This is a genomic window from Candidatus Binatia bacterium (genome assembly GCA_029248525.1).
In the GTDB taxonomy this organism is placed as follows: domain Bacteria; phylum Desulfobacterota; class Binatia; order UBA12015; family UBA12015; genus UBA12015.
This window is the reverse complement of the sequence record JAQWJE010000035.1, coordinates 1-57671: the sequence shown is the minus strand read 5'-3', so window position 1 is coordinate 57671 and position 57671 is coordinate 1. Positions and strand designations below refer to the sequence as shown.

The 57671-nt window shown below is 59.4% G+C and carries 45 protein-coding genes (1 of these 45 running past the window's edge); 20 read left to right on the top strand and 25 right to left on the bottom strand.

The annotated features are described in order from the left end of the window. On the top strand, positions 1-306 hold the 3' end of the coding sequence (locus P8K07_07280) for a beta-lactamase-like protein 2 (protein ID MDG1958324.1). It extends 576 nt beyond the left edge of the window; 306 of the gene's 882 nt are visible here — the last part of the coding sequence; the start codon falls outside the window, past its left edge; its stop codon occupies positions 304-306. 6 nt (positions 307-312) lie between these two features. Here the strand turns inward: P8K07_07280 and P8K07_07275 are convergent, their stop codons facing one another. Beyond that, positions 313-1380 (bottom strand): nitronate monooxygenase, encoded by a 1068-nt coding sequence (locus P8K07_07275; GenBank protein MDG1958323.1) that lies wholly within the window; start codon positions 1378-1380, stop codon positions 313-315. A gap of 118 nt (positions 1381-1498) precedes the next feature. Between P8K07_07275 and P8K07_07270 the strand changes: the two genes are divergently transcribed. After that, positions 1499-4966, top strand: coding sequence for a ThuA domain-containing protein (locus tag P8K07_07270; GenBank protein ID MDG1958322.1), 3468 nt, complete (start codon positions 1499-1501; stop codon positions 4964-4966). A 31-nt stretch (positions 4967-4997) separates the two neighbouring features. Here P8K07_07270 and P8K07_07265 read toward each other — a convergent pair whose 3' ends face one another. Together P8K07_07265 and P8K07_07260 are read right to left on the bottom strand one after the other, a co-directional pair. After that, positions 4998-6554 carry a glycosyltransferase family 4 protein gene (locus P8K07_07265; protein ID MDG1958321.1) on the bottom strand — a complete coding sequence of 519 codons (1557 nt, stop codon included), beginning with the start codon at positions 6552-6554 and terminating at the stop codon, positions 4998-5000. Between the two features lie 205 nt (positions 6555-6759). Beyond that, a complete protein-coding gene (locus P8K07_07260; GenBank protein MDG1958320.1) occupies positions 6760-7803 on the bottom strand; it encodes a TIGR03617 family F420-dependent LLM class oxidoreductase in 1044 nt (347 codons plus the stop codon). Between the two features lie 264 nt (positions 7804-8067). Between P8K07_07260 and P8K07_07255 the strand changes: the two genes are divergently transcribed. Beyond that, positions 8068-9237 carry an acyl-CoA dehydrogenase family protein gene (locus P8K07_07255; protein MDG1958319.1) on the top strand — a complete coding sequence of 390 codons (1170 nt, stop codon included), beginning with the start codon at positions 8068-8070 and terminating at the stop codon, positions 9235-9237. Positions 9238-9247: 10 nt separating this feature from the next. Further along, a complete protein-coding gene (locus P8K07_07250) occupies positions 9248-10207 on the top strand; it encodes an acyl-CoA/acyl-ACP dehydrogenase (GenBank protein MDG1958318.1) in 960 nt (319 codons plus the stop codon). A gap of 20 nt (positions 10208-10227) precedes the next feature. Here P8K07_07250 and P8K07_07245 read toward each other — a convergent pair whose 3' ends face one another. Beyond that, positions 10228-10530, bottom strand: a complete 303-nt coding sequence (locus P8K07_07245; GenBank protein ID MDG1958317.1) for a translation elongation factor-like protein — start codon at positions 10528-10530, stop codon at positions 10228-10230. 192 nt (positions 10531-10722) lie between these two features. Here P8K07_07245 and P8K07_07240 point away from each other — a divergent pair, with 192 nt between their 5' ends. Then, positions 10723-11091, top strand: a complete 369-nt coding sequence (locus P8K07_07240) for an RNA-binding S4 domain-containing protein (GenBank protein ID MDG1958316.1) — start codon at positions 10723-10725, stop codon at positions 11089-11091. A 10-nt stretch (positions 11092-11101) separates the two neighbouring features. On the opposite strand, the gene P8K07_07235 is transcribed toward P8K07_07240, so the two are convergent. After that, positions 11102-11533, bottom strand: coding sequence for a VOC family protein (locus P8K07_07235; protein MDG1958315.1), 432 nt, complete (start codon positions 11531-11533; stop codon positions 11102-11104). Positions 11534-11613: 80 nt separating this feature from the next. Here P8K07_07235 and P8K07_07230 point away from each other — a divergent pair, with 80 nt between their 5' ends. Continuing rightward, on the top strand, positions 11614-12486 hold the full coding sequence (locus P8K07_07230; GenBank protein ID MDG1958314.1) for a crotonase/enoyl-CoA hydratase family protein: 873 nt from the start codon (positions 11614-11616) through the stop codon (positions 12484-12486). Between the two features lie 61 nt (positions 12487-12547). Here the strand turns inward: P8K07_07230 and P8K07_07225 are convergent, their stop codons facing one another. Next, on the bottom strand, positions 12548-14074 hold the full coding sequence (locus tag P8K07_07225; protein MDG1958313.1) for a carotenoid oxygenase family protein: 1527 nt from the start codon (positions 14072-14074) through the stop codon (positions 12548-12550). Positions 14075-14297: 223 nt separating this feature from the next. Between P8K07_07225 and P8K07_07220 the strand changes: the two genes are divergently transcribed. Beyond that, a complete protein-coding gene (locus P8K07_07220) occupies positions 14298-15119 on the top strand; it encodes an SDR family NAD(P)-dependent oxidoreductase (protein MDG1958312.1) in 822 nt (273 codons plus the stop codon). Between the two features lie 31 nt (positions 15120-15150). Here P8K07_07220 and P8K07_07215 read toward each other — a convergent pair whose 3' ends face one another. Further along, the gene (locus tag P8K07_07215; protein MDG1958311.1) at positions 15151-16113 is read right to left on the bottom strand and encodes a hypothetical protein; all 963 of its coding nucleotides are present in this window, start codon (positions 16111-16113) and stop codon (positions 15151-15153) included. Between the two features lie 95 nt (positions 16114-16208). Further along, complete coding sequence (locus P8K07_07210) at positions 16209-17351, bottom strand: phosphoserine transaminase (protein MDG1958310.1); 1143 nt, start codon at positions 17349-17351, stop codon at positions 16209-16211. Between the two features lie 99 nt (positions 17352-17450). Between P8K07_07210 and P8K07_07205 the strand changes: the two genes are divergently transcribed. From P8K07_07205 to P8K07_07195, 3 genes are all read left to right on the top strand, one after another. Continuing rightward, positions 17451-18938, top strand: a complete 1488-nt coding sequence (locus P8K07_07205) for an NAD(P)/FAD-dependent oxidoreductase (protein MDG1958309.1) — start codon at positions 17451-17453, stop codon at positions 18936-18938. Positions 18939-18947: 9 nt separating this feature from the next. Next, positions 18948-19712: an SDR family oxidoreductase gene (locus P8K07_07200; protein ID MDG1958308.1), complete on the top strand. Its 765-nt coding sequence runs from the start codon at positions 18948-18950 to the stop codon at positions 19710-19712. Positions 19713-19854: 142 nt separating this feature from the next. Next, a complete protein-coding gene (locus tag P8K07_07195; GenBank protein ID MDG1958307.1) occupies positions 19855-20856 on the top strand; it encodes a hypothetical protein in 1002 nt (333 codons plus the stop codon). 56 nt (positions 20857-20912) lie between these two features. Here the strand turns inward: P8K07_07195 and P8K07_07190 are convergent, their stop codons facing one another. The 6 genes from P8K07_07190 to P8K07_07165 form a co-directional block, all read right to left on the bottom strand. Continuing rightward, entirely contained in the window at positions 20913-22088 is a 1176-nt protein-coding gene (locus tag P8K07_07190; GenBank protein MDG1958306.1) for a lipid-transfer protein, read from the bottom strand. 4 nt (positions 22089-22092) lie between these two features. Then, the gene (locus P8K07_07185; GenBank protein MDG1958305.1) at positions 22093-22530 is read right to left on the bottom strand and encodes a MaoC family dehydratase; all 438 of its coding nucleotides are present in this window, start codon (positions 22528-22530) and stop codon (positions 22093-22095) included. Next, on the bottom strand, positions 22527-23654 hold the full coding sequence (locus P8K07_07180; protein ID MDG1958304.1) for an acyl-CoA/acyl-ACP dehydrogenase: 1128 nt from the start codon (positions 23652-23654) through the stop codon (positions 22527-22529). Before P8K07_07180 ends, P8K07_07185 begins: the two co-directional genes overlap by 4 nt. A gap of 18 nt (positions 23655-23672) precedes the next feature. Then, complete coding sequence (locus P8K07_07175) at positions 23673-24644, bottom strand: bifunctional MaoC family dehydratase N-terminal/OB-fold nucleic acid binding domain-containing protein (protein MDG1958303.1); 972 nt, start codon at positions 24642-24644, stop codon at positions 23673-23675. A gap of 9 nt (positions 24645-24653) precedes the next feature. Beyond that, positions 24654-25823: an acyl-CoA dehydrogenase family protein gene (locus tag P8K07_07170; protein ID MDG1958302.1), complete on the bottom strand. Its 1170-nt coding sequence runs from the start codon at positions 25821-25823 to the stop codon at positions 24654-24656. Between the two features lie 104 nt (positions 25824-25927). Further along, complete coding sequence (locus P8K07_07165; protein ID MDG1958301.1) at positions 25928-28333, bottom strand: CoA transferase; 2406 nt, start codon at positions 28331-28333, stop codon at positions 25928-25930. Positions 28334-28530: 197 nt separating this feature from the next. On the opposite strand from P8K07_07165, the gene P8K07_07160 reads away from it, so the two are divergent. Next, positions 28531-31056: a TonB-dependent receptor gene (locus P8K07_07160; GenBank protein MDG1958300.1), complete on the top strand. Its 2526-nt coding sequence runs from the start codon at positions 28531-28533 to the stop codon at positions 31054-31056. Between the two features lies 1 nt (position 31057). Here P8K07_07160 and P8K07_07155 read toward each other — a convergent pair whose 3' ends face one another. Genes P8K07_07155 through P8K07_07135 form a run of 5 tightly spaced genes read right to left on the bottom strand, consistent with a single transcriptional unit; the run spans position 31058 to position 39470 of the window. Continuing rightward, the gene (locus P8K07_07155; GenBank protein MDG1958299.1) at positions 31058-31657 is read right to left on the bottom strand and encodes a CDP-alcohol phosphatidyltransferase family protein; all 600 of its coding nucleotides are present in this window, start codon (positions 31655-31657) and stop codon (positions 31058-31060) included. Beyond that, positions 31654-32874, bottom strand: coding sequence for a dipeptidase (locus tag P8K07_07150; protein ID MDG1958298.1), 1221 nt, complete (start codon positions 32872-32874; stop codon positions 31654-31656). The genes P8K07_07155 and P8K07_07150 overlap by 4 nt, the downstream gene beginning before the upstream one ends. A gap of 16 nt (positions 32875-32890) precedes the next feature. After that, positions 32891-34609 (bottom strand): glycosyltransferase family 39 protein, encoded by a 1719-nt coding sequence (locus tag P8K07_07145; GenBank protein MDG1958297.1) that lies wholly within the window; start codon positions 34607-34609, stop codon positions 32891-32893. Next, a complete protein-coding gene (locus tag P8K07_07140; protein MDG1958296.1) occupies positions 34606-36300 on the bottom strand; it encodes a glycosyltransferase family 39 protein in 1695 nt (564 codons plus the stop codon). The genes P8K07_07145 and P8K07_07140 overlap by 4 nt, the downstream gene beginning before the upstream one ends. Positions 36301-36332: 32 nt before the next feature. Then, positions 36333-39470, bottom strand: coding sequence for a glycoside hydrolase family 2 TIM barrel-domain containing protein (locus P8K07_07135; protein ID MDG1958295.1), 3138 nt, complete (start codon positions 39468-39470; stop codon positions 36333-36335). A gap of 144 nt (positions 39471-39614) precedes the next feature. Here P8K07_07135 and P8K07_07130 point away from each other — a divergent pair, with 144 nt between their 5' ends. Then, a complete protein-coding gene (locus tag P8K07_07130; GenBank protein ID MDG1958294.1) occupies positions 39615-42407 on the top strand; it encodes a sigma-54 dependent transcriptional regulator in 2793 nt (930 codons plus the stop codon). Positions 42408-42417: 10 nt separating this feature from the next. On the opposite strand, the gene P8K07_07125 is transcribed toward P8K07_07130, so the two are convergent. Together P8K07_07125 and P8K07_07120 are read right to left on the bottom strand one after the other, a co-directional pair. Further along, the gene (locus P8K07_07125; protein MDG1958293.1) at positions 42418-42876 is read right to left on the bottom strand and encodes a PaaI family thioesterase; all 459 of its coding nucleotides are present in this window, start codon (positions 42874-42876) and stop codon (positions 42418-42420) included. A 51-nt stretch (positions 42877-42927) separates the two neighbouring features. Continuing rightward, positions 42928-44109 (bottom strand): Gfo/Idh/MocA family oxidoreductase, encoded by a 1182-nt coding sequence (locus P8K07_07120; protein MDG1958292.1) that lies wholly within the window; start codon positions 44107-44109, stop codon positions 42928-42930. A gap of 232 nt (positions 44110-44341) precedes the next feature. On the opposite strand from P8K07_07120, the gene P8K07_07115 reads away from it, so the two are divergent. Further along, positions 44342-45589: a CoA transferase gene (locus tag P8K07_07115; GenBank protein ID MDG1958291.1), complete on the top strand. Its 1248-nt coding sequence runs from the start codon at positions 44342-44344 to the stop codon at positions 45587-45589. Positions 45590-45617: 28 nt separating this feature from the next. Here P8K07_07115 and P8K07_07110 read toward each other — a convergent pair whose 3' ends face one another. Then, a complete protein-coding gene (locus tag P8K07_07110; protein MDG1958290.1) occupies positions 45618-48068 on the bottom strand; it encodes a CoA transferase in 2451 nt (816 codons plus the stop codon). A gap of 9 nt (positions 48069-48077) precedes the next feature. Beyond that, positions 48078-48821 (bottom strand): sulfite exporter TauE/SafE family protein, encoded by a 744-nt coding sequence (locus tag P8K07_07105; protein MDG1958289.1) that lies wholly within the window; start codon positions 48819-48821, stop codon positions 48078-48080. Positions 48822-48929: 108 nt separating this feature from the next. Between P8K07_07105 and P8K07_07100 the strand changes: the two genes are divergently transcribed. Further along, a complete protein-coding gene (locus tag P8K07_07100; protein ID MDG1958288.1) occupies positions 48930-49580 on the top strand; it encodes a class I SAM-dependent methyltransferase in 651 nt (216 codons plus the stop codon). A 34-nt stretch (positions 49581-49614) separates the two neighbouring features. Here P8K07_07100 and P8K07_07095 read toward each other — a convergent pair whose 3' ends face one another. After that, positions 49615-50973: a DEAD/DEAH box helicase gene (locus P8K07_07095; GenBank protein MDG1958287.1), complete on the bottom strand. Its 1359-nt coding sequence runs from the start codon at positions 50971-50973 to the stop codon at positions 49615-49617. Positions 50974-51247: 274 nt separating this feature from the next. Between P8K07_07095 and P8K07_07090 the strand changes: the two genes are divergently transcribed. From P8K07_07090 to P8K07_07070, 5 genes are all read left to right on the top strand, one after another. Next, positions 51248-51631: a DUF309 domain-containing protein gene (locus P8K07_07090; GenBank protein ID MDG1958286.1), complete on the top strand. Its 384-nt coding sequence runs from the start codon at positions 51248-51250 to the stop codon at positions 51629-51631. Between the two features lie 115 nt (positions 51632-51746). Then, positions 51747-53321, top strand: coding sequence for a FadD3 family acyl-CoA ligase (locus P8K07_07085; protein ID MDG1958285.1), 1575 nt, complete (start codon positions 51747-51749; stop codon positions 53319-53321). 5 nt (positions 53322-53326) lie between these two features. Continuing rightward, the gene (locus P8K07_07080; protein ID MDG1958284.1) at positions 53327-54922 is read left to right on the top strand and encodes an AMP-binding protein; all 1596 of its coding nucleotides are present in this window, start codon (positions 53327-53329) and stop codon (positions 54920-54922) included. Between the two features lie 4 nt (positions 54923-54926). Further along, the gene (locus P8K07_07075) at positions 54927-55433 is read left to right on the top strand and encodes a nuclear transport factor 2 family protein (protein ID MDG1958283.1); all 507 of its coding nucleotides are present in this window, start codon (positions 54927-54929) and stop codon (positions 55431-55433) included. 87 nt (positions 55434-55520) lie between these two features. Beyond that, on the top strand, positions 55521-56852 hold the full coding sequence (locus P8K07_07070) for a hypothetical protein (protein ID MDG1958282.1): 1332 nt from the start codon (positions 55521-55523) through the stop codon (positions 56850-56852). A 43-nt stretch (positions 56853-56895) separates the two neighbouring features. Here the strand turns inward: P8K07_07070 and P8K07_07065 are convergent, their stop codons facing one another. After that, entirely contained in the window at positions 56896-57054 is a 159-nt protein-coding gene (locus P8K07_07065) for a hypothetical protein (GenBank protein MDG1958281.1), read from the bottom strand. Positions 57055-57195: 141 nt separating this feature from the next. Here P8K07_07065 and P8K07_07060 point away from each other — a divergent pair. After that, a partial coding sequence (locus tag P8K07_07060) for a type I 3-dehydroquinate dehydratase (GenBank protein MDG1958280.1) occupies positions 57196-57671 on the top strand: 476 nt, incomplete at its 3' end.

Below are 57671 nucleotides of genomic sequence, written 5' to 3'. Positions count from 1 at the left end.
GAGTCTCTGCAGAGGCTCCTCGAGTTGGAGCCCGAAGTTCTCTACCCCGCCCACGGCCCGGTCATTCGGAATGCCGGCGAAAAGATTCGCCAGTACATCGCCCATCGGAATTTACGCGAGGAGCAAATCCTCGAGGTTCTCGGCCAGGGCGTTTCGGCTGTCCCGGATATGGTCCGAATTATCTATGCGGATGTGCCCGAGTTTCTATGGCCGGCGGCTGGAACCTCCGTTCGGTCCCATCTGGGCAAGTTGTTGCGCGAGAACAGGGTCATCCGCACCGGAGATGATTGGTCGCTCGTCTCCTGAGCTCGCTCAGCACTGCAGTCGGTCGAGAGCATCCATTGCCTCCGTACGAATGCGCTCCACCAGTTCCTGGCATGTGGGTTCATCTTCGATCAATCCAGCAACCGAGCCGCTCGGCAAATAGCCGCTTATAGGATCGCCTTCAGTCATCGCGCGTCGAGCGAGCATCGGAGCATTCGCGGCAAGAAGTAGCTGACTCCGCGTCAGACCCTCGTTTTTCCGCATGGCCAGGCCCGACTTCAGCAGGTCCAGAATCGACGCACCCGAAACGCGACGAAATTCCATTGCGTTGCGAAAGGCGAACATCAACCGGGACAGCCCGCTGCTGCCCTCGAGTTCACGCACCAATTCGTTCACCACCACTCGCTGGGGCATACCGTCGATCTCGGATGTCACAATCACATCTCCCAGCCCCGCCTCAATATAACGATTCATCGTCTGCGCCGGCACCGGACTTTCCTGAGTCAGCAGAAAACGAGTACCCATGGCAATCCCGGCAGCTCCATAGGCAAGCGCCGCTACGAGACCTCGCCCGTCCTTGAAACCACCGGCCGCAAGAACCGGAATCTCGACAGCATCGGCGCAGGCTGAAATTTGCAGGGAGGTGGGAATGGATCCAGTGTGGCCACCACCCTCGCCTCCCTGCACAATCACCATATCGGCGCCCAGCTTCTCGGCCTTTTGCACATGCCTCGGTGCACCACAGGTCGGGATACAGAGAACACCTTCTTTTTTGAGTCGCTGGATCAAATCCGCACTTGGCGCGCGATTATAGCCTGCGGCTCGAACCTCGTAACGGAGAATCATTTCGACAATCTCCGCAGCGCCCGGAGCATCCATCAAGAAGTTCACCCCGAACGGGCGATCGGTCAATTCTTTGGTCTCCCGAATCGAAGCTTCCACTTCCTCGAGAGGAAGTCCTGCCGCTGCAAGGAATCCGAAAACCCCCGCGTTGCAAGCACCGGCCACGAGAGACGGTGTCGCTACCCACCCCATCCCGGTCTGCACCACCGGAATATCAATTTCCAGAAGATCACAAACACGCGTATGGAGGGGATTCGCAGTTTTTGACGTCATATCTCTTTTCTAACGGAAGCACACAAAAGGTCCATGATTACCCTGCGGAAGCCCTGATTCGGGGCGGCAGCCGTAATCCCTGCTTTCTTTCACCCTCGGAGTTCGCAACACTGGAGTTATGCGAACAATCGTCTGGTTTATGCTCGCTGGCCTCTCATGGATCTCTTGCAGCGCCCCGATCCCTGACCTCCCCGCCGATGCCCCTGAAATTCTCGTATTCACGCGAACCACGGAATATCGTCACGAAAATATTGAGGCGGGCCTTGCGGCCATGGAGCTTGAGGGAAAACGGCGAGGCATCGCGGTCGATACGACCGACGACCCGACCGTGTTCACCAAAGAGGCCCTCGCGCCCTACCGTGCGGTAGTTTTCTTCAACACCACCGGCGACGTGCTTGACCGCAACCAGCAGGTCGCTTTCGAGCGGTATATCCAAGCCGGAGGCGGCTTCGTCGGAATCCATGCTGCGGCCGACACCGAGTGGAAAAACAACGCATGGCCCTGGTACACGCGATTGGTCGGTGCCGCATTCCTCAGCCATCCAAATGAACCGTCGAACGTGCAGACGGCGACCGTTCGCCTCGTGAGCCCCAATCATCCGTCCACGGCAACCTTGCCGGACGCCTGGGAACATGAAGATGAGTGGTATGATTACCAAAGGTTCAGCGAGGGCGTCGATGTGCTTCTCCGCGTCGATGAAGAAACTTATCAGGGCGGAGCCACCGGAGAGTTCCATCCCATCGCATGGAAGCGCATCTTCGATGGAGGGCGGAGTTTCTACACCGGACTGGGCCACACCGAAGACAGCTTCTCCGAGGAACTCTATCTCGACCACCTCTTCGGCGGCATCCGGTGGTCGATGGGCGACGGCCAAGGTCCGCCCGCTCTGCAATATGAGCAAAGCGCCCCCCTGCCCTGGCGGGTCATGTCGGAAACAATTGCTCGGAGTATCGGGGAGCCCATCGCTTTCGAGTTCAATCCGGACGGCGAATTATACATCATCGAACGCAGGGGTCGGATTCGTCATCTCGACCCCGCGACGGGGGAAGTCTCGGATGCAGGTCAGTTGGAAGTCTATGCCGAAGCAGAAAACGGTCTGATGGGAATCACCTTTGCTCCTGATTTTGAGCAAACCGCGCATGGCTACCTCTACTATGCGACAGATGCGGAAGGCCGATATCGATATCGCCTTTCTCGTTTCGAATTCCGGGACAAAGCTATTCTCCCGGAGACAGAGACCTTACTGCTCGAGGTCGAAATCGACCCCGGTGAGACCGGGCATGAAGGTGGCGATCTGCAATTCGATGCGCAGGGCAATCTCTGGATCTCGACCGGCGACGACTCCTACCCGCAAGCAATCGATGGATACGCCCCCATGAATGAGTCGAACCCGACCCAGAATGCTCTGGGAACCTCGGCCAACTCACAGGACCTCCGGGGAAAGATTCTGCGCATTCACCCAACTGCCGATGGAAGCTATACGATTCCCGAAGGAAACCTGTTCAGCGATCCGGACGAAGGGCGTCCCGAGATTTACGTCATGGGATTGCGCAATCCCTTCCGATTCACTTTTGACGATCGCACCGAGACGCTCTACTGGGGCGAGATCGGACCGGACGCCAACGAGGACCACCCTGAGCGAGGACCGCGGGGGTATGATGAGTTCAACCGGACCAAAGAGCCTGGCTTCTTCGGGTGGCCACTCTTTATCGAGAACAACCTTCCCTATCGTCCTTGGGATATGACCAAAGGCGCGGCGACGGGACCTTTCTTTGATCCCCAAAATCCACGTAACGATTCGCCGGCGAATGACGGACTTCGCGAACTGCCCCCTCCGCAACCCTCCTGGATCGCCTACCCGTATGCTCTCGACGATAAATTTTTTGAATTGGGCGGCGGTGATGCCATGGGTGTGAGCCGCCGTGCCGGGCGGAGCGCGATGTCAGGACCCGTCTATTACACGGATCGATATCCTGCCGAGACTGCATTCCCGGACTACTACGACGGCAAGCTGATTCTCTACGATTTCATGCGCGATTGGATTCTCCTCGCGGAAATCGACGACCAAGGAGAAATTGCCAAGATCGAACCTCTCTCGGAACTCGATTTGAACTCCCCGATTGATCTCACCGTTGGGCCCGACGGCAGCATCTGGGTTCTGGAATATGGCTCAAACTGGTTCTCCGACAACGAAGATTCTCGCGTGACGCGTATCTCCTATTTTTCGAGCAACAACCCGCCTCCCGTCGCGCTGGCGGATGTGTCGCCGATCAACAGTGCCGCGCCGAGCACTCTTGCGCTGGATGGCTCACGGTCGTGGGACCGTAACCCCGACGACTCGATGCAATGGGAATGGTCGGTCACAAATTCGGACGGCCAGCGAGAGGTGTTCTCCAACGAGGAAATCGCAACGCATCAACTTCTCGAGCCGGGCGTATATACCATCGACCTTCTGGTGACCGATGAAGGCGGAAGTACCTCGACCAGCAGCCATAAGGTTCAAGTCGGTAACGCTCCACCAAAAATCATCGTGCAGCTCGAGGGCAACCAATCCTTTTTCAGCAAGGAGCCCCTCGCCTACAGTGTTCGCGTCGAAGACCTGGAAGACGGCAGTACTGACAATGGATCCATCAGAGCGGAAGACGTTTTCGTCGAATTTGACTTCTCCACAGATGGTTTCGCCTCGGGCATGGCGTCGAATACCCATGGAAATACGCTCGCCATCAACCACGAAGTGGAGGGCTGCGGCTCCTGTCATGCCGAAGAGATCTCCTCTGCCGGTCCCGCTCTGCGCGATATTGCCGACCGCTACGCATCAGACCCCGATGCATTGGAAATACTGGCGGCCAGAGTTCGGAGCGGCGGTAGCGGCCATTGGGGCGATCGAGCCATGCCCGCCCATGAGCACCTGACCGTCGACCGCGCGCGCGAACTCGTCGACCAGATCCTGAATTTATCCCCGGACCGCCCACAGACTCCCGGACTGCCGCTTCAGGGTGAGCTATCGTTCCGAAAGCATGCCGAAAGTATGCAGCCGAACCAATGGATGGATGCGAGCACGCCCGCGCAGTACAGATTGCGAATTACATATGAGGACCGTGGCGGAGACATCATCGGGCCACTGCCCTCAGAGGCAGAACTGATCTTCTCACACCCCAATGTTCGCGCGGCCTTGTTCAATGACACCGCAGGAACAATGACGGTCGTGCCTCCGGAATCGAGTATCGTTCCGGAGGATCTGGCAGGCGTTCCTCTGGTCATCGCCACCACGCCCGGAGGGTTCGTCAGCTTTACTGGTGTCGACCTCACCGAAATCGTACGCGTCGATATGATAGCCACCGCCCTGTCCGCTTTTATGGAGGGTGGACGGATCGACGTGCGGAAAGATCGTATCGATGGGCCCCTCATCGGCTCGGTCGACGTCGAGAGTCGGCTGCTCCCGAGCAAGGAAAATTTCTCTGTCAGTCTCGACAAGATCGACGGTGTCCATGATCTCTTTTTTGTCTTCCAACCACTCGACCCGACAGAGGAAGCCAATGGCGCACTATTGGCATTATTATCGGTAAACTTCGCGGACAAGGATTGAAGCAGGGAGGCTTCCGGCCAAACCGGCGGACTCAGGCCGAAGCTGCCGCCAAATGAGCCGGCCGCGGAAGAAAATCTGTCGTGGCAAAGCAATGCTGGAGAAGAGCTGTTTCGAATTGATTGAGCGATGAAGCCCAATCCCTCTTTTCCATCGCGGCAATCCCTCCAGAAGCCAACTCGCTCCGAAGTTCAGCATTCTCCAGAAGTTCATGGATCGTCGCGGCCAGGGCAGCAGGTTCTGCGGGTGCAAGGCGATAGCCTTCCCCCGGGGAGAGAATATCGGCAAGCCCGGACATTTCGGATTCAACGACAACTGCGCCGCACGCCATGGCCTCGAGAGCCACCGTGGATACCGTTCCCGATAATGACAGCGAGAGCACAATCTGGGCACGGTTCATTTCGGCCGCGAGCTCGCTTCGTGAGGGAATCCCCAGATAACGGACAGGAAAGTCGAGAAACCCGACATCTTCTTCCTGCGAACCGAAGAGGGTAATTTCAAGGTTCGGATCGCGCTGCGCCAGAAGGCGCAACGCTTTCATCCCCAGAGAGAAGCCTCGCTCTGCACGATCTGGCCGTGCATAAAACAGGATACGCCTCGGGGTTTGGTGACGCTTGGGCGGATGCTCCGCAAAGAAGCGGGATTGGTCCACCGCCAAATCAATCGCTTCTATGGGCCGCAAAGAACGTTCCTCGACTCTGGGCGCTAGGGTGCGACCGAAAGCGAAAGCGCGCAGCGGTAAATGGTAGGCCTGTTTTGCCCGACGAAAATAGCGATGACTCTCGGGGTAGAGGTTTTCTTCCAACTCCTGCAGGAACCTGAATCTAAATAATGAATTCCGGTCGCGAGCGACAAATTCCGACGATTTCCAGCAGGTAGCGATCGCGACATCCGCGTCACTCAGCCTGCGCAATCCTATAATTGGTTCGAGAAAGAGCGGCCCGAAATACCGTTCCATATAATCGACAATCTCGCCCGGCGAGAGGCGCGACAGATGTTCGACCGGGTCGATATAGACCCGCACGCGATGTCCGCGCCGACCGAGTTCATTCGCAATCCGAAACACCACCTGAGCGCGACCACTGCGCTCGGCAATCGGCGCTCGAACCACCCAATTGATCGCCAGGGATCGCTGCCGGGGAAGTTCAGGCCCCCCGGAAGACAGCAGGTCCAGCATGACTTCTGGCCGAACAGCGTCCCGAGAAGAGTCGAGGACCACAATGCGCTTCTGCTCACGAGCAAATTGCAGAAAGTTTTCGAGTCGAGGCTGACGAGGGGTTCCCGCCACGACAAAAGCGGCCTCGCGGGCCAGAAGTGATGAAAAACTCTCCTTGCCCAAAGGAGCAACTTTCGTCGTCACCCCGCAGGAGTTCAGGGAACGCTCCCAAACCTCGCCGCGCCTGATCGACTCCCGTTCCTCGTCGATCAGGATATGCACAGCTGCGCGTGGGCCTGGCTGACGCAGCAGATCTCGCACCACCCGGTTGACCGGGTCGACCACTCGCGAACGCAAGCGCGTCAGAACCCGGGACGGTGCCGCCGACTTTGGCGAGATTCGACTGGCGACTTTTTGTGGATTCGCGGGAGGCATCAGATTGTGGGTCGGCCCGAACCACGAGCAGACACACCTCTCACTACCACGGTGGCCCCTCTTCTGTCATCCTGACCATGAATGGAGGGACTCTGCGATAAATGTCAGCACGTGCGGGAAGTTCTTACCGGAAAAGGCAGCCGATTCTTGCGCTGCGGGCTCTCGGATACGAATCCTCGTTACGCAAAATACCCGCCGCTACCGGTCATGCGTTGTGCTGGCTTCCAGATTGGAGAGCCGCCACCACCTGACGAAACTCATCGTCTTCCCGATCATTCTCGGGCATCGGAAAAGTAATCGTCTCCGTCAGTCCACCGTACCAGTCGTTCAATACATCGACGATATTATCGTAAGTGGCGCTCGGGACAAAAGCATCGAGCATATCATCGTCAACCAACTCGCTCATCCGACTCCATTGCTGCTCCCGCGTAAGCTCTCTCAGGGCCGGACCTCGCGATTCCCATCCAAAAATCTCCAAACTCGACCAATAGGCCGGGGTCGAATACAGGAATGCCAAACTCTGCCGAGCATTTTCTCGCTCTTGAGCGACGTCAGCTTCGGTGCGCCCCGTGGCCACCCGGCAGCCGACGATCAAGCGAAAGGATTTCAAATCGCGACCCACGCGACTCGCGCCTGACTCGAGACGCGGCCGCATCACCTCCCGCAAATATCGAGGGGCGGTATTTGTCGGATGAGTCACAAGCCCATCGGCGACTTCGCCGGCCAGTTCGGTCATCCGGGTAGCAACGCCCCCTAAATGAATCGGCAACGCAAAATCCGCGAGGGGTTCCGGTCGAAAGAAAGGCTGCAGTCTCTTGAAACGATAATGCTCGCCAGAAAACTTCAGTGGCTCCCCCGATTGAAACGCGCGAAAGATGGCACGCAATGCCGCGACATATTCGCGCATCCGCGGCACAGGGGCCGTCCATGGCGTAGCATATCGGCCTTCGATATTCGCCTTGATCTGGGAACCGAGGCCCAACTCGAAACGGCTACCCGACAATGTCGCGAGATCCCAAGCCGCGATCGCTGTTGTCATCGGGCTACGCGGAAAAGCTAACGCGACGCTGGTGGCGACTCGGATTCGGGTCGTCGACGCAAGCGCCAAGGTCGCGCCGATGAAGCCATCATGCACCGCCTCCGGTATGTTCAGACCATCGTAGCCGAGCGATTCGGCACGAAGCGCATGAGCAGCAATTTGCCCCGGTTCAAGACGCTGGCTGGTCGTCGCATATACCTTGAATGCCATGATTTTTACCTTCCCATGCCGGGAGATTGGCTGGTAGCCGCTCGGGCACGATTTCTGCCCGCGCAGGTCGCGGGTTCTCCATTTCGGAAGAATTCTTGTCGCTCCACAATAAAGTTCACGATTTCCATGTAAAATCGGAAGTATAGAAAACTCGCGCCTGCACGCTTGAGCGACACGTACCATGCGTTAGTTTCTCTTGTACCGGCTGCGTGCATCGAGTGGCAATTATCCACAGCAAGAATCTGGCCGGGGAGGAAACACGTTATGGACCTTAAAATCTCTGCAGAAGACGAGACCTTTCAGGGCGAGCTACGAGAATGGCTGGCATCTGCGGTCAATGCCTATGGAAAATCACCGGATCGGAAGGACTATCAGGCCCGACGGGATTACGACACGGGCTGGCAACGAAAGCTTTTCGAGGCCGGCTACGCAGGGATCACCTGGCCAGCCGAGTTTGGCGGCCGCGGCCTCTCGCTGAATCAGCAATTGATTTACTACGAAGAGACGACCCGGGCGAAGGCCCCCTACGTGGGCACCAACTTCGTCGGTCTTCTGCATGGCGGACCGACCGTCATGGTCGAGGGCACACCAGAACAGAAAGAACGCCATCTCGGGCCAATCCTGCGCGGCGAACAAGTTTGGTGTCAGGGTTTCTCCGAGCCCAATTCCGGATCCGATCTCGCAAGTTTGTCCTGTCGTGCCGAACGCGACGGGGACCACTACGTTGTCAACGGATCCAAGATCTGGACGAGCTTCGCGCAGGTAGCCGACTATTGTGAACTGCTCGTTCGCACGGATACCGAAGCTCCCAAGCACAAAGGGATCAGCTGGCTGATCATGCCCATGGACCTGCCCGGTATCGATATTCGTCCACTTCCCACCCTGCTTGGCGAAAGCGAGTTCAGCGAGATGTTCCTCGACAACGTGCGGATCCCGATCGACAATCGGGTCGGGGGCGAAAACGACGGTTGGCGCGTCACCAACGTGACCCTGCGCTTTGAGCGTGGCACGGCTTTCTCGGGCGAGATCTACGAACTGAAGATATGGATCGAAGAGATTGCCAAGGCCGCCGAAGCAGCCGGAACTCTCGACGGCCCGATGCGGCGAAAAATCGGGCGAATGCGCGCCGAGGTCGACGGTCTCGGCTATTTGTTGCGCTATACGATTGCACAAGCCGGCGAGACCGGCGTGCCCGGCGTGGGTGCCTCCGCGATCAAATTATTCATGTCGGAGCTGAAACAAAGTATGGGTGATCTATCGATGCAGGCAATCGGTCGCGCCGCCCTTTCGCGCCAGGACGTCGGCGGATTACCTGCCGATGAGTTCACCTTTGAAACTTTTCAATCGCTTTCCATGACGATTGCCGCTGGATCCTCGCAGATCCAGCGCAATATTGTCGGCGAACGTATTCTCGGTCTTCCGAAGGACCGCTGAGGAGAATCTCATGAGCTTTACACTTCGCGAAGACCAAAAAGCCCTTCAGCAGGGGATTCAGGATTTTTGCGCCAGCAGATTCCCCCGCGACCAGCTGGGTGAGATCGATGTCTGGTCCTTTGATCGGGCACTCTGGAACGACCTCAAGGATATGGGCGTCTTTTCCTTGCAACTGCCCGAGGAAGACGGTGGCCTCGGACTGGGAATGACCGACGCCGCTTTGGTCTTTGTCGAATTTGGCCGCGCCCTTATGCCGGGTCCGATTGTCTGGACTCATATCGCCGCCAAATACATCGAGGGAGCCGCTAACGGGGAGAATATCGTCGGCGGCATCGATCTGACCAAAGGGCAAGATGAACCTCTACTGCTCGAGCACTTCGAAAGTCTCGATACAGTGATTGTTCTGCGAGAGGATGGTGTCTGGAAAATTCCACAGTCCGAGATGTCCGGCGAACCGGTCCGCGAATCTCTGGATCCTTTGACGCCAACGTACCTGATCACCAGCATGCCTAGCGGTGATCGAATCGGTGATTCATCCGAATCGGCCCGTCTCGCGCGCGAAGGCACCGTGCTGACAGCAGCCATGCAACTGGGCGTCGCCGAAGCTACGACGGAAATGTCCGTTGCCTACGCCGGCACCCGCGAACAATTTGACCGACCGATCGGAAAATTTCAGGCGGTCAAGCATCTATGCGCGGACAGTTTCGTGCGACAAGAACTCGCAAGAGGTGCGGTCTATGGCGCCGCCGCAACTCTGGAACATCCTGAGGTGGGCGAAGAGAACCGGGCCTCCTCTGGTGCCAAGATCAATGCCGGCGAAGCAGCCATGCAAAATGCGCGGACCTGCATTCAGGTACACGGCGGTATGGGCTTCACCTGGGAAGTACCCGCACACTTCTTTCTGAAGCGGGCCTGGGTACTCGAGAATGCCTTCGGGACCATCGACGAGCATTCAGACCTCCTCGCCTGAAGCGAGGAGGCTCGCGCGCCTCAAGCAGGTAAAATACGAAACACACGGTCACCCGGGCGACATCGGTAGCGGACCTTGATCCCTACTTCTGCCCCCCGGCGAGCGGCTTCGACGGCCTCATGCTCGATCTGCATGGATTTTACGCGCTGCGCGAAATCCGTCGTGGCGCCGCGCACCAGAATCTCCTCGCCAACCTCAAGCTTGCGATTCAACTTCAAGGCCACAACTCCGGCTTTGCGAAAATACGTATCTACGCGCCCGACTTCCTGCGTCTTGCGGTCCTCTGCTGATACGCGTCCGAATAATTTCGCCCAAAATCCCATCCACACCTCCACACGGGAGCGCCTCGCTCCCTTCCAAAGCCCGGATATCCGATTTTTGGGCAAACGGCCAACTCCGCGGGCTTCCACCGAGACCACCCCTCCGCCCGCGGCCACGAGCAAAACCCGAGGGTGCTTGCGCTGGCCGATAGACGTCCATTAAGAAGAGGCCGGCAGGAACCAAAGGCTGTAACCATGGATTCGGTACGAATTGATAAATGGCTCTGGGCGGCCAGGTTTTTCAAGACCCGCGCTCTGGCGCAAAAGGCCTGCGCCGGAGGACACGTCGAAGTCGGTGGCCGCAACGCCAAACCGGCCCACCCGTTGCGAATCGGCGACGAAATTCATGCCAGGGCTCCGCGGGGGCCCATCATCGTCGTGGTCAAGGCGCTCGCGGAAAAACGGCTTTCCTCGCCGCTTGCGGCCGAACTTTATGACGATCACTCCCCGCCGCCACCAACCTCAACATCCGCGGCGAGCGCACCCACGATGGACAGAGAACGCGGCGCCGGGAGGCCCACAAAGGAAGATCGGCGCGCCTTGCGCAGATTGCGAGGGCGTTAGTGCGTTCCCGTCAATCCTCATCCACCAATTTCAGTTCAACGCGGCGACCATCCGGGTCCGCGGCATAAATCGAAGTGCCCTCGCCAGTCGCGCCATAACGGCGCTCCACCTTCCCATGCGGAATCTCTTCCGCATCGAGCCATTCGACCAGTTCCTGCGCATTCAATTCCGCGATAGCCAGACAGAAGTGGTCGTACTGCGGATCGCGCTTCGTGGAATCGATGGCCTCCTCCTCAGCATCGGCCACTGTTCGATCCAGAATATCGAGAAGCGCAAAACCTGCCCGCAACTGATAAAGGCCGAATTTCTTGAGGTGCCGCTCGACTTTGAGGCCCAATTTATCGCAGTAAAATTCGAGGAGCTCCGGCAAGCGTTTCGTCCGCAGCACGATATGGTCAATCCCGACAACCTCGGGGCCCGGTAGTTCCGTATTCCGATCCATAGTGAGAAATCATACTGCCTTTTGCCGAAAGCGGCGAGTGGGGTTTTGCAACCCGGCGAGACATGAAGAATATATTGTCTATGGATTTTGAAACTTTGCTGACAGAACTCAACGACGGCGTGCTCACCATTACTCTGAACCGACCGGATCGACTCAATGCCTATAACCACCAAATGTTTCTCGACTTCATGGCTTGCTTCGACCGCTCCGACGCCGATGATGACGTGCGTGCCATTATCATCACCGGCGCCGGGCGCGGCTTCTGTGCCGGTGCCGATCTCGGGGGCGGTGCCAAAACCTTTGATGGCAGCACCGCGCGCCGCGAAGCCGAGAATATGGCCCCTCGAGATACCGGCGGACGAAACACCTTGCGGATCTTTCGATCTCTGAAGCCGGTGATCGCGGCGATCAACGGACCCGCCGTCGGGGTCGGCGCCACCATGACGCTTCCGATGGATATTCGACTCGCGAGCGAAAAGGCGCGCATGGGATTTGTCTTTGCGCGCCGCGGTGTCGTTCCGGAAGCCTGCAGCAGCTACTTTCTGCCGCGCGTCGTCGGCATCAATACCGCCATGGAGTGGGTGGCTACCGGCCGCGTCTTTGACGCCAATGAGGCCCACCAGCGAGGCCTGGTGAGCGAGGTTCTGGCACCGGAAGACCTGCTCCCCCGCGCTCGCGAGTTGGCGCGAGAGATCGCCGAGAATACAAGCTCGATCTCGGTGGCACTCTCACGCCAGATGATGTGGCGGATGTTGGGCGCCAGTCACCCCATGGAAGCCCACCGGTTGGATTCGCAGGGGATGTTCGCCACGGGCGGCTCCCCGGACGCCAAAGAAGGCGTGGAAAGCTTTTTGCAAAAACGTGCTCCGGAATTCCCGGGGAAAGTCTCCGCTGATTTACCCGATATCTTCTCGGACTGGCAGGATCCTCCCTACGAGCCCGGCGAGAGCTGACGCACCCCGCCCCAATCCGGTCTGGCCAGATATCGGCCGAGGCCCGGTTCGCCAGCTTGCCCTAGCAATCAGCGTTGTCGCTAAGAAATTCGCCAGGAACCCATGTGCCGTGGAAGCCGTAGGGCACTCTCAAATCCAATTCGATCTCGGCGATTGGCCCCCGCGTGTGGTTCATCGCCTCGAAGACCGCAAGAGTGCTGCTGTTCGTCCGGCTATTATAAAGATAGGAGAGAAGGTAGCCATCACCCTCTGCCGGGCCCGCCGGCACAAAGATCGCTTCTGCGGCATGAATATTGGACTCGGGCGTCCATAACTTGCCCTCACCCGTCCGATTATTCATGTAGGCAATACCACCGAGATCGACCGTGCCCGGTTGGTCCCGAAACTCGGCGTGCCAGCTATGCGTGTAGGGGAGACCCGTGTAGCGAGGGTCGATCTTCGGTAGATCCCAGTTTTCCTTGTGAATGATCTGATCGCGGAACGTAAGTTCCTCGCCGGCCGTATTGATGGACCAGCGACGGTAACTATCTTCACCCGTGGCCAGATCGGATTGTCCAAAAACCTCTTGGAGCCAATGCACATCGATATGGATTTCGTCTCCGTCGCGGAAGGCATTGGTCTCGTGGAAGACAAAACAGGGATCCGGCAACTCCACCCAGCGGATCTTGTCACCAGACTCACCAAAAGGCAGAACTCCGAGTCGCGAACCATACTCCGGGGTCCACTTGAAGGCATCGATCGGATTCTCGATCGCATTCGTAATATCGAACACGACGGGACATTCCCAGAAAATGACCTCCCCGTTGGTGATCGCAAACGAATGCACCATCGTCGGCTTTTCGGTCTCGATCACAGCTTCGTTCAGAACGACACCCTCGGGCGAAATCTCCCAGTAAGTAATATGGGGCGCGACAAACCAGTAGCCGAAGCAATGCAGGTTGCCCGTCTCAGGGTCGATCTTTGGATGGGCGGTCATCGAATTCGGGATCGCCCCGCCGAAGGTCTCGAGGCTGAGGGTTTCAAGTGTGTCGGGATCCAACTCGAAAGCCGCGCCGATCTCTCCGAGGCTCAGAAGCTTGCCGCCGTGGAAAAACGCGCTGACGTTACTCGTGCCTGCCGCGCCTCCTGGTGCAAGGCCATTGTCGATGGTCTCATTGAAAGCGATGCCGCCCTTGTAGAGATCTGTCTGGACATAGCGATTTTTGTACGAGAGGACCCGACCATTCTCGAAGCGCACTCCATGGACCATTCCATCGCCGAGGAACCAATGCGGGGAATTCGTATTCTGCGGGTTCGAGCCGTTGCGAACATAGGAGCCGTTGAGTTCTGGAGGAATACGGCCCCTGACTCGGAGGTCACATTTGGTGACCTCCTCGTACGTAGGCGCGAAGTTATTCTGCAGCCACCAACCGATATCGGGATCGACGACCAACGGGGGCTCGACGTAAGGTAGATCTCCATTGCTCGATCCGCCGCAGGCGCTCAACAGGCCGGCGGGCAGGCTCATCGCGCCAGCACCCATCAGGGCAGCCTTCAAGAAGGAGCGTCTCTGCATCGGGGGCAGTTTGGACAAATCAGCGGGTTGCATTATTTGGACTCCTGAAAATTTGGTTGGTCGCTTCGATAGAGGAGGGACCCTCTAGGAAGTATGGTTTCCCTGCCGAGGCGTCAACAATTTCCCGTCAGTTCTTGATCACCTGCAGCGGCAAGCTGCATGATGCGCTGCGGCAATCAGCCCCCGAAAATGATGATGAAACGGGTTCTGAGACAATTGAGCGGGGCTGTCGACCGTTCCGGAAGAGAAATAGGCTATGAATGTTTTCCGAGAGAAATATGGTCCTTGGGCGTTAGTCCTGGGCGCTTCCGAGGGGCTGGGAGAAGCCTTCGCTCACGCTGCCGCCCAACGTGGCCTGCATGTCGCGATGGCTGCAAGACGAGCAGGGCTGCTCCATGAGGCCGCCGACAGGGTCGCGGGGAAGCACGGTGTCGAAACTCGGGCCATTCCAGCCGACCTGAGCCAACCTGATTTTCTCGAATCCCTCAAGGACGCCATTCGGGATCTCGAGGTCGGGCTCGTCGTCTATAACGCAGCGGCCGGCCATATCGGAAGCTTTGTTGATCAGGATCTGGGCCACGCGATGGAAATGGTTGAGATCAACTGCGGCGGACCGGTACGCGTGGCGCACCATTTTTCGCGACAGATGAAAGCTCGCGGAAAAGGGGGGATCATCCTGATGAGTTCCGGCGCCGCTCTGGCAGGAGGCCCCGGCAATGCACTTTATGCGGCAGGGAAATCCTTCGAACTCATTCTCGGCGAGGGTCTCGCGCGCGAGCTCCGCCCCGCCGGAGTCGACGTCCTGTCCTTGATTGGCCCGGCAATCGATACTCCCAATTTTTGGCGCGATGATCCCGATGTCGACCGGATGCTGGGACCACCATTGCCAAGCCCGCAAGTTGCCGAGGAGGCCTTGGAGCAACTTGGAAAATATTCCTCGTGGGTCGCCGGGCAGGCTTACCGCGATGGTCTTGCCGCTCTCGGCACCCTGCCTCGCGAGCAGCAAATCGATGCCATGGAGGCATCCGTCCTGTCCATGTACGGCGAACGAGCCCGCCCTGTGACGCCGAAAGAGTAACCCGCCAGGCCAGAAAAGCGAACCGCGAAAATCAGTCCCTGACGTTCGCCCGTCGCGTCTCCGAGTGCGACGACCCATCATTATCCACAACGGTCACCCACACCAGATACTCACCGGGAGCCAGCCAGAAAGTGGTCTTGGGCGAAGCCTGCGGACCCGCCTGGTAGACCATCGCTTCCGTGTCTCGCTCCAATACGCGGAAGGAATAGGTGACAATGGTACCATCATGGTCTTCCGAACGGCTGGCATCGACCTCGATCAGATTCGGGACGCCATTTTCACGGGTCTCGTTCTCGATGGCGAACTTCACCTGCGGGCGTCGATTCTCCGGGCCTTCATTATGGCCATGATGTCCCGCGTGGTCCTGCGCATTCTGACCGCGCAACTCCCAGTCTCCACCTCGACGCGGCTTGCAGCGCCAGGGCTGTGTAGCCACAAACCGGACCGGATAAGCATCGGTTCCGTCATCGACGGTCAACTCGGTGGTCAGAAAGGCGCGCTCATCGCCCCGCAAACAAGCCAGAGGAACATCGACCAGGGCTCGGGCAAAGCGGATCACCGTGCGGATCTGACTGTGGCGCTGTTCGACCTCCACGCGGAGATTCTGACGATCTCGCCCTTCCCGCGTGAAGCTGCCCTTCCACGGCTTTCCTCCACGCCCCAGCAAGAGTGGAATCACGGACGGATCTTCACCGCCGATGGTCACTAATTCCCGGCCGTCCTCATCCACCATGATCGACTGGATCGTGACATTCGCCCCGGGATTATCCAGGTCCAGTTCCCGCAAGCTGCTGGCTTCGTGCGCCTGACGGATCCGCACATCGGACTTCCCCTCGGACGTACCTACCCTTCCCGCTTGTCCATGGAACTTGACGATCGGGAACTCGTAGCCCTCGAGATCCGTTTCCCATTGCTCAAGCGCCGTTGCCGGCAGTGCGGGAAGAAGGAGCAGAGAAAAAGCCAGAAAAGTATAACGAAGAGGAAGGGTCAGCATCGGGGGTTCTCCTTGATTGAGGGTATGAGGTTGTTTTAAGCCATCCGACAGAAAAGGCAATGGCAGTAGAAGCCGCCGGAATCCTTGGTTTTTTTTCAGGAAGCCTCGGCAACCGCCCAATCTATCCACGGAAGAAGCGCTGCTGTATCTTCGGCAGAGACAGTGGCGCCACCCCATAGGCGAAGCCCCGGCGGGGCATCGCGATAAGCACCGAGATCATAGCCTACCTGCTCTGCCTCGAGTTGCTTCACAATCTGCTTGGCCGCACCTGCCAGGTCGTCTTCGCCGTGGCGCGAGGCAAACCCGTCCGAAAACTTCAGACAGATCGATGTTGACGAACGCTGCTGCGGATTTTCTGCGAGAAAATCAAAATCCTTCGAGCCCGCAACCCAGCGATCGACGGCCTGCAGGTTCGCCGAAGAGCGCTGTATCAACGCAGGAAGTCCGCCGAGAGATTCGGCCCATCGCAAGGCGTCCAGAGCATCTTCAACGCAAAGCATGGAGGGCGTGTTGATCGTTGCTCCGCGGAAAATTCCTTCAATCAGCTTACCGCCCTTGGTCATCCGAAAAATCTTCGGCAGCGGCCACGGGGGCGTGTAGGATTCCAATCGCTCAACAGCCCTCGGCGAGAGAACGAGCATTCCGTGAGCCGCTTCCCCGCCTAAAACTTTTTGCCATGACCATGTCACAACATCGAGTTTGCCAAAATCGACATCCATGGCGAAGACGGCCGACGTTGCGTCACAAATCGCCAGGCCTTCGCGGTCGTCCGGGATCCAATCGGCGTTCGGGACGCGCACGCCCGATGTCGTCCCGTTCCACGCGAAAACAACATCCTTGGAAAATTCGACCTGCGACAGGTCCGGAAGCGTCCCATAAGCCGATTCCAGGACTCGCGCGTCGAGACCCAATTGCCCGGTAACATCCGAGGCCCAACCCTTGGAAAAACTTTCCCACGCAAGAACGTCTACCGGACGAGCCCCCAACAGCGACCATAAGGCCATCTCGACGGCGCCGGTATCGGAAGCCGGCACGATACCGATGCGATAATCTTCGGGGATCCCCAAGATCGATCGCGTTCGGTCGATCACCTCTGCCAGCCGACTCTTCCCCTCGCTCGATCGGTGGGAACGTCCAACAAGAGCATTCGCGAGCGCATCGGGTGTCCAGCCGGGACGCTTGGCGCAGGGACCTGACGAAAAAAGCGGACGTTCGGGCTTTTGCCTCGGCTGGTTCATGGTGAGATTCCTACCACACAGGATCGGAAAGTTCGTGGCCTCCACTCGGCTCATTATCGGCATTTTTTCTCGGCAAAGAGTTCCGCTATGCAAGTTCTGATGTCCGAACGAAAGAGCACCCCACAGACCCGCCGTCGGGTCGCGATTATCGGTGCCGGTTTTTCCGGAATCTGCACAGCGATTCATCTCCGCAAGAGCGCCCTCTACGATTTTGCGGTCTTCGAGAAGGCGCCGTCCATCGGTGGCACATGGCGGGACAATTCATATCCCGGGGCCGTTTGCGACGTGCCCTCTGTCTCCTATTCCTACTCCTTTGCGATGAAGCTCGACTGGTCCAGGAAATGGTCGCCGCAACCCGAAATTCTTGCTTATCTCGAATCCTGTGCACGAAAATATGATGTATATCGACAGATCCGATTCGGCACCGAGATTGCGCATGCCGAGTTTGATGCAGAGCGATCCGTTTGGGTCCTGACCACGGACAAGGGCGACGTCCACGAAGCCGATATCCTGATCACTGGGACCGGACAGCTCAGTCGTCCTTCCCTCCCGGAAATACCCGGTCGAGAACAATTTGCAGGTCCCCAGTTTCACTCCTCCCGATGGGACCATGGAGTCGACCTCGAGGGGAAACGGATCGCGGTGATCGGCAGCGCCGCCAGCGCCGTCCAACTGGTGCCCGAAATTGCTCGCGACGCCGCCCGGGTAAGTGTTTTCCAAAGGACTCCGAATTGGATTCTACCCATGGGGAACCGCACCCATACCGAAAGCGAAATTGATCGCTGGAAGAAGCATCCGTGGCTCGCACGCCTGCATCGGTGGTGGATTTACCTCAGCTTCGAAGCGCGATGGCCTCTGTTCAAAGGCAACCGCACGATGCAGAAAATGGCACAGCAGTTTGCCGAGCGGAATCTCGAGGAGATCGTTCGGAACCCCGACCTGCGCCGCGCCCTGACTCCGGATTATCCCCTCGGCAGTCGACGATTGCTTGCCAGCGATCATTTCCTCCCCGCGCTCACTCGCGAAAACGTGGACCTCATTACCGAAAACATCGACCATATCGACGCAGATGGCATCGTGACGGCAGACGGCAAAAAAATCCTTGCCGATATTCTGGTTCTCGCCACCGGCTTCCGCTCGACCGAGTTTCTCGCGCCCATGGAAATCATCGGCCGCGACGGCAAGTCTCTCGAGAACTCCTGGCGCGATGGTGCCGAAGCCTATCTCGGACTGACGGTCCCGGGGTTTCCGAATTTTTTCATGATGTATGGCCCCAACACGAATCTCGGCCACAACTCGATCATCTTCATGATCGAATGTCAGACAGCCTATATCATGGACTGTCTTCGACAGATGGATGAGAGGAACCTCGCCGCTCTCGATCTGAAATCTGACGTGATGAAGCGATTCAATCAGAAAATCCAGCAAGAACTCGAGAAGACCGTCTTCGCGCAGGCCGAGCGAAGTTGGTACAAGACGGCCGCAGGGAAGATCACCAACAATTGGTCCACCACGACCATTCGATATTGGCTGCAGACACGACGGGTAAATTTGGCCGACTATGCCACCCGGACACGCACAAACTGAGGGGAATTCATGGGAACCTATTGTATCACCGGTGGAGCATCGGGCATCGGAGCCGGCATTGTCGACCGACTCCGGTCCGATCAGCATGAAGTGTTTACTGTCGATCTCCGAAACGCAGATATCGAAGCCGATCTATCGACACCCAAAGGCCGCGACGCAGCCATCGAGGCCATTCGGGCAAAGGCACCCGGGGGGCTCGATGGTTTTGTTCCCTGCGCGGGGATTGGTCCCCATGTCCAACCGATCTCGCTGATTCCCCGCGTGAATTTTTTCGGCGCGGTCGCCCTGACGGACGCGCTCTGCCCGGACCTCGCCAAACGCAAGGGTAGCGTGGTGATGATCTCTTCAAACTCTTCGCGGATGGGCGAAGCCGATCCCGTCTTTGTCGAGAAACTTCTGGACGGGGACGAGGCCGGCGCCGCGGCATATATCGAAGACAAGGATGGGCAAACCGCCTATGGGCATGGGAAGTTCGCGATCACCGTCTGGATGCGCCGCAACGCCTCGCGGTTCATTGCCGATGGTGTGCGCATCAACGCCGTTGCTCCGGGTTATGTCACAACGGCCCTCACCGACGCCGGGGGTGAAGATCCGGTATTCGGACCGGCGATCGCCGCATTCGTGGAAACAATCCCGGTCGGGCGACCTGGTATCCCTGCCGATATCGCTCACCCGGTTGCCTGGCTTCTGAGTCCCGAGGCGAGTTTCGTGTGCGGGTCCGTTCTCTACGCCGACGGAGGCCATGATGCGATGCTGCGGCCGGACTCCTACTGAGGATCCGGAACCAGCATAGATCGACGACCTGACCCGGGGTAATGCCACAATCCTTTGCCATTTTGCGACGCCCCGCCAAGTTTGCCGGAAAAGTCCAAATCGGCCGCAAGCAGTTTGATGCCGCGATCGGTATCATCCTTCCATGCGATTTCTGCGGGCCGCGCTCCTCATTCTGATGTTTTCGGGACTCGATGTCCCCCTCACGCGGGCGGACTCGCTTGCCGAACCGCTTGCCGAGCCGCTGGCGACGGCGAATGCAGGGGCGCTGGCGGAACCGCAAGAACCGTCCTCCGGGCCACCTCCAGGAAAAGGCCCGCTAACCGCAGGCGGATACCAACACGGGTTTCGCACGGGCATTGATGGGGGTGGATCCTTCGCAACCTCGACCGGCTTTGCTGCGGGACAGATCGGGTACCCGGTAGGAGAAGGCTATATTCTCGGGGGCCAACTCGCGTGGCAGGGGGATTGGTATTCCTTCTTCGGCCAAAATGGTGTCACTCTCCCCGACCAGAATCGGCCCTGGGGAACCATCCAGAGCTTCGCGGCCTCAGTCAGCCTCGGCCGTCGCTTTGGGGACTGGTGGGTCAACGGAGCGTTCACGACGCGCTTTTCATACGAAGACGGCGCCTCTCTGGGTGAGAGTTTCAATCCAGGCGGGATCCTTGCGGCTCAATATACCTTCTCGCCTCGGCTGAAGCTCGGAGGCGGCGTGCTGGTCAACGCACGCATGGAAGAAGATCCCCTGATTATCCCGATTCCCTTTGTGTACTGGGAAATCATCGACGACCTGGTCCTGTCCAACTCGATTGCTCCCGACGCCTACCCGCGCGGCCCCGGGCTGGAGATCGCCTGGCGACCGAATCCCACATGGGCGGTCGCGGTCGGAGGAAGGTGGGAATATCGACGCTTTCGGCTCAACAATTCGGGCCCTGAGATCCGAAGCGGCGGTGTCGGCGAAGACGAAGGGGTTCCCCTCTGGGTGCGCGTCACGTGGCGGCTTGGCGATCATTTACGGGCCGATGTTCTTGGCGGAGCATCGGTGGCCAATCGGCTGAGACTTGCCGATGCTTCGGGCGATATCATCCGATCGGTCGGGACAGATTCGATCCCCTACGTGGGAGCCTTTCTTTCCTACCGGTTCTGAGCTTCGAGGCCTGTCAGTCGGGTTGTCACACCCGACCCGTCGTCCTCACCCAAGCCTCAGTCCACGCCGAGAATCAAACCACTGGTCGGGACGCCCGTGCCTGCGGTTACCAAAACATGCTCGACGCCGTCGACCTGATTCACTGCGGTTCCCCGGATCTGACGCACACCCTCGGCAATGCCATTGGTTCCGTGAATATAGGCCTCACCGAGCTGCCCACCGTGAGTATTGATCGGCAAGCGTCCCCCGCGCGCGTGGTGTCCCTCGCGGACAAATTCCTTCGCTTCGCCAAAGTCACAAAACCCGAACTCTTCGAGTTGCGAGAGGACAAAGGGAGTAAAGTGGTCGTAGAGGATGGCCGTCTGGAAGTCGTCAGGACCGAGCCCGCTGGTCTCGTAGAGCTCGCGTGCAACCACACCCATCTCCGGCAGGCGGGTCATATCATCGCGATAATAGCTCGTCATCTGATGCTGGCCGGCACCTGAGCCTTGCGCCGCTGCCCGGATCATGGCGGGCTTCTGCCTCAGATCACGCGCACGCTCGGGACTGGTAATGATCAAGGCCTGTCCACCGTCGGATTCCTGACAGCAATCGAGCAGCCGCAATGGCTCGACAATCCATCGCGAATTGCGATGGTCCTCCAGTGTTATCGGTTTCTCATAAAAGAATGCGTTCGGGTTTGTTGCCGCAAAGTCTCGGCCCGCAACCGAAACGCGACCGAAATCGTCGGTGGTCGCCCCCGTCACGTGCAAATACCGCTGACCAAACATCGCGACCCAAGATGCGGGCGTGAGCAATCCAAATGGCGTGTAGCTTGAGTAATGCGCCATCTCGGTCGTCGCCGCGGCGTCCTTGTTCTGCACGCCCGTGCCAAAGCGGTGGCCGGAACGCTCATTGAAAGCGCGCCAGCATACGACAACATCCGCGACACCCGTTGCTACCGCCATCGCTGCCTGATGGACGACCGCACATGCTGCGCCACCCCCGTAATGCACGCGACTGAAAAAGCGCAGGTCACCGCCGCCCAGAGTTCGCATCACATCGATCTCGGGGTTGTGCTCTGCCGAAAAGAGAGCAACGCCATCGACGTCCGAGGCTTTCAGCCCGGCGTCATCAAGTGCTGTCTTGACGCACTCCGCGGCCAAGCGATGTGTGCTGCGCCCGGACTCCTTGGAGAACTCGGTCGCACCAATCCCGACAATCGCTGCCTTGTCCTTGAGTTGGTTACCCATCCGATCAATTTCCCTGCGGAAGTGCGACTCGGACGGTCCCGGTCACATGGTTGCCGATACTGTTTTTGCCCACCACATCGATATCGATGACGGATTGATCGTTCACGACATTTTTCTCGGTGATCGTGCCGGTGAGAACCATCGTATCGCCCGCGTAATTCGGGGCGCCCAGACGGATATTCACTCGCTTGAGCAACGCATCCGGTCCCGCCCAATCCGTAATATAGCGGTCGACGAACCCATTGGTGGTCAGGATATTCATGAAGATGCTCTTGGTTCCTCGCTCCTTGGCCTGCTCGAGGTCGTGGTGCACATCCTGATAGTCTCTGGAAGCGATCGCCGTGGCGATAATCCGCGTTGCCGACAGAGGGATCGACAATTCAGGCAGAGTGTCCCCGACACTCACCTCGTCGAAGCCCAGAGTCTTTTCGAATCTGCTCACGCAGCCACTCCCTCCACCAGCATCCAACCGAGCTTGGCCTGATGAACGCTCGCGCCACCGAGGAAGACCTCATTCTGTTTGGCCGCGAGGAACCAACGATGAATCGGGTATTCCACATCCGCGCCCATGCCACCGTGCAGGTGCTGACAAGTATGAGCCACGCGATGTCCACCGCGACAGGCCCACCATTTGGCAACGAGAATCGCGCGTCGCGCCTCTCGGCCGGTTGCGAGACGCCATACAGCCTGCTCGAGGGTCGAGCGCATCGCCTCGATATCAATCCAGGCGTCTGCAGCTCGCAGCTGTGGTCCCTGGAAGGAGCCGATCGGCACACCGAATTGCCGACGAGTCGTTTGGTATTCGACGGTTTGCGCCAAAGCCGAATCTGCAATGCCCAATTGAATGGCGCAGCCGGCGATCATGCCACGAGCCTCAATCCAATCCAGAATATCCTCGCCATTCTCGAGCGAGCCGAGGATATCCGAATCTTCCACCCGAGCATCGACCATCAGAAGCTGTGAATGGGGCTCGCCGCTGGAGACTTCCTGATCCAAAAGGGTGACACCCTCGCTGGCCGGATCCAGCAGGAAGACGGCTACCTTGCCGTTCTCTGTCTGCGCCGGCACCAGAATCCGGGAGGCAATCGAAGCTCCCGGAACGCATTGCTTCTCACCCGTCAGCGTATAGCCGCCGTCCACGCGAGTCGCCGCGGTCCGACAGCTTGCTGCCGAACGCCGGCCTTCTTCTACGAGAGCTGCGGTCAGGAACCTGTTCCCGGCAGCGACCTCCGGAAGGTTCTGTTTTTTCTGTTCGTCGGTTCCGAACTCGGCAATCGGGAGTGCTCCGAGCACGAGGGTCGACAGCAGCGGCAGCGGCGCTGCACGGCGCCCAGCTTGCTCGAGAACGAGCACAAGCTCCTCCATCCCCATGCCGGAGCCACCCACATCTTCGGAAATTCCGAGTCCAAGAAGGCTCGCATCCGCAAGTGCCTTCCAAGTGCTCTGGTCGTACCATCCATCAGCCTGAACCAATGCGAGGATCTTGTCCGTCGGGACGCAATCCTCGAGAATCTGTTTGGCTAGATCGCGAATCGCGACCTGATCTTCCGAATATTCAAAGTCCATAGTTAGCGATCCTGCCTCTCAGCTTTGGGCCGGTCGCCACTGATGCAACGTGAGATCGTCATCGATCTTCTTGAACGTTACCTCCAGGGGCATTCCGATTCGGATATCGTCTTTTTCGACGTCGATCAGGTTGGTCACCATGCGAACGCCCTCTTCCAATTCCACCAGCCCAATCGGGTTAGGATAATCAAAAGGAGGAACTGGCGGGTAGTGCATTACCACAAAACTGTAAAGGGAACCTCTGCCGGAGGCCTCGACATAATCCCACTCCAACCCCTGACATTTGGGACACATCGGGTCGGGCGGCGCCTGCATATAGCCACAACTCGTACATTTCTGGATCAGCAGTTTCTCGTCCTTGAGACCCTCCCAGAAAAACTGATTGTCGAGAGTGATCCCCGGCCGGGGTCGCGAGCGTTTGGGGGCAGCCTTGGCCACAGCCTTCTTCGGTCGCGGCTGAAATTTCAGCAAGCGCCATCGCATGGTTGCGACGAGCTCACCTTCTTCGGTCGACCAGGAATATAGCTGGGTAATGAAATGGCCGACGCCAAGGCCGGTCTTTTTTTCCGGAGAAATATTCTCGATTGTGATCGTACAGGCCAGATGGTCGCCCGGGCGGACGTACCTCTCGTATTCCTGATCAGCGCTAACCGCGACAACGGAAGTAAATCCGCCATCATCAAGGATTTCCCAGATTTTTTCCTGCACTGTCGGAGCGGCACCTTCTTCCCGGTGTGCCCCCCGCAATCCTGCCATCGTCCATGCCTGAATCATGCCCGGCGGTGCGACGATTCCACCGTGCACGCTCTGAGCCGCACGGTCGGGGTCCGTATAGACAGGATTGTCATCCTCCATGGCATCACACCAATGACGAATCATTGGCTGATTGACCGGGTCGTGAGCGCGAAACGGCTCGCCCACAACCTGCCCCTCGAATTCTTTCAGACGAGAAAGGCGATCAGCCTGCTCCGGTGTGATCTCCTCAGCCATGGATACTCTCTACTTCCGGGGCATGCCGAGGCCCATCGTGGCCAAAATGGTCCGCTGGATCTCATTGACACCGCCGCCGAACGTATTGATCTGGCAGGCTCGATATTCTCTCTCGACAGCCCCGAGCAACAGGGCCCCGGGGGAGTCACTCTTGATCATGCCCTGGGCTCCGAGGACGTCGGTCAAACGGCTATAGATCTCGATCAAGGTTTCGGTGCCATAGACTTTAACGCCGGATGCATTCGCCGGGGGCAGGCGTCCCTGCTCTACCATCCAGGCCATCCGCCAGTTCATGACCTTGGCCGCCTCGACGCGAGCATAGGCCTCGCCGAGTGCATTCTGCACCCAGCCCTGATCAGCGACCTTGCTGCCGTCATCGGTCTCGGTGTCTTTGGCCCACGAAATCACGTCGTCCACGATGCGCGCCGCAACGCAGCCCCAGGCACCCAGGCCGATTCGCTCGTGGTTGAGCTGCAAGGTCACGATGCCCCAACCGGCGTTCTCTTCGCCGACGCGCATATTGACCGGAACTCGAACGTCCTCGTAATAGCTCATATGCGTCCGGCCACCGCCCACCGTATGAATCGGTGCGGCGCTAAAGCCCGGATCCTCGGTCGAGGCCACAAGCATCGTGATTCCCTTGTGCTTCTTCACGTTGGGATCGGTTCGCGCGGCCAGCCAGATATAGTCGGCGTCGCCGGCTCCCGAGGTGAACATCTTGGTCCCGTTCACCACATACTCGTCACCGTTGCGCTCGGCTTTGGTCGAGAGAGCGGCCAGGTCGGTTCCCGCGTTCGGCTCGGAATAGCCAATGGCAAAATGGACATCACCAGCCAGAATTCGAGGCAGGAACTCTTCCTTCTGCTCTTCGGTGCCGTGCACCATCAGTGCTGGACCCACAGTATTGAGAGTCACAAAGGGAAGGGGCGCTCCCGTCCGGCGAGCCTCATCGACGAAGATCAACTGCTCGAGTGCGGTGAATCCATGCCCACCGTACTCGGAGGGCCAACCGACCCCCAACCATCCGTCTTTGCCGATCTGACGAATGGTCTCCTTGTACTCTTTGCCCTGATAGACGCCGACCAGGCTTTTTTTACGGTCGGGTGTCATCAAGGTTTCAAAGTAATCACGGATCTCGCCGCGGAGATTTTCTTGTTTTGGAGTAAAATCAACGTACATTTGGACACTTCCTTTTCACTGACGCGTGTTCAGTGAACTTTTTTAACCTACCTAGACCAATGTTCAATCCCGAAATGTAGACGCTCTGCGTCACGGGCTCTTTTTCAACGCTCCGGTTTGGTCCCTATAATCTTCGATTTTTCGAGCTGTGCAATTTTTTCCGGAGAAAATCCGAGCTCTTGAAGCAAAATTTCCTGATTATGCTCGCCTAAAAGTGGTGCATTTCCGGTGTATTGGCGCTCCGGCCCAAAGGAGAAGCGGACCGGAAATTTTGGGTACCTTTTTTCGCCCGAGTGGGGATGAATCAATGTCTCGAACCATTCCCGGGCCTCAAGGTGCTCGTGGCCGTAGCTCTCGCTCCCCGGGATGAGATTTTTCACCACCGGGAGTTCCGCCGCGAGAAGGGTCTCGACGGCTTGATCCGCCCCTCGCTGGTTCATCCAGCCCGCGAGGCCAGCGTCGATGGCATCGTGGCTGCCCTGACGACCCGAGCCGGAAGCAAGCCGCGGGTCCATGGCCCACTCAGGTTCACCGATCGCTGCAACCAGTCGCTGCCAATCGTCATCATCCCGTACGCTGAGAGATACCCAACGGCCATCCGAGGCCTGATAGGAACCCTGCGGGGCGTAGACCGGGTGACGATTTCCCTGACGGGCGAGGACTTCCTCGCGCAGCGAGTACGCGATGGTTTGTTCGGCCGTCAGGCATAGCGCCGTTTCCAGCTGTGGCATCTCGATCAGCTGCCCCTCGCCCGTGCGTTCTCGATGCAGCAACGCTGCCTGAAGCGCCGTTGCCGCATGCATCGAAACCACACAATCCAGAAAGCCACCGGGGTTCAGAGGATCGCCACCGGCATGACCCGTCACCCAGCTCATCCCCGCGACCTGCTCGAGAACCAGAGCGTAGGCCACCCAATCTCGCCAGGGGCCCTCGAGTCCGAACCCGGGCATGCGCACCATCAGAAGCTCCGGTCGAATGGCTTGCAATTGCTTCCAACCCAGTCCGAAATTCTCCATCACCCGTGGCGAGAAGTTCTCCAGAACCACATCGGATTCCCGCACCAGATCGCAGAAGATCTCCTGACCTTCGGGCCGACGCAGGTCGAGAGTCAACTCGCGCTTGCCCAGGTTGGTCGCCTGAAAACTGCCGCCCATCTCGTACCACTTCTCTCCCAGTCCGGTGAAGGTCTGGATAAAGCGGTAACCATCGGGGCGCTGCACCGACTCGATCTTCACGACGTCCGCGCCAAGTGTGGCGAGATACATGCCGAGATAGGGTCCGGCCCAGAAAGTCCCCAGGTCCAGAACTCTCATCCCCGCAAAGGGTAGATACGGTTGGTCCTTGGGATGGGTGGGTGCCACCGGTGCGCGCGCGGCCCAGGGGGAATCCCGCAAGGACGTCGTATCCGCGCCCAGCCTTGGTGCTTCCTCCCGCATTTTCGGGCCCGAGGCGCTCATCCGATACGGAAATCCTGGCCGATCGAAGTCCCCGGAGGGATCCTTTACGAAGAAGGGCCGCTCCCGGTGCTGTTCGAAGTTCCGGATCGAAGCTCCATTGCCCAGCGGGCCTGAAGGAATTCGGAAGGCCTGCGCCAGGGCCACGACTTCCTCGACGGTATGAGCCCCCAGCCAACTCTGAATATGCGCAAAGAAAGCTTTCTGCGCATCCGGCTTTGTCTGGATATCCTTCTGCCGATCCGCGAAATCCGGCGCCTCCAGCAGGGCGCAGATATCCGACCACGATTGAGCCGTCAGAGCGTTCAGGCCAACCCAGCCGTCCTGCACCTCGAGTGCGCCGGGTACCGGCGTGAAACGCTGCTGGGGTGGCGGCATGCCGACCGCGGCCAGGTTCTGGGCGAAGAGCATCGGGTACGGAAGTGTGCCGATGAAGGCTTCCATGCCGCAGACATCGACCAGAGTCGCCTCACCCGTCTCACGAGTCGCGCGGACCGCCGTCAATGCGGTAGCCGCGGCGTAAGCCGCCATATGATACTCGGCCAGCCGACCCCCGCATTGCACGGGGTCCTCTGCCGGACGACCATGTGCCGAGACCCAGCCACCGGCGGCTTGTGCCACAAACTCCGTCTCGGGCCTCCCCGCCCACGGGCCGGTTTCGCCGAAGCCGGAGATCCTCACCATGGCCAGACGCGGATTCTCGGCACGCAGGGCGGCAAAATCACAACCGATGGCTTCGAGCACTCCCCTGGCACCCGAAGCGATCACCAAATCCACCCCCCGAACCATTGCCAGAAGCTCGCGCCGGTCCGATTCGTCGGAGAGGTCGAGCGCTACGCTTCGCTTCCCGGTGTTCAGGTAGCGGAAAAGACCGCTGGCCTCGGGATCTCCTTCCCGGCCTTTCGGGAAAGGCCCCCAGGCGCGCAGTAAGTCCCCTCGTCCCGGTAACTCGACCTTGACGACGTCGGCGCCCAGATCCGCAAGCAGACGGGTCGCGTAAGCGTTGGATACGTCCTCACCAAGGTCGAGGACTCGGAGGTCATGCAAAGCGTCCATGAATTCAATTGGCACAGAAGAACCGCCGGTTGTTTCGGACGCTCCTTCTGCGGCTTCGGATCTCTAACGCCAACCGGGCGCCGAGGCAATTCACGCCGCGAGATGACGCAATGTGCCAGCGGCGAGGCATGGCTTGTGCACCAGGCCCCGGTTTGAACGGCATATGCCTTCCGTGCGAAGGGAGGTGGCAGGAGGCAATGATGAAAACTTTCCTTTGCGGCGTGAGTGGTTTTATCCTTGTATTTCTCGTCCCTGGCACCACGGTGCTGGCCCAACAGGAATCTCCGGCCGAGTATATCGAGTCGATCGAAACCGAGACCGATACCGGCGGTGCCGCCGACGAGGCTGATGCCGCGGTCGCGCAGGCCGACGTCCCGCAGGACGAGTCGGTTGTCGGGCTCGACAACCAGGAACGTCAACAGATCGAGCAGATTGTCGTCACGGCGAGAAAGCGCGCCGAGCTTCTGGAAGAAACGCCAATCTCGGTCACGGCACTCGGCGAGAACGCCCTGCGGGAATCCAACATCACGCGGCTGAACCAGATCACCGAACTGGTACCCAACCTGCAATTCGATTCCGACGGCGGCACCTCCAGCACCGCGCGCGTCTACATTCGCGGCATCGGAATCAACGACACGATCATGACCAACCAACCCGGCGTGGGCATCTACGTCGACGGGGTCTACATGGCACGTTCCCAGGGCAGCGTGCTGGATGTCGTGGACGTGGCGCAGCTCGAGGTCCTGCGCGGACCGCAGGGAACCCTTTTCGGGAAAAATACCGCCGGCGGCGCGATCAACATCACCACAATAAAGCCACAACAGGAGTTTGGCGGATGGGTCCAGGTGCGACCCGGGAACTACGGTCGCATCGATACCCGCCTGGTTCTGGATGTGCCGATCGACCTCGGCTGGTTTGAGGACAAGCTCTTCACGCGGTTCTCCTTCGCTTCCCTTTATCACGACGGCTACCAATACAACGCCGCACGCGATGATTACTGGTCCAACCAGAACACATTGGCGTTCCAGGGCGCTGTGCGCTTCCTTCCCACCGACAATATTGTCGTCGATATCTCGGGCAACTATTCGCGCAACCACGCCAAACCGCGCGGCGGCCACTGCTTTCTGATCGACAAGGACGGCGAGGGACCGGGCACCCCGGGTGATTTGGTGCCCGGGTTTGCCGACAACTGTCGAAAATCAGAAGACGCAGACCTGCTGACATTCTACTCGGATCTACCCGGCCTCTCGGATCTTGAAAGCTACGGCGTATGGGCGACCATTGAGTGGGACCTCTCGGATCTGGGATGGACAGACGAGTTATCTCTCAAGTCGATCACGGCCTGGCGGCAGCAACAGGACCGCACCCAGCGTGACTTCGACCTGACCGACAGTGGTGTAGTGGAGATCGCGATCAAGGGTGGGCCGTTGGTGATCGATGGTGCACCTTTCCGCTCCAAACAGATCAGCCAGGAATTTCAGGCCATCGGCTCGAGTTTCGATAGACGCCTCTCCTGGGTGGGCGGATTCTATTATCTGGCCGATCAGGCGCGCGAACTAAGCGGAACTAACGCCCTCTATGGCGCTCCGTTCTATTTGCCGGGTGCCGCGAGCAATGCCGACCGCAAGGTGGACAACTACACCCTCGCCGTCTTCGGGCAGGCGACCTGGGATATAACCGACTGGTTAAGCGCGACGGGTGGGCTGCGCTGGACCCTCGACCATCAGGGGTATTCTCTTTTCAACTGGAATCTAGCTGACCCCAACCAGACCAAGGAGGCGGCCCGGGGCGTGCCCATTCCCGAAGAGGACATCACCCAGGACAGTAACGATTCGAAGGATTTTGATGCATGGACGCCGATGGGCAGCGTCGCCATGACGCTACCCGAAGATCTGCAACCGGAAATGCTGGATCATATGATGGGCTACTTCACGTATGCCCGCGGATTCAAGGGCGGCGGCTTTAACGCTCGCGCCGGTAGCGGATTCCCGAAAGAAGAACCCCTGCCCACCTTTGATCCCGAAACGGTGGACTCTTTCGAGATCGGCCTGAAGACCATCTGGTTCGACCGCCGCCTCACGGCCAATTTTTCATTCTTTCTCGCCAAGTATAAGGACATGCAAGTCCTCACGGTCAAATCGATCCCCTGCGCAACCGAGGAGGACCCCGGTTGTCTCCAGATCCTTCCCATCAATGCCAACGCCGCTGACTCCAAGTCGCGCGGGGCTGAATTCGAGTTTCTCGCACGCCCTCTGGAGGGTCTCGCATTGACCTGGAATGTAGGCCTTCTCGACGCACGCTTCGATGAGTTCATCTCGACCAGCGAAATCGATGATTCGCCGATCAACCGCGCGGGCGAAACGTTCAACAATGTCCCCCAGTTCAACACGTTGATCGCCGCTCAGTATTCCTTCCCCCTCGAGATTGGAGACCAGGCGCTTCTCTCCGGATGGCTGACCCCGCGGGTGGAATGGTATTACCGCAGCGCGGTTCACCTCAACGGACCCGAACTTCCCTCGGGCCAGCAACCTGGCGTCGGCGTGTTCAACGCCAGACTGTCCTATGATTTCTGGAACGACCAAGGCCAGATCGCTCTTTGGGGCAGGAATCTTACCAACGAGATCTACGGTACCGGCTCGATCCCGGTGGCCGCCCTCGGGTTCAACAGCATTCTGTATTCGCCGCCGCGAACCTTCGGTGCCGAGCTTTCCTACCGGTTCTAGATCAACGATCGGACATCGGCAGACGCCAGAATCGGATCCAGACAATAGCGGCATAGACCGGGGCCCCGAAGCTCGCGATCCACAAAAAACCGGCCAACCCCCCCAGCCAGGTAATCGGGCCGATCAGATAAAGGATGTCTTCGATCTCGAAGCCGCCCGAGGCCGGTTGGTCGGGAATGCCCATGCGCGTCCGCGCGTTGATCTGATCATGGCCGACGAAGATCGCCACGAAGGCAGCCCCGCAAACAAGGCCCATCCAGATCGGCTCGGATGTGCCCGTGGCGCGTGCCACGCCGACACCCATGCCGGCAAAGACAGCGGACTTCACCACCAAATCGACAGCCCGGTCGTAGCGATGGCCGAATTCCGAGGTCTTGCCCGAAAGCCGCGCGAGTTCGCCATCGGTGTGATCGAGAAACATCGAGAGCATGTAGAGTCCTGCGCCGAGTGCGATCGATAGGGATGAGCCGAGGCCAAACGATACCGCACCCGAAAGTCCCACCAGCAGCGACAAGGTGGTGAGATGGTTTGGGTGCACGGCAGTGTGCACCAGCGGCCGCACGAGAGCGCGGGCCAATCGGCTATCCCATGATTTGGTCATGATGGCTCCGATCGCTCGCCCGAAGACGGCGGCTTCGTCTCCCCGGCGGGCAAATGCGTGGCCAGAAATTCGATCAGGTTCTCGCCCATGACCTTGCGGATCGCGACCTCGGAGAGACCCTCATCGAGCAGCGCCTGGGTCAGCGCCGACAATTCCGAGGCATCAAAAAGCACCGTGGTGGAACCATCCCAATCCGAGCCCAGAGCCACGTGATCTTCCCCCACAATCTCGATCGCGCGCGCAATCGAGCGAGCCACGCCCGCGGGCGTAATATCGCAAACCGCCCCTTCCCAGAATCCGATCCCGATCAATCCGCCGCGCACCGCAATCCGGGCCAGGAGGGCATCATCGATATTCCGTGCCGTCGGGCACTGGCTGTAGACACCCGTATGCGAGACCACCGGAGGTCGCGTTGTCATGGCCAGCACTTCGCGTACGACTGCCTCGGAGGAATGTGCCAGGTCAATCAAGATTCCTTGTCGCTGCATCTCGCGCACCGCCTCGCGGCCAAACTCACTCAGCCCGCCCCCCGAGATCCCGTGCAGCGATCCGCCGAGCTTGTTGTCGAAGAAATGGTGCAGGCCCATCATGCGAAAGCCCGCCTCGCGCAGAACGGCAATCATGCCCAGATCACCATCGAGGGCATGCGCTCCCTCGAGAGCCAGGAGGCCGCCGAGGATCTCCGAGCCTTGCGCACGCGCCCCCAGCAGCGACTCCACATCCGGTCCGGTGAGAAGAAGCCGGATTAAATCCGGATCCGAGCGAGCAAGCTCGCGCAGGCGGGTTGCCTGATACAAGGCCCGCTCGCCCAGACTGTCCCAGGTAGTGACCGGCCACCCCTGCAGCATCACCAAGGGTGTGATGTTGTCACTACCCGCAGTGTTGGCATCGTAGTTTTGTCCTGAAGGTGATTTGGTCACTACTGCGAAAACTTGAACCGCAACATTGCCCTCGCGCAGGCGCACCAAATCCACATGGCCGCGATCACCTCGCTGACGCGGGTCCCGATCCCAGAGAAAAGTGTCGGCATGCAGGTCGGCAATCAGCATCTGCTGGTGCAACGCGGCTGCGTCCGCGCTGACAAACCAGGGGTCATGGGGGACCACGACATTCAGTTCGCGCTCGACGAAGGCGGGTCCGGCGAGAATCCCCAGTCCAAGAATCACGGCCAGAGCGACCACGGCCGCGCCCATGATTCGCGCGCGCCCCTGCATCATGCCCACCACGCTCCTCTCATCGAGCGCGGCCCGGTTTCGTCGATCCGCTCGATCCGCTCGAGGCCTCGGGAGGGCCGATTGTGTAAATTCGGATCAGTGGGCCCGGGGCGCGAACCGCCTGATAACCGCGCGTCGGGAAATAGAAGGCATCTTGCTGCTCGTAGATGGCCTCTTCCGCATTGTCGCGAAACGGATTGATTTCCTCGACCAGCTGCACGCGATCCCCTAACGCCGCGACCGCCTCCCAGTCGGCCGTGGACGAAAAAAGCGGATGGTCATGAACCACCAGATAATCAGCAGCAAGGCTCGACAAGCCTCCACTCTCGAAGGCCGGACGAACGATTACTCGCCCCGGTGGCACCTGAGGATCCCCCCAAAACCAGCCCGTCGCACCCGACAAGGCGACTCGGTCTCCGACAAAAGTATTCGTCACCAACCACTTCTGTGCGGACACGCGAGTATCCGGAACCGACATTAATTGGTCAAAACGAACAGATGCCGCAAGCGGCTCGCGGATGAAAAAGACAGACAACAGCAGAAGGGCCAACACCCTTGACCAGGAAGGCAAGAATCGCAGGCGGTCCACACATGCAATCGAAACGCCGGCCAGCAAAAGTGCCGCGACCGGAAGGACCGGCGTCATATATCGGGACAGCATCGCATGGGAGGGTGCGAACACCAGATAGGAGACGATAAAGAAAATCGCACCCAGAGTGGCCAGCGGCCGCCTGGAGAAAAATGCCCAGAGCAGGGCGACAGGCAAGAGAACCAGAAGCGGTAGGCCCAACGCGTAACGCAAGGAAAACTCATAATGGTAGAGAAAGCCCCGCCAGGCTGAGGGTCGCGCGACCTCCGGAAGACCCGCCTCGACCAGAGGCGCTTCCGATGGCGTCACCATTTGCGAAAACGCGAGAGCGGGAATCTGCAGAATCTTGTTCAGAGTTTCCTGATTCAAGATGAAGTCCGGCGAAGTGATCACAAAAAACAGAAGCGCTACTGCGGTGAGTAAAAAGATCTCCGCAGGAAATATCCGCCGCAAGCCCTGTCCCCGGCTTCCTTTAATACAGGCAAGCCAGGCGGGCAGAAGGAGCAGCACGCCGGGCAACTTCATCGCCATCGCCATGCCAATGGACAAGCCCGCCATATAAACGCCGCGACGGTTCAGGCGACGTGCGAGCGGCGCGAGAAGTCCGAGCGAGAGGATCGCAAACAAGCCCAGCGCGACATCAGATTTTGCAGAGTGCGAATCGCGCACATGAAAAACGGACGTCGCCAGAATCAGACCGGCGAGGAGCGCTGCCCGATTCCCGAATTCCCGGCGTGTCGCCCACATCAGAACCGCGACCGTTGCCGTTCCCGCGCATGCCGAGAAGAACCTCTCGGTCAGCAAAAGGCGGTCGGGAGCCTCGTTCAAAACGGTCAGATAATCGCCTGCAGGTGCCTGTCCGACCAACTGCAGAAGACGCAAGCCGATCTCGCCCCAGGCCCAGAGCAAATAGATATAAGCACTCGGTATACCCGGATGTTGTCCGGGCCACTCCAGATAAAAATTGCCCATCGCCGGCAGGCGCGTCTGCAGAACAATAAGCTCTTCGTCGGGTCGGGTCATCAAATGCGGCAGGCCCCCGTCGAGTCCCCAAAAGCGCAACAGGGCGGCAACAACCAGAATCAGCAGAGCCGCGATTTCATAGCGCCATGGGCCGACTGCCGTACCCGAGGGGTTGGTCCTGTTCATTCAACCGGTTCCGTCGGTGACCGTGCCGGTTGATTCTCGACCGCATATATACGAATCAGTGGCCCCGGTGCTCGCACCCCCCGAAACCCGCGGGTAGGCAGATAAAACGCATCGTCGTTTTCGTAGATTACCTCGGTCGCATTCTCCAGAAACGGATCGATCTCGAAAGCGAGTCGAGCCGTTCCGCCAAACGAACGTACCAAATCCCAGTCCGCCGAGGACGAGAAGAGCGGGAAGTCATGAACGACGAGATAATCGATCGAGGGCGGTGTACCGGCATCGCCCGCTGCATTGATCCGCACCACAGGCCGACCACGCGGAATTTGGGGGTCACCCCACGTCCAGAAGACAGCCCCCGATAGAGCCACGCGATCACCCTTGTCGGTATTGTCTGCAAGCCAGCGGGTCGCCTGGACCCGCGTATCGGTGACGGACATCAATCGATCAAAACGCACCGACGCCATGAAAGGCTCCCAGAGGACGGCAACCATGACCATCGGCAAAACGAGTGCTCGAATAGCCTCCTGTCGGCGTGCCAGACGATCCACGGCCAAGGCCAGCATTCCTCCCAGAAGAAGAGCCGCCACCGGAAGCAGTGGCGTCATATAACGCGAGAGCAATACAGGCGAGGTACCGAAGACCAGATACGCGAGCAGGAAAAACCAGGAACTGATCTGGGCGATCTGGTGATGCGAAAAAATTCCCCAGAGAAGAGCGACCGGCAAAAGAATCACCAAGGGCAGGCCGAACGCATAGCGCAAGGAGAACTCGTAATGATAAAAAAGCCCCGGCCACATCAGGACCTTTTCGGCTGCTTCCACGGCATCTTGTCCGGGAGGTGCGGTCCCCGAAAGCATGGGCAAAACGAACCCCGGAATGGCGAGAAGTTTCTCTGCTGTCTCGGGATTGAAAACAAAGTCCGGAGAAGTCGCGACAAAAAATATCCCGGATATGGCCGTGAGGATAAAAATCTCGGCTGGAAGAATTCGTCGCCAACCGATCTGACGGCTCCCCTGAATGCACGCCAACCAGGCCGGCAACAGGAGAAGAATCCCCGGGGGCTTCATCGCCATCGCCATCCCGACCGACAGGCCGGCGAGGCAAACACCACGCCGGCTCAGATCGCGGGCCAGTGGGGCGAGCAGGCCCAGAGACAATATTACAAAAAAACCGAGCGCAATATCCGGCTTGGCTGAATGAGAATCCCGAACATGGAAAACCGACGTTGCGAGGATCAGTCCCGCCAGCAGGGCCGCACGATTGCCAAACTCACGCCGCGCGACCCACATCAGAATCGCGACCGTCGCGGTCCCAGCACACGCCGAAAAGAACCTCTCGGTCAGAAGAAGCCGATCGGGCGCCTGGTTCAACACCGCCAGATAGTCGCCGGCAGGTGCCTGCCCGAAGAATTGCAGGACGCGCAGCCCAACCTCACCCCAGGCCCAAAGTAAATAGATGTAGGCGCTGGGAATCCCCGGGTGCTGTCCGGGCCACTCCAGATAAAAGTTGCCCATGGCGGGCAAGCGCGTTTGCAGAACAATAATCTCTTCGTCCGGTCGGGTCATGAGATGGGGCAGACCGCCCTCGAGTCCCCATAAGCGCAGAATGGCCGCACCGATCACGACCAGCGCAGCAGCGATCCCGAAGTTCCGCTGATCTGCGACGCCTTTTGCCTGACTCCGCTCCGACACGTCCGTCCCCTTATCCTGTCATCCGCGACAGGTCACGACTCATCGGGAATTCCCTGAACCTTCAAGAGATAGGCAAGCCGATGCATCCCTGCTCGCAATCGATACTCGGGGCTCGTATCCGGGCCGCAAGCTCCTGTTCCCACGCCCCTGGCGGCGACATCGAGGTTCAGGAAAATCTCGTCCCGGGAGATCAGGTCGGTCGTATGCCGGGCCCGGTCGAGATCGTCTTCCGTCGAGTGGCTCGCCGTGACTTCGATCGGTTTGGATGGCTCGAAACGAACCCCCTGCCCGCGGCGATCCTCGAGTGCACAAAAGCGGACCTCGGTTCGATTCCCGGTGGACTGGGGATGCACATAGGGAACCCCCAGCGCCGCAACCGAACTCTCGAACAGTCCCGCTCGCGTGCTCGCGACCCGATCCCGATAGGATTCATGCGGTCCGAGGCCAAACCAGCGGAACCGATCCAGACCCGGAGCCACCACAAAAGAAACGCCGACCCGGGGCAGGTCTTCGAAACCCTCCGGCAAATGCATCTCGTGGCTGAACGAGATGCCGGATTCAGCAAAGCGAGCGATCTGCTCGTGTCGGATCTCAAGTCCGGGAGAAGTACCACGCCAGATCTCCTCCAGCTCCCAGGTCATGGTCCCCCCGGCCGATTCGTGCAAGCTCGAGCGCTGCAAGTGGCGCTCCAGTCGATCAATTCCAAGAGCGCGCCAACGACCCGCATGGCCCTGCTCGTTATCCACGGGTGCTCGCCAGAACGACGCGGTAGGACCGCCGAGCAGAAGCGCACGGCCCCGCTCTTCGACGCCGAGGAGGGCGCCGTTTTTTTCGTCGACCACTGCAAGCACATGGCCCGCGCGGATCTGGATTCCCCGCGAGGACAAGAGAGTCACGACGCCACCCGAGACCCTCTGCCGCGGCTTCCGGGGCCGTTGCAACTCGAACTGCTCAAAGCCCACCTCATGCCCGCGATCGGCCCATGCTGTATCTTTGCGAGTCACAAAACGAACCAACAAGGACAACGCCCCCTCGGGATCCGCATCGGCAGCCTTCCACCCGATCGGGAATTTCTTGCTCGCGCCCGGTGCTATGTCCAACTTTGAGAGCTTGCCGCGCAACCGAACTTCACCTTCCACCAGAAGTTCCCACCGCGCCTCCAACCAATCGAGATTCCGGAAGCTATCCAGATTCTCGACCGAGAGCCGGCCTTTTGCCCAGGTCGCCGCAACCGGTTGGGCAAGCTTCTTCAACTCCAGCAGACCCGGTCGCACCGATCGATCCGGTCCGACGAGTCCATTGAGACAAAACGTCTGATCGTTCGGAGTCTCTCCGAAGTCTCCACCATAAGCCCAATAGGGACGTCCGTCTTCGGTTTGTTGCAGAAGCCCCTGATCGGCCCAATCCCAAATAAACCCGCCCTGCAAACCCGGATAGCGCCGAAACGCTTTCCAATAGTCCGCGAGTCCGCCATTCGAATTCCCCATGGCATGCGAGTACTCGCAAAGAATCAGCGGCTTCTCGCCGCGGTCGCGACGGGCCCAGGCAATGATATCTGCCGGTGCTGCATACATCGGGGCGACAATATCGGTCGTGGAATCTTCCAGAGACAAGACCTCGGCGGGCGAAAGACCGTTGCCCCGACCACCGTAGAAGGCGTCTCCCAACCCACCTTCGTACATGACGGGTCGTGAAGGATCGTAAGCACGCAAATAAGCGGCACCCGCATGGTGAATCGGCCCGGCGCCCGATTCATTGCCCAGAGACCATGCGATCACCGAACAATGATTGCGATCCCGTGCCGCAACTCGGGTCATCCGGGCAAGGTAGGCCGCGTCGAAACGTACGTCATGACTGAGGCTCAGTAACCGGGCGTGCGACTCGCAATTCGCCTCGTCCACCACATAGAGGCCCAACTCATCGCAGAGATCGAGAAAGTAAGGGTCATTGGGGTAATGCGCGGTCCGGACCGCATTTATATTATGCTGCTTCATCAAGACGAGATCGCGACGCAAACTGTCTCGGTCATGCGTTTTCCCGTTGCGATCATCATGATCGTGTCGATTGACACCGGCGATCATTACCGCAGCTCCATTCACGCGCAGCTCTCGAGCGCCCACTTCAACCCGGCGGAAACCGATTCGCTGTTGCACCGACTCGACAATTTCGCCCTCGGGGTCGATGAGGGAAATCACCAGTTCGTAGAGGTTCGGCGTTTCGGCCGACCACGGTCGAACGGTCGGGAGTGTGACGGCAAACTTCGCCCGCGGCCCCTGCCAGCCATAGGCTGCTGTCAGCCAATCACGAGGCGCCCCCGGCACCTCGGCCTCGAGCGCGCCGCGGCGGACTTCGCGGTCTCGCGGATCGCGCAGCATGGTTTCTACCCGCCAACCCGTTTCGGCGGCACTCGGATAGCCGATATTCACTGAGAATTGCAGATCCCCCTTGCCCGTCTCCGGATCGAAATCGGCAATCGCACAAACATCCTCGATCCAACCATCGACAGCGGTGGCGCGGAGAAAAACGTCGCGATGAATCCCACCAAAATTCCAATCGTCCTGATCCTCGAGAAAGGTCGCATCCGAGAACCGAACCACTGTCAGAACCAGAAGGTTCTCTCCGGTTTCCAAAAATTCCGTGACGTCGAATTCGGCCGCCAGCTTGGAGTCCTTCGACAGACCAACCCCATATCCGTTGAGATGCACATGCAAGACGCTCTCGGCGGCTCCTACCTGCAGGATGATTCGTCGGCCGCGCATTGCGGCCGGCAACTCGAACCGAAGACGGTGAACGCCAGTGGGGTTTGCCGACGGGACCTCGCCCGGTTCTCCCGAAAAAGGCATCTGGACATTGGTATAATGCGGGCGATCCCAACCCTGGAGGCTCCATGCACCAGGCAGGGAGATCTCTTCCCAATCACGGTCGATGCGACCTTTCTGCCAAGCCGCCTCAGGAACCTCGGCCGGATTTTCAAAGAGGCCGAATTTCCAGAGACCGTCGAGCGAGAGAAACGAATCGGACTCAGCATTCGTGCGGCTCCGAGCGGCCTCAGGGTCCGCAAAAGATACCAGAGAGGGACGCATGGGAAGACGTCCGATCTCCTGCACTTCAGGACGCTCCCAGGCCCTGAGCCCCAAAAGCCCATCAATTCCTGAATCTCGCTTTGCCACGGACTTCTTCTAGCGTGAAAACGGGGCGATCAAAAAGAGCCTTCCTCTGCTGGCGGGATCGAGCCGTGATATGCCATAAAATCCTACCCAAGTCAGGGTATCAGGGTCGGAAACCGCCCTCGGTATCAACGGATTACCGGAAACATGACGTTACCTGAGGCACCGCAATCGAAAAGCGAACGGAGCGAGTCTGCGCTGGCAAGGCAGGTTCGTGCCGTGACCGGGCTCGGACTCGGGCTAGTGATCCTCTCCCTGATCGCCGGTCTCGTAACTCTGGGCCTCGCGCTCGGCGAACCGCGCTCGGGAATCCCGGCTTTTGCTTCCGGATGGACCGGGCCCCGGCTGGCATCCTCACGGGCCGCCTATCCCCTGCTCGGGAACATCCCGCCTCATAGCCGCATCATCGCGGTCGACCGAGTTCCGGTCGCCGATGCCAAAGAAGTCAGGGAAAGGATCCAGCGCCGACTGCCGCGCGCACCTATCGAATATACCCTCGCCAAACCCGATGGCACCACAACTCGAATTACAATCCCCCTCGAGATCTTCTCGATGGATCATGCTCTGCGGACATTCCTGCCCGCGATGCTCATCGGAATCCTCTTCTTGCTCGCGGGGATCGGACCGGTTCTCGCTCAGCCTAAAATGCCTCAGGCCCGCGCTCTGGCGGTCATGTCCATCGGGATTGTCGGGAATTATCTTTTTCTTCTGCCGGATTATTTGCTTGGCTACCGGATTGCACCGTGGGGTTTTATTCTGGGCTACCTGGGCATGGCCGGCCTCTGGCATTTCGGGATGACCTTCCCGAGCCCCCTCGCTCCCCTCCGAAGAGCACCGCTGGCAACATTGGCGACCATCTACGGAACGTCAGCTATTTTCTGGCTCGCCTTTGCTCTGATTCCGGACTCGAACATTCGCACCTTGCAGGTGGTCGAGCACGTTCAGTCCATAACTCTTGCGCTCGGCTTGGGACTTCTGATTCTGAACATCGGGCTCTCCTGGGGCAAATCCAACCCCCCCCATATTCAGCGTCAAGCCAGAGTCTCTCTGCCGGGAGCGCTCTCCTTCGTGCTCGGTGTCGCTTTGCTGTTTGCCACCACTTGGGGATTCACCAATCTCTATGTCCCGCCGATTTTCTATCTGGTGCCCTTTGCCAGCACGACCCTCATTTTTGCCTGGGGCATGCTCAGCTCCGAACTCTTTGAACTGGACAGCTTTGCGCGAACGATCCTCGGGCGAAGCGCCCTGCTCCTTTGCGCTGCCGCACTCTTTGGCGTTCTTCTCGGCGTGTTGGAGATCTTCATCTCCCCCCGCGACGCCTGGACCGCAGGCGCCTTTATCACATTGATTCTGGCAAGCGCTCTTCCCCTCGCCCCGCCCCTCTACAATCGGGTCGAAAACTTCATGGAACAAGCCCTCTTCCCCAGGCAGCGACAGCTGCGCGAGGCCCTCGTGGGGATTTCCAGAGAAATCGGCCGCCTGAGGGATACGAATAGTCTGGCAAATTATAGCCGCCGTGCGGTCGCCGAAGCACTGCCCGAAACCCAACTCCGCCTGGTCATCGGCAAGAGCGATGAACCTCTGATGGAGGTCGCGCCGCCTCCGGGCGCTGTCCGCATCGATTTGCCGCTAGGCGACCCGATCCGGGAGGCTTTGGCGCGAGGCCACCGAATTCTTCCCCATCTCAAGGGAGATAACCGCGCCGACAAAAGCGCCTACCACCGAGCCGCTGCCGCAGGCATCGACATCCTGATTCCTCTCGCGACTTCAAAAACTCGCGTCGGCGGATTGCTCGCGACCGGACCCAAGGGAGGGCGACGACTCACCACGGAAGACGGGACTCTGCTCGAGAGCCTCGCGGCACCGATCGGCGTTGCCCTCGAGAACGCGGAGCGCCTCGATGAAATCAAGGCGCTTCAGGAGCGCCTCGAGCGCGAAAACCTCTACCTTCGCGAACAAACCGCCGAGGAAAACGCAGGATCCGAAATCATCGGGAAGAGCCAGTCTCTTCTGGAGGCCATGAACCAATTGCGGCGTGCCGCCCGCTCCAGCAGCTCCGTGCTGATTATCGGGGAAACCGGAACCGGAAAGGAGCTCGCCGTTCGGCTGCTCCATACGGAGAGCGACCGGGCCGACCGGGTGCTGGTCAAATTGCCGTGCGCCGCCCTCCCCGAACAACTTCTCGAGTCGGAACTCTTCGGTCACGAAAAAGGCGCCTTCACCGGTGCCGAAAAAACTCGCGAGGGCCGGCTCGAAGTCGCCGATGGCGGCACCATTTTCTTCGATGACGTAGACACCTTGTCCCTGGCCGTGCAGGCGAAAATTCTGCGAGCCATTCAGGAAGGGGAGATCCAGCGGCTCGGCAGCAACGAGACCCGCAAGGTTGATGTCCGTGTGGTTGCCGCAACCAACCGCAACCTTCTCGCAGAAGTCCAAGCCGGTCGCTTCCGCGAAGATTTATATTACCGTCTCGCGGTCGTCCCGGTGCGACTGCCGCCTCTGCGCGAGCGCCTCGAGGATCTGCCGCTCCTGATCGAGCATATAGCGGCAGAGGAAGGAACACGTCTGGGTCGAGAGATTCGAGAGGTGCACGCGGATTCGCTCGCCCGCATGAAGGAATACGACTGGCCTGGCAATATCCGAGAGCTGCGCAACACCGTCGAGCGAGCCATCGTCCTCGAGGATGGACCGGTGCTTCGGGTGCAGGAAAACCTTGGCGCCGATCAAGCGGGCGCAATCCCCTCCGAGACGAGGCCAGGAAGCGCCGCTCTGGGCACAGCCTCCCTGCAGGACCTCCTGCGCGACTACAAAAAAGCTCTGATCGAGTCGGCCCTGCAACAGAGCGATGGCAATCAGAGGCGCGCCGCCGAGCTATTGGGACTCCACCGCCCAAGCCTTACGCGCATGATCAAGGATCTGGGCCTGCGCGAGGACTCCTGAAGGAACGCGGTCAGGTTCCGAAGCGCCGCAACTGGTAGAGATTCTCGGTCAGAGCCACGATTTCCCCGCTATCGTCCTTCAATTCGCAGTTCCAGGAATAATCGGCCTTCCCCTCTCGTTCCGCCTCAGCCTCGATCCCCGAGACCTCTTCAGGCGTCATCGTCACTTCCACCGTAATCGCGGTCTTGGCCGGCCGCCGAAAGCGAATCTTCAAATCCTTGACGATCGGGTAATACTTCTTGGCATCGAAGGCCGTCATGAAAAGAGCGCCACCCGGAACCTCCGCCAGAGTGAACAAGGCTCCCGCGTACATGATGCCGACGTGATTGATATTCGGCTCAAAGGGCATCCTCATTTTGACATAACCCGTGTCGCATTCGACCAGCTCGATTCCGGTTCGCTCGCAAAAAGGGATCCCGCCTTCGACCGATTGCTTGATGAAACTCTTCTCTTTATCTGTCAATGCCATTTTTCATTCCTGAATTTTCTGGGGTTACGCCACCCCGCTGGTCCTGCAAGTTTATCGCGGAAGGGTAACCCGCTGTCCATTCTCCGCAGCAAGATAAGCTGCATAGACAACCTCCGTGACCGCGAGTCCGAGAGCGCCATCTGCAAGAGGATCACGGCCTGCTGTAATATCGTCAAGGAAGGCTTCCAGCATCGAGGCATGCCCGCTGGTCCACATCTCGTCGGGCATCGGCGTCGTCCAACCTGCAGAGGTATCTGCTTTTTCCATGATGTAGGTATCCCCATAGACATCCGCGTCGGGCGTGTAGCTGCGCAGAAGGTCGTTCGGGCTCATCTGAACCGCGGTATGAAAATTCGAGCCGCTGAGCTCGAGGCGGCTCTGCATTCCTCCCAGACAATTATCACTGCCATACGCCACGCCCCGGGCACCATCTGAAAATTCGATCATGCAGCATCCCCAGTTCTCGACGTCTTCCCAACCTGTAGCGATCCGGGTCTGCTCGGCGGTCAGTCCCCGCGTACGCGTCAAATCCGCAACATCGGCCAGCACGGAGACCGGTACTACCGGCGTCCCGTCGAGCGCGAGTCCCTCATCGTATTTGAGCCTCAGCATCGCCCCGATCGGGTGGGCCCCCAACCGAAGCAAGGCGCCTCCTCCCGTATGTCCCCATTGCTTCGCATAGGGCGAGTGCGAGCCGGAATGAGACTCCCAGCCACGCATCTCCAGCAAACGTCCTCCGGAGGTTTTCGCCAGGGCCGCCGCGCGCTGAAAAGCTGGAGCGTAAATCCAGTTCTCCGCGTAGCAGAGACGGACATCGGCCTGCTCCGCTGCGGCAACCATTGCTTGTGCATCCGCGGTAGCGACAGCCAGCATTTTCTTGCGACTTTGCTGCCCCGCGGTCGAAGCGTCTTCGGCCAGTTCCTGACCGATATACGCAGCCAGAGGCTTGGTGCAGATAATATGTTTTCCTGCCGCAGCCGCCGCTTCCGTCATCGTTCGGTGCAAATGGTTCGGCACGCATAAATCGACCACATCGATTTCCGGCGAGGCCAACATTGCCGGGAAATCCGAAAAAACGGTCTCGATTTCTGCGCTCGCCGCAAAATCTGCCGCTCGCGCGGCATCCCGGGAGGCGATCGCCACGAGAGTACCCTTCCGACCACCGACCTGCGCGTAACAGCGCGCTCGAATCCCCGCGAGAAACCCCGACCCGACCAGACCGATTCGCAACATGATGTCCTACCCCCTGCTCCGCGCCAGCAATGTCGCGCCAATGGCATGGCGGGACCGATTTTCCTGATAGTCGATATCCAGAGGCAGGGGAAAGGGCCGGGCTCCGAGCCACGCAGCGAATCGTTGAGTTGTACCACGCATGCCGGGCACCGTACTGCCCTTGAAACCATGCTGCAATCGGGGCGATGTGCTGAAATTGAGTTCCCCGGTTCCCGTCGCTAGGAAAGACAGCATGAGCCATACAGCTGCCCCTCTCGCCGGTGTCCGGGTCATCGAGTGCTCGATGCTCGGACCCGCTGCTATTACCTCGCATCTCGTGGACCTTGGCGCCGATGTCATCAAGGTCGAACCGCCTGCAGGAGACTATATTCGAGAGATGACGTGGCCCATCGTCGAGGGCATCTCCCTGATGCATCTGCATGTGAATCGAGGGAAGCGAAGTATCACCCTCGACCTGAAAAATGCCGAAGCCGTCCAGATCTTCAAAGATCTGGTCGCTGAAGCCGATGTGGTCATCGAGGCGATGCGGCCGGGAGCACTGGGGCGACGCGGACTCGGATTCGAGGATCTGAAGGCAGTAAACCCCCAGATCGTCTTCTGTAATATCTCGGGTTACGGGATGACCGGCCCCTACAAGGACATGCCCAGTCACGGTGTGGCGTACGATGTCTGGAGTGGCTTGATCGAACCCCAATACGACGAGGAGGAGTTCTGCTACCTGCCGTCACACCCCTCGATGGGCATCCATGCAGGACCCCTTTTTGGGGCCTTCGGGATTCTCGCCGGCGTGATTCGAGCGCGTGAGAGCGGTGAGGGCTCCAATCTTGAAATCGCACAGAGTGATGCTGCCGCCTACATGGATTGGTATCGCAGCGAGTCCTATATGGCCTACGAGCGCCCCGAAGATATTGTGACAGGCAACAAGGCCGACAATTACGAGCGACGTGCGGTCGGGACTGCGGGAATGAAGGAGGGCGTGCGCTACCAACTCTATGAAACCAGCGACGCACGCCATATCCTCTTTATGGCATCCGAGCAGGCCTTCTGGAAAAACTTCTGTGATGGCGTCGGGCGCCCCGAGCTCTTCGAAAAGTGGCCCGGGTCGAAGTACGCCGACCACGCGCGAGGCAATCGCGAACTGCAGCACGAACTCCGGGATATCTTCAAGACGAAAACCTCCGACGAGTGGATCGCCTTCGGCAACGACGAGAATACGCCGATTGCACCGGTAAACTCTCCGCAAACCTTGAAAAACGATCCGCAGTTCCAGCATCGCTTTCCGCTCTACAGCATCGACCAACTCGACGCGGAGCAATTGCCGACGCCGTTGAAGTTCATCGATGAGGAGCTCCCGACCCCGACCAAGGCACCGACCATCGGCGAGCACTCCGATCGGGTCCTCGAGGATATTCTGGGTTGGGACACCGACAAGGTCGCGACGGCGCGGGCCGCCGGCGCGATGGGCAAGACCGACAAATAGGCTGCTCACGTCAGATGCCGGCGAGCGCTCAATTCTCGAGCACGCCGGCACGAAGATAAGGGGCGATGTCCTCGTCCGTAAACGACAGCCAATCCTGCAGAACTCGAATATTATCGGCCCCGATAGCACGACCCGTATCCGAGGTTCTGCCTCCGGTTTCGGTCAATCGAAAACCCGGCCGACTGGCCCGAACGGTTCCTGCCGAGCGATGCTGAATGTCCTCAAAGAAGTCTCTGGCCGCCAATTGGGGATCGGCCCGCAAGAGATCCTCCACATGCTGCGCCACGCCCGCGGCAACACCGCCATCCTGAAGGCGTTGCATCAACGCCTCTGCCGGCAGCGCCGACGTCCATCCGGCGACCATCTCGTCGAGTCGATCGACGTGCCGCCGACGATTTTCGTGGTTCGCAAATCTGCGATCGGCCATCCATTCCGGATGACCGGCGACCCGACAAAATGCTGCCCACTCGGCATCGGAACGCACGGTGATCGCAACCCAACGGTCCTTGCCTGCGCACGGATAAATTCCGTAGGGTGCCCCGCTCTCGCGACGGTTGCCGGCTGGCTCGGGCATATCTCCAGCCAGCGCGGCCATCATCACGTCCCCGATCGTTGCCACACACGTCTCCACCTGTGCGAGGTCAATGAACTGCCCCGCACCCGTCCGCTCACGATACTCCAGCGCGGCCATGACAGCGACCAGCCCATGCAGGGCCGCCACCGGATCCGAATACGCATACTGCGTGATCGTACAGCCACGCTCCGGGAGCCCCGAAAGCGCAGCGAGCCCCGAGACAGCCTCGATATTCGGCCCCCAGGAAACATAATTTGCGGCCGGCCCCGACTGACCAAAACCTGAAGTCGCCAGGTAGATCAATTGAGGATTGACGGCCGCCAGTGCGGAGAAATCGAGACCCAGCCGTTTCATCGCTCCAGGAACGAAATTTTCGATTACGAGATCGGCCTCTGCCGCGAGTCGCAGCGCCAAATCGCAACCCTCCTGCTTTTTCAAATCCAGACCAACGAAATTCTTGCCGGCATTCCAATCCGTAAACCAGGGCGAGAGCACTTCGCTGATACCGGCATCAGGAGCCTTGGGGGAAATATATAAACGGGTGACATCAGCCGCTGCCCGGGACTCGATCTTCACGACTTCAGCGCCATGATAAGCCATCAGACGCCCCGCCCATGGGCCTGCCATTCCCGCGGTGAATTCCAGAACACGCAATCCGGCGAGAGCACCCGCGTCACGGCCCTCATTTATTATGCGCGGAACCGCGCCGACCGTGCCCGTACGCCGACTCCCGGGAGATTTCCTCGGCCGCTCGATGGAAAGCCATTTCTTCTGAAGGAGCGCCCCGCCCTGACCCGGATTCGGAGCGAGGTTCGCGATCCGCCACGGCGTTGCTGCGTGGCGATAGGGTGCTCCGGGGAACGATTGCGAGCTCCCCTCGGGACGAACGAAGAACTCGCGCGCTCGTAAATGCGGATCCGCGACCACCTGTGCCGCACCCTGCAAGGGCGTGATCGCGATATGCCTTTCCTGTCCCGAAGCGCAACAATCCGCAACCGTCATGCGCGCAAAATGCTCGGCCAGCCATGTGTCGATCACCTCTCGATAGGCCTGCCGGTTGGCGGAAGGGCCCTCGAAAACCGGCTCCCGGATCGCTTCGCTACCGCCCGTTTCGGCAACCCAACGCGCCAGGGCTTTCCAGTGGGCGGGACGGTTCACGGTCAGATAGATCGAACCGTCCCGGGCAGGCCAAACACCCGACGGCACCGATGCGGTCAGCCCGGACCCTTCGCGGCACGAAATCACGCCGTCCTCCAGGTAGCGCCCGGCCCCGACGACGTGGGAGACGGAGGCCATCACTTCCTGAAGAGATACGTCCACGCATTCTCCGTGGCCCGAAATCTTCGCCGCGCGAAGCGCGATCAATGATCCACTGGCGGCCGCTGTGCCGGCCATCATATAGGCGGGAAAGCCCGCCAACGACATTGGTGGTTCATCCGGCCAGCCAGTCGTATAGGCTGCCCCCGAGAGAGCTGTCGCAACAAGATCGGAAGACTGCCAGCCAGCACGAGGGCCGTCTTGACCAAATCCGCTGATCCGGGTGAGCACCAAACCCGGGTTTTCCGCTCGGAGCTTTGCAAAGCTCAGTCCATGACTCTCGAGGAAGCCTGGGCCTCGGGTCTCCAGAATCAGATCCACATTTCGCGAGAGCTCCATAAGCGCGTCACAATCCGTGGGGTCTTCCAGATCGAGAAGAAGGCTTTGCTTGGAGGTATTTGCGTAGCGAAACCAATCACTGGTTGCCGGGTCCTCGACCGAACGTGGTTGCAGACGTCGACTCGATTCGCCCGAGGGTGCCTCGACCTTGCAAACTTCGGCGCCGAGATCCGCGAGCAACTTTCCCGCATACTCGCCCTGTTCGTCCGCGAGTTCGAGAACCCGCAGTCCCTGAAGTGCACCGCCCACGCCTACCCCCTACCAGAAGGGAACCGCACGGAGCAGGGCCGCGATGGCAATCGCCGTGCTCGCCATTCCCAAAAGGAGAAGAACGAACGATCGAAACCGCTCGGCATCCAGAAGATTCAGCAAGCGCTCCCCGCACCAATGCCCGACAAAAAGAAAGGGGAGGCCCAGAAGGAGTAATCTCAGCGAATCGTAACCAATCAGGCCGGCGATCAGAAAGCTGCCGAGGGCAAAGATCCCGTTGAGCACAAAAAGATTGGATAGTGCACCGCGAAAAACTTCCGCCCGCAAACCGGCGGCCTGCAGATAGAGCACGATCGGAGGTCCGTTAATCGCTGTACTGGTGGAGAGAATTCCGGAGACGAACCCCGTGAGGAACGATGCCCTGTCGGAATGGGGCCAGCGAAAACCGACCGCGATGGCCAACGCCATCAATGCAGACACCGTGCCCACCAGAAAACGGAGCAGATCTGGTGAAAGGTAGAGCAGCACCTGCAAGCCAAGCGGGAGGCCGAAAAGACTCCCGACCAGCAACAGGAGAACCAGCCGCCAGGGCGTTTCCCCGCGAGTTTGTTGTGCCACGCGGTTGGCATTCACAAAGGAGAGCATCGCCGACAGAGGAACAGCCTGCGCCGGCTCCATGAAAATGGCCAGTGCCGGAACCGCCAAAAGCGAAAATCCGAAGCCCGCTATCGTCTGCACTATCGCCGCCACCAGAGTAACGAAGATCACGAGGATGACGGTGCCAACTTCCACGCTCGGAATATCGCAGTCCGAAGGCAGGCGAAGCAACTCGATTCCTCGGGGTGCCTTGGAACCCCGCCCGTCGAAGGCTAAAATCCATTCCAAACAAGGAGACTGCAGATGGCGAAGATGGAAGATGGATTCGGCAAACCACTTGAGGTGCGCGATTTCGTATTGGCCAACGCCGAAGAGGGGAACCCCACGAAGGTCCTGAGCACACTGGATCAATATGCCGAGGACCATTTCTTCCTCATGAATGTGGGGCCGGAGAAAGGCCCCCTGCTCACCAAAGAGGTGAAGAAACTTTCGCCGGAGGCACGCGTTCTCGAGTTCGGCAGCTACTGCGGATATTCTGCGATCCTGATCGCACGCGACCTGCCCTCGCAAGCGCAATTAACCTGCGTGGAAATCGACCCCGAATCCGTCGAAGGGGCACGCGATATCGTCGCCTTTGCCGGCCTCGCCGATCGGGTCGAGATCATTGCCGGTGCCTCGGGCGACAGGATTCCCTCCCTACCAAGCCCCTTCGATCTGGTTTTTCTCGACCACTGGAAGGATCTCTACGAAGAAGATCTGAAGGCTCTAGAGAAACACCAATTACTGCGCCCGGGTGCGGTGATCTTTGCCGACAACGTCGGGCCTCTGTTCAACCCCGAGAGCTACCTCAACTACGTTCGTACTTGCGGCAAGTACGACTCGTCCCACCATATCTCCACGATTGAATACACGGACCGGCCCGACGCGGCCGAGATCTCGGTCTTTCGGGGTTGAGCCTTGCGGGTGCCCATGAGGGCACCCGCAAATTTCAGCCTCGGCTGCGATTGCCGGCCTTCGCGCTGGCTCCATCGCGAGCACGGCCGGGTCCACCGCGACGGCCCCCGCTACCACCTGGCTGAGGCTTTCGCTGACGGGATTTTTGCAAGGCCGGCTTCTTGCCATAGGATTTTCGAGCGTTCGGATTTTTCGGCCTGGCTGCCGCCGCCGGCTTCGACGGCGCTGCTTCGAGGTTCTCCGCATCGACGCCATCAAACTGCTGCCGCTCGATCGGTGATTTCAGATAGCGCTCCGTATCCCGAATCCAATCACGGTCCTCGCGGGTCACAAAAGTCACCGCTTTGCCGCTCAACTCGGCACGACCCGTCCGACCGATCCGATGGGTGTAAGTCTCCGGCGTGCTGGGAGGATCGAAGTTGATCACATAGGAAACTCCCGCCACATCGAGGCCGCGAGCAGCGATATCGGTCGCAACCAGAATATCGAATTTACCCTTGCGAAACCCATCCATCGCACGGTCGCGTTGCACCTGAGACATATTCCCCTGCAGGGCAACCGCGCGATGGCCCTGCTTGTCGAGTTTCACGGCCATCTGGCGCGCACGATGCTTGGTCCGGGTGAAGACGATCGCGGTCTGGCAATCGTCGCTCTTGAGAATCGACTCGAGAAGGTCACGCTTCTGGTCCTGCGGCACCGGCGCCAGAACATGCTCAATCCGGTCGGCCGGAGCGGAATGCGCCAACTCGACCACTTGTGGATTCAGCAACATCCGATCCGCCAGATGGCGGATCTCCTTGGGCATGGTCGCCGAGAACAGAAGGTTCTGGCGTTCATCGGGACAGGCCGAAAGAATGCGTTTCACATCGGGCAGGAAGCCCATATCGAACATATGGTCCGCTTCATCCAGCACCACGGTCTTGATGCGTCCGAGATCCAATTCCCCCTGTTTGAGCAGGTCAAGAACGCGCCCCGGGCAGCCCACGATAATCTCGGGATGTCGCCGCAAGGCTTGCGCCTGCATCTTGATGGACTTGCCACCGAATACCGTGACCGTGCGCATCGAGGTGAACTTGGCGAGCGTGCGGATCTCGGCATCAATTTGATTGGCCAGCTCACGGGTCGGTGCCAGGATCAGAGCCGTTGGGCCCTTGCTCTGGTTCCGAATCCTCTGGTCCAGAATCGGCAAGGCAAAAGCTGCGGTTTTGCCGGTTCCAGTTTGCGCCAGCCCCAGCACGTCTCGTCCTTCCATTCCTGCCGGAATCGTCTTTTCCTGAATGGGGCGCGGATCGAGAAACCCGGCCTCGCGAAGTCCCTTGTTGAGGGACGCATGCAACTCAAACCCGGCAAAGCCCAGCTCGGGCTTCGCAATTTCCTTTTTCTTCGTTGACAATGTGGATCTCCGCCGCAGAGATTCCCTCTTGGAACCTTTACGGCCTCTGGTTCTGACCCACACAACAGGAACGGGAAAGATTCTAGAGAAACGGCGCGACCTCGGTCGTTGATCGAGAGGTGCTGTTGTCGCCGTCACGCTTCAAGACATTGTGTCTCGGTGCGTACTTGCATTTCAACTATAGCTGGGTCGCAACGAAAAAACCAGCCCCGCTCAAAACACCCTGCCATCGCGCTCTGCCGGCGGTCACAAAACCTGTACAGTCTGCGGTGTGATGGCAGACGCTCTCGACCTCATCCGGAGCCGGCAATGGTTCGAGGCCCACGAGTCCCTCGAAGATCTCTGGCGCGAAGCCGAAGGCAAACGGCGGAGGCATTTGCAGGGCCTGCTCCATATCGTCGTGTCTCTCGAGCACCTTCGTCGCGGCAACCCTCGCGGTTGTCAGGGGCAATGGGACAAAGCTCGCCAACGACTGGCTGACGTGCCCCCCTGCTTTGCCGGACTCGAGATTCCGGGATGGATGGACGAGCTCGAAGTTTTCTTCCGGCGACTCGATCTCGCGGCCGCCGCCGAGGCGAGGCTCTTTACGCAACCAATACCCGAAATCGAAACCTGGCCGATCCCGGCCCTTGCTCAGGACAATTCGACCATGAGATGAAGTGGCCGGGCAAACCATGTTCAGGAATGGTTCGCCCATCTCGGTGTCCTTCGCTAAGTCTGAAGGACTCAATTATCGAAACCGGACACAACCTTCCCCGACAGGAAATAAATCGATGGAACACAGCATTCCCGCATTGGTACAAAGCGCCGGCGACCGCTTCGGCGACGCCTCGGCGATCGAAGATGGCGACATCCGCCTGAGCTTTCGTGAACTCGCCCAAGGCAGCTTGCGAGCTGGTCGAGCCTTCCGCGCAGCCGGCCTGCAAGCCGGCGACCGTGCGGCCATCTGGGCTCCGAATTATTCCGAATGGATCCTCGCAGCGATCGGCCTGCAATCCGCTGGAGGCGTTCTCGTCCCGCTGAATACCCGACTCAAGGCAGGCGAAGCCGCTTACGTTCTACAAAATAGTGGCGCAAAAATGCTCTGCACGGTCAGTGACTTCCTCGGTGTCGACTATGCCACCGAGATTCGCAAACAGGACGTACCCTCCCTCGAGAAGGTGATCACCTTCCGTGGCCGCTCTGACGGCGCTGATACCTGGGAGGATTTTCTGGACACGAGCAACGACGTTACGGCCGAGACCATTCACGAACAGATTGCGGCCATCGGTCCCGACGACCTCTCGGATATTCTCTTCACCTCGGGGACGACCGGAAAACCCAAGGGCGTGATGAGCGCTCACGGTCAGAACCTGCGGGCCTTCGAGGCGTGGTCGGGCTGCGTGGGCCTGCGCGAAGGCGATCGCTATCTGATCATCAATCCTTTCTTCCATGCCTTTGGCTACAAGGCCGGCTGGCTGTCAGCGATTCTTCGCGGGGCGACGATCCTTCCACAAATCACATTTGACGTTGAAGAAGTCCTGCGGCGGATCGAACCCGATCGTATCACCATGTTGCCGGGACCACCGACCATCTACCAAAGCATCCTCAGCCACCCCGATCTGGCAAGGCACGATATCTCCTCGCTCCGACTCGCCGTCACGGGAGCGGCTGCCATTCCGGTCGAGTTGATCAACCAGATGCGCCAGGATCTCGGCTTCGAGACGGTTATTACCGGATACGGCCTGACCGAAACCTGCGGGATCGTCAGCATGTGTCGCGAGGGAGATGCCGCCGAAACCATTGCGACCACCTCGGGACGACCGATCGACGGCGTCGAAGTCCGACTGGTCGACAGCGAAGGTCGCGACGTTCCCGCCGGCGAACCCGGCGAAGTGATCGTGCGCGGCTATAACGTCATGCGCGGGTATTTCGCCAACCCCGAAGAGACCGAGAAAACCATCGACAAAGATGGCTTCCTCCACACCGGGGACATCGCGGTCGCTGACGCCGACTTCAACCTGCGCATCACCGACCGGATCAAGGATATGTTCATCATGGGCGGGTTTAACTGTTACCCGGCCGAGATTGAAAATGCGCTCTACGATAGCGGTTATGCCGCACAGGTCGCGGTGATCGGCGTTCCCGACGAACGGATGGGCGAGGTCGGCATGGCCTTTCTTGTGGCCGCGCCCGACAAAGAGGTCTCGGCCGACATTGTCCGCGACTGGAGCCGGGAGAATATGGCCAACTACAAGGTGCCCCGATACATCCAGATCGTGGACGAGCTTCCCGTGAACGCTTCGGGCAAAGTCACCAAATTCGTTCTGCGCGAGCAGGCCGAAAAAATTCTCAGCACGCAGGAGTAAAAACGATGTCGCGCTTGCAAACAGACAACCTTCTTTCGGCCGGCAGCCTCTGGGGGCTGATCGAGGCACGCACTCAGGCCACCCCCGACGCACTCTTTGCCGTCGATGATCAGGATCGTGAATTGACCTTCCGTGAATATCGCGACGCGTGCCTGAAGGCCGCCGCCGGCTTTGCCGCCCGCGGTGTAAGCGAAGGCACCCCGGTCTCGTGGATGCTGCCTACGTGGTTTGAGTCGATGATTCTGGTGGGCGCGCTGGCACGGCTGGGTGCTGTGCAAAATCCGATTCTGCCGATCTACCGCCACAAGGAAGTCGGCTTCATCGCCTCCCAATTCGGCACGAAGTTATTGATTCTGCCTCCGGCAAACCCGAAATTCGACTACCCGCAGATGGGCTCGGATCTGGCAGCCGACCGACCAGGGATGGAAGTCATGGTCTGCGATCAGATTCTGCCGGACGGCGACCCTGCCACTCTACCGCCCGCGCCGGCCGAGACAACGCCGGCAGACGCCCCTGTGCGTTGGGTCTTTTACAGCTCGGGAACCACCTCGGATCCGAAAGGGGCACGCCATACCGATCTCACTCTGGACGCGTCCGCGCGCGGCATGGCCTCATGCCTGCATCTGGACGAGAGCGATCGCATCGCTCTGGTCTTCCCGTTTACACATGTAGGCGGCATCGGCTGGCTTGGCAGTGTTCTTGCCTCCGGCGCGGCGTTTATCGTGGTGCCGGCCTTTGATGCGAAAACCACCCCGGTGGTGCTGGCCCGTCATGGCGTCACGCAAGCGACCGCCGGGACCGCCTTTCACCAGGCGTATCTCGCCGCACAACGCGCGCGCGTCGCTGCCGGCGACACCAGTCCGCTCTTCCCGGAGGTGCGCACCTTTCCCGGGGGCGGCGCTCCCAAACCCCCGCAACTCCATACCGAGATCCGCGACGAGATGGGTGGTGTCGGGATCGTCTCGGGCTATGGCATGACCGAATGTCCGATCATGACCATGGCCGCCGTTGGCGACTCGCAGGAAGCGCTCGCCCATACCGAGGGCAAGGCTTCTCCTCCCGAGGTCGCGTTTCGGCTCGTAACGCTCGAGGGAAAGGACGCTTCCATCGGCGAAGAAGGTGAAATCCGCGTCAAGGCGCCGCAACTTTGTCGCGGCTATCTCGACGAGTCCCTCAACGAAAAAGCCTTTGACGAAAAGGGCTTCTTTCATACCGGTGACCTGGGCCACCTGGATGCCGAGGGCTTTCTTACCATCACGGGGCGACTGAAGGACGTCATCATCCGCAAGGGCGAGAATATCAGCGCGAAAGAGATCGAGGATCTTCTCTACGAGCACGCCGCGATCGAAGACGTGGCGGTCATCGGAATCCCCGACCCGGCCACAGGTGAACGTGCATGCGCCGTGGTGCAAACAGCAACCGGCGAAAGCCCGATCGGCTTCGATACGATGGTCGAGTACCTAAAAGGGCGCGGCCTGATGCTGCAGAAAATTCCCGAGCAACTCGAAGTCCTCGACGTCATTCCCCGCAACGCCACCGGCAAGATCGACAAAAAGGGTTTGCGCGAAACCTACAAGGACTCCGAGAGACCCACGAGATGAAGCGATGAATGGCGCCGAGAAGGCGCAGGGTCGCGACGAGATCCGGCAACTCGCCTACCGCTATGCACACGCCACCGATACCCGTGATCTCGACACGCTGGTTGGATGCTTTATCCCCGAGGTGCAGGTTGGGCGAGATCGCCGCGGCCGCGAGGCGTTACGCGCGGATTTTGATCGCCAACTGCGCGCTGTCGGCATCACGATCCTCTTTGTCGGCAATCACCTGATCGATTTTGTCGACGAGACGCATGCGACCGGACATGTCTATTGTCGGGCAGAAATTCAGGAGGGCGACCGCTGGATCCAGCAAGCGATTCGCTATGACGACACCTATGAAAAGCGGGGCGACGCGTGGTTCTTTGTGCGCCGCAAACACCAGCTCTTCTATGGAGCCGAGTCCGGACAAAACCCGCTTGGTCTGGCACCGGCCGATTGGCCGAAGAATGCAACTGGTCGGGGGACCTTGCCGGAATCCGAGAACAACTGGCAGGAGTTCTGGAAAAAGAGCTGAGAGTTCCCGCCAGGCGGCCTATTCGCAACGGCAGCCCACATTCATATCGCAAGCCGTGCCGGTTCCGGCCTCGCGAGCCTCCGGTCGATGAACGCCGGATTTCGAGACGATTTGTCGGTCCTCGCAAATTTCGATACCGCGGAAGATATGAAAATAACGCCCCTCGTCCCTCTTGGCTGTGCGCTCGCGATCCTTCTGACGTCCGGGTGCACCGCCAGGCGCCAACCTTCACCGGAACATCTAGGTGAGCCCTGGAACTCGCTGCGATCATTGGGAGACTCCGTGCATGCGGCCGCCGATGTCGGCGAGAAGGCTCGCGCCGCTGGTGGCGACCGTGAGAATGCCGATGGCGGACGATATTTGTCGGAGATCCTGATCCAGCAGGTTGGACGCGGTGTCTTCCGTGACCCGGACTATCCGGTCTTCCGACCACAATTTCCCGAGTCAGCTCACACCGGGTTGGTGAATCCGGACAATCTTTATGAAAGTACGCATATCCGACCGGGTGCCGACTATGTGCTGCGCGGCACCCGCGGGACGACCGCTGATGTGACGTTTCAGGTATTTGCGGGCACCCCAGGGGTCAACGGCAAGCTACGCGACGTCGGCACGCTTTCGCTGGACAATCTGGCTCTGGACGCCGACGGAAACTTCGAGGTCTTTGTCGGGCCCACCGCTCATCCACAAAACTGGATCGAAACAGACGATGAGGCCGGCTTGCTGCTGGTGCGGTGGACCTATTCGGACTGGGCAAGCGAAAAAGCAGGACGCGTGGAGATCCATCAGGTCGGCAAACTCGGTGTGCCCGCACCCAACCCCGATGTCGGTGACGTGGCCCGCAAGATTCGCGAAGCCGGCGCCGCGGTCCCGGACTCGGCCGCATTCTGGCAGGCCTATATCGGCAAAGTTCGGCTATTCACCTCGGATAATGCCGTCATGAAACCGCGGCTTACCGGCAGCGAAGGACTCGCCGGACAAGTCGCTGCCGTAGGCAAGTTCTCTCTGGCCAATGACGAGGCTCTGGTCGTCAGCGTGCCCAGGGCCGACGCGCGCTATCAGGGACTGCAATTGGGCAACTACTGGTTTGATGCGCTCGAGTGGGCCAACCGGCAGACCAGTCTGACCGGCGGCCAGTCTCATCTCGGTAGCGATGGGCGCTATGATTACGTGATCTCGGCAACCGACCCCGGCGTCCCGAACTGGCTGGACAGCACCGGCCTTTCCGAAGGCCTCTTCTTTTTGCGCTTTCAGGGCGTACGCACACCTCTGACCGACGAAGAAGCCCCGACCGCGCAACTGGTCAAACTGGGCGATGTACGAAGCATCCTTCCCGCAGACACTCCCGAGATCGATGCTGCCGGACGCCGCGCGCAACTGGCCACACGTCAGCAACAACTGCAGAGGCGCTACGGGCGATGAAATTCACCGCGACTCGTCATCGATGGCGATGCGCGACCTCGTTCTAGACGGTATCCATGCAGGTCCGCAGAAAGCCACATTGCTGGCAGAGGTATTTGCAATGACCCATGATTTTCAGGGGGCCACCGCAGGCGTCGCATTCCATCCAGGCGATCTCGCGAACGGCACCTTCTTCGGTCTTTGTCTCTTTTGTTTCTGCCACAGCCTCCATCGCAACACCCTCCGGCACCATTGAACCAGAAATGCCGGGCGGAATGAACTTCCGCCCGGCATTTCGTGGCGAATGTAGCCCCAAAGTCGCGCGGGCGCCTGCAATTCCTGCCGATCCCGCTACAATGCAGATATGAGCATTGTGGCGGTACCCATCACGATCGCGGAGACGTCCGAATGCGATCGAGGACTTGAAGATGGCGTCCGCGCCCGCGGCGCGGGCGCGGATCTGATCGAATGGCGCGTCGATCGCCTCGCCGACGACGATCGCGGACCCGATACCGTTGAAACACTGATCCGCGAAAGCCCGCTGCCCTCCATTCTGACCTGCCGGTCGGCTGATGAAGGCGGGGCGTTTGAAGGTACCGAGGCCGAACGAGTCGGCTTGCTCGACCAGATGGCGGCACGCGGCGCGATCCCTGCCTATGTTGATCTGGAGTACGCGCGTTGGATTGCCAACTCCGACCTGCAGGATGCCACGGCCGAACTGCGTCACCTAGGTGCCAAAATCATTCTGTCGGCACACGACTTCAAAGGGCGCCCGGAGAAGCTGGACGATATTTTTGCCAGTATCGACAACACGCCGGGATGTGATGTGACCAAGGTCGC

What these genes read in the sequence shown, in the direction of transcription:
- P8K07_07275 (MDG1958323.1), bottom strand. Translation starts at nt 1,380, where the DNA reads ATGACGTCAAAAACTGCGAATCCCCTCCATACGCGTGTTTGTGATCTT.
- P8K07_07270 (MDG1958322.1), top strand. Translation starts at nt 1,499, where the DNA reads ATGCGAACAATCGTCTGGTTTATGCTCGCTGGCCTCTCATGGATCTCT.
- P8K07_07265 (MDG1958321.1), bottom strand. Translation starts at nt 6,554, where the DNA reads ATGCCTCCCGCGAATCCACAAAAAGTCGCCAGTCGAATCTCGCCAAAG.
- P8K07_07260 (MDG1958320.1), bottom strand. Translation starts at nt 7,803, where the DNA reads ATGGCATTCAAGGTATATGCGACGACCAGCCAGCGTCTTGAACCGGGG.
- P8K07_07255 (MDG1958319.1), top strand. Translation starts at nt 8,068, where the DNA reads ATGGACCTTAAAATCTCTGCAGAAGACGAGACCTTTCAGGGCGAGCTA.
- P8K07_07250 (MDG1958318.1), top strand. Translation starts at nt 9,248, where the DNA reads ATGAGCTTTACACTTCGCGAAGACCAAAAAGCCCTTCAGCAGGGGATT.
- P8K07_07245 (MDG1958317.1), bottom strand. Translation starts at nt 10,530, where the DNA reads ATGGGATTTTGGGCGAAATTATTCGGACGCGTATCAGCAGAGGACCGC.
- P8K07_07240 (MDG1958316.1), top strand. Translation starts at nt 10,723, where the DNA reads ATGGATTCGGTACGAATTGATAAATGGCTCTGGGCGGCCAGGTTTTTC.
- P8K07_07235 (MDG1958315.1), bottom strand. Translation starts at nt 11,533, where the DNA reads ATGGATCGGAATACGGAACTACCGGGCCCCGAGGTTGTCGGGATTGAC.
- P8K07_07230 (MDG1958314.1), top strand. Translation starts at nt 11,614, where the DNA reads ATGGATTTTGAAACTTTGCTGACAGAACTCAACGACGGCGTGCTCACC.
- P8K07_07225 (MDG1958313.1), bottom strand. Translation starts at nt 14,074, where the DNA reads ATGCAACCCGCTGATTTGTCCAAACTGCCCCCGATGCAGAGACGCTCC.
- P8K07_07220 (MDG1958312.1), top strand. Translation starts at nt 14,298, where the DNA reads ATGAATGTTTTCCGAGAGAAATATGGTCCTTGGGCGTTAGTCCTGGGC.
- P8K07_07215 (MDG1958311.1), bottom strand. Translation starts at nt 16,113, where the DNA reads ATGCTGACCCTTCCTCTTCGTTATACTTTTCTGGCTTTTTCTCTGCTC.
- P8K07_07210 (MDG1958310.1), bottom strand. Translation starts at nt 17,351, where the DNA reads ATGAACCAGCCGAGGCAAAAGCCCGAACGTCCGCTTTTTTCGTCAGGT.
- P8K07_07205 (MDG1958309.1), top strand. Translation starts at nt 17,451, where the DNA reads ATGTCCGAACGAAAGAGCACCCCACAGACCCGCCGTCGGGTCGCGATT.
- P8K07_07200 (MDG1958308.1), top strand. Translation starts at nt 18,948, where the DNA reads ATGGGAACCTATTGTATCACCGGTGGAGCATCGGGCATCGGAGCCGGC.
- P8K07_07195 (MDG1958307.1), top strand. Translation starts at nt 19,855, where the DNA reads ATGCGATTTCTGCGGGCCGCGCTCCTCATTCTGATGTTTTCGGGACTC.
- P8K07_07190 (MDG1958306.1), bottom strand. Translation starts at nt 22,088, where the DNA reads ATGGGTAACCAACTCAAGGACAAGGCAGCGATTGTCGGGATTGGTGCG.
- P8K07_07180 (MDG1958304.1), bottom strand. Translation starts at nt 23,654, where the DNA reads ATGGACTTTGAATATTCGGAAGATCAGGTCGCGATTCGCGATCTAGCC.
- P8K07_07175 (MDG1958303.1), bottom strand. Translation starts at nt 24,644, where the DNA reads ATGGCTGAGGAGATCACACCGGAGCAGGCTGATCGCCTTTCTCGTCTG.
- P8K07_07170 (MDG1958302.1), bottom strand. Translation starts at nt 25,823, where the DNA reads ATGTACGTTGATTTTACTCCAAAACAAGAAAATCTCCGCGGCGAGATC.
- P8K07_07165 (MDG1958301.1), bottom strand. Translation starts at nt 28,333, where the DNA reads ATGGACGCTTTGCATGACCTCCGAGTCCTCGACCTTGGTGAGGACGTA.
- P8K07_07160 (MDG1958300.1), top strand. Translation starts at nt 28,531, where the DNA reads ATGATGAAAACTTTCCTTTGCGGCGTGAGTGGTTTTATCCTTGTATTT.
- P8K07_07155 (MDG1958299.1), bottom strand. Translation starts at nt 31,657, where the DNA reads ATGACCAAATCATGGGATAGCCGATTGGCCCGCGCTCTCGTGCGGCCG.
- P8K07_07150 (MDG1958298.1), bottom strand. Translation starts at nt 32,874, where the DNA reads ATGATGCAGGGGCGCGCGCGAATCATGGGCGCGGCCGTGGTCGCTCTG.
- P8K07_07145 (MDG1958297.1), bottom strand. Translation starts at nt 34,609, where the DNA reads ATGAACAGGACCAACCCCTCGGGTACGGCAGTCGGCCCATGGCGCTAT.
- P8K07_07130 (MDG1958294.1), top strand. Translation starts at nt 39,615, where the DNA reads ATGACGTTACCTGAGGCACCGCAATCGAAAAGCGAACGGAGCGAGTCT.
- P8K07_07125 (MDG1958293.1), bottom strand. Translation starts at nt 42,876, where the DNA reads ATGGCATTGACAGATAAAGAGAAGAGTTTCATCAAGCAATCGGTCGAA.
- P8K07_07120 (MDG1958292.1), bottom strand. Translation starts at nt 44,109, where the DNA reads ATGTTGCGAATCGGTCTGGTCGGGTCGGGGTTTCTCGCGGGGATTCGA.
- P8K07_07115 (MDG1958291.1), top strand. Translation starts at nt 44,342, where the DNA reads ATGAGCCATACAGCTGCCCCTCTCGCCGGTGTCCGGGTCATCGAGTGC.
- P8K07_07100 (MDG1958288.1), top strand. Translation starts at nt 48,930, where the DNA reads ATGGCGAAGATGGAAGATGGATTCGGCAAACCACTTGAGGTGCGCGAT.
- P8K07_07090 (MDG1958286.1), top strand. Translation starts at nt 51,248, where the DNA reads ATGGCAGACGCTCTCGACCTCATCCGGAGCCGGCAATGGTTCGAGGCC.
- P8K07_07085 (MDG1958285.1), top strand. Translation starts at nt 51,747, where the DNA reads ATGGAACACAGCATTCCCGCATTGGTACAAAGCGCCGGCGACCGCTTC.
- P8K07_07080 (MDG1958284.1), top strand. Translation starts at nt 53,327, where the DNA reads ATGTCGCGCTTGCAAACAGACAACCTTCTTTCGGCCGGCAGCCTCTGG.
- P8K07_07075 (MDG1958283.1), top strand. Translation starts at nt 54,927, where the DNA reads ATGAATGGCGCCGAGAAGGCGCAGGGTCGCGACGAGATCCGGCAACTC.
- P8K07_07070 (MDG1958282.1), top strand. Translation starts at nt 55,521, where the DNA reads ATGAACGCCGGATTTCGAGACGATTTGTCGGTCCTCGCAAATTTCGAT.